Source organism: Enterobacter sp. UPMP2060, from assembly GCF_053709655.1.
In genome coordinates, this window is the sequence record NZ_JBSKJQ010000005.1 from 114,075 (window position 1) to 171,745 (window position 57,671).

General features: G+C 55.7%; 54 protein-coding genes and 1 pseudogene (2 of these 55 cut by a window edge). 21 read left to right on the top strand and 34 right to left on the bottom strand.

What is annotated here, in order from left to right; translation table 11 throughout:
- Together ACWKXN_RS12870 and ACWKXN_RS12875 are read right to left on the bottom strand one after the other, a co-directional pair.
- Positions 1–1,130, bottom strand: partial view of a SmdA family multidrug ABC transporter permease/ATP-binding protein gene (locus tag ACWKXN_RS12870; RefSeq protein WP_033144778.1) — the 5' portion only. 643 nt of this gene lie to the left of the window's left edge; the window shows 1,130 of its 1,773 coding nt (coding positions 1–1,130); the start codon lies at positions 1,128–1,130; the stop codon falls past the left edge of the window.
- A gap of 30 nt (positions 1,131–1,160) precedes the next feature.
- Entirely contained in the window at positions 1,161–1,619 is a 459-nt protein-coding gene (locus tag ACWKXN_RS12875) for an Lrp/AsnC family transcriptional regulator (RefSeq protein ID WP_023310581.1), read from the bottom strand.
- 112 nt (positions 1,620–1,731) lie between these two features.
- Here ACWKXN_RS12875 and ACWKXN_RS12880 point away from each other — a divergent pair, with 112 nt between their 5' ends.
- The gene (locus ACWKXN_RS12880; RefSeq protein WP_454543881.1) at positions 1,732–2,781 is read left to right on the top strand and encodes a PLP-dependent cysteine synthase family protein; all 1,050 of its coding nucleotides are present in this window, start codon (positions 1,732–1,734) and stop codon (positions 2,779–2,781) included.
- 40 nt (positions 2,782–2,821) lie between these two features.
- Here ACWKXN_RS12880 and cof read toward each other — a convergent pair whose 3' ends face one another.
- Positions 2,822–3,640, bottom strand: a complete 819-nt coding sequence (cof, locus tag ACWKXN_RS12885) for an HMP-PP phosphatase (RefSeq protein WP_039263943.1) — start codon at positions 3,638–3,640, stop codon at positions 2,822–2,824.
- A 101-nt stretch (positions 3,641–3,741) separates the two neighbouring features.
- On the opposite strand from cof, the gene ACWKXN_RS12890 reads away from it, so the two are divergent.
- Together ACWKXN_RS12890 and queC are read left to right on the top strand one after the other, a co-directional pair.
- Positions 3,742–5,439, top strand: a complete 1,698-nt coding sequence (locus tag ACWKXN_RS12890) for an SgrR family transcriptional regulator (protein WP_320717672.1) — start codon at positions 3,742–3,744, stop codon at positions 5,437–5,439.
- 69 nt (positions 5,440–5,508) lie between these two features.
- Positions 5,509–6,204 (top strand): 7-cyano-7-deazaguanine synthase QueC, encoded by a 696-nt coding sequence (queC, locus tag ACWKXN_RS12895; protein WP_045143097.1) that lies wholly within the window; start codon positions 5,509–5,511, stop codon positions 6,202–6,204.
- 2 nt (positions 6,205–6,206) lie between these two features.
- On the opposite strand, the gene ACWKXN_RS12900 is transcribed toward queC, so the two are convergent.
- From ACWKXN_RS12900 to bolA, 11 genes are all read right to left on the bottom strand, one after another.
- The gene (locus ACWKXN_RS12900) at positions 6,207–6,536 is read right to left on the bottom strand and encodes an addiction module antidote protein (protein ID WP_048978937.1); all 330 of its coding nucleotides are present in this window, start codon (positions 6,534–6,536) and stop codon (positions 6,207–6,209) included.
- Positions 6,523–6,876 carry a type II toxin-antitoxin system RelE/ParE family toxin gene (locus ACWKXN_RS12905; protein WP_047061239.1) on the bottom strand — a complete coding sequence of 118 codons (354 nt, stop codon included), beginning with the start codon at positions 6,874–6,876 and terminating at the stop codon, positions 6,523–6,525. The genes ACWKXN_RS12900 and ACWKXN_RS12905 overlap by 14 nt, the downstream gene beginning before the upstream one ends.
- Positions 6,877–6,924: 48 nt before the next feature.
- Positions 6,925–7,323, bottom strand: a complete 399-nt coding sequence (locus ACWKXN_RS12910) for a YbgC/FadM family acyl-CoA thioesterase (protein WP_024906822.1) — start codon at positions 7,321–7,323, stop codon at positions 6,925–6,927.
- Between the two features lie 99 nt (positions 7,324–7,422).
- On the bottom strand, positions 7,423–7,803 hold the full coding sequence (locus ACWKXN_RS12915; protein ID WP_048978938.1) for a helix-hairpin-helix domain-containing protein: 381 nt from the start codon (positions 7,801–7,803) through the stop codon (positions 7,423–7,425).
- Between the two features lie 148 nt (positions 7,804–7,951).
- Positions 7,952–9,823, bottom strand: a complete 1,872-nt coding sequence (gene ppiD, locus ACWKXN_RS12920) for a peptidylprolyl isomerase (protein WP_196354759.1) — start codon at positions 9,821–9,823, stop codon at positions 7,952–7,954.
- A gap of 212 nt (positions 9,824–10,035) precedes the next feature.
- A complete protein-coding gene (gene hupB, locus ACWKXN_RS12925; RefSeq protein WP_002444653.1) occupies positions 10,036–10,308 on the bottom strand; it encodes a nucleoid-associated protein HU-beta in 273 nt (90 codons plus the stop codon).
- 210 nt (positions 10,309–10,518) lie between these two features.
- Positions 10,519–12,873, bottom strand: a complete 2,355-nt coding sequence (gene lon / locus ACWKXN_RS12930; RefSeq protein ID WP_023334706.1) for an endopeptidase La — start codon at positions 12,871–12,873, stop codon at positions 10,519–10,521.
- Between the two features lie 182 nt (positions 12,874–13,055).
- On the bottom strand, positions 13,056–14,330 hold the full coding sequence (clpX, locus tag ACWKXN_RS12935; RefSeq protein ID WP_023310570.1) for an ATP-dependent protease ATP-binding subunit ClpX: 1,275 nt from the start codon (positions 14,328–14,330) through the stop codon (positions 13,056–13,058).
- Positions 14,331–14,456: 126 nt separating this feature from the next.
- Positions 14,457–15,080, bottom strand: a complete 624-nt coding sequence (clpP, locus tag ACWKXN_RS12940) for an ATP-dependent Clp endopeptidase proteolytic subunit ClpP (RefSeq protein WP_010428105.1) — start codon at positions 15,078–15,080, stop codon at positions 14,457–14,459.
- Positions 15,081–15,340: 260 nt separating this feature from the next.
- Positions 15,341–16,639 carry a trigger factor gene (gene tig / locus ACWKXN_RS12945; protein ID WP_023310569.1) on the bottom strand — a complete coding sequence of 433 codons (1,299 nt, stop codon included), beginning with the start codon at positions 16,637–16,639 and terminating at the stop codon, positions 15,341–15,343.
- A 330-nt stretch (positions 16,640–16,969) separates the two neighbouring features.
- Complete coding sequence (bolA, locus tag ACWKXN_RS12950; RefSeq protein ID WP_021241655.1) at positions 16,970–17,287, bottom strand: transcriptional regulator BolA; 318 nt, start codon at positions 17,285–17,287, stop codon at positions 16,970–16,972.
- A gap of 305 nt (positions 17,288–17,592) precedes the next feature.
- On the opposite strand from bolA, the gene ACWKXN_RS12955 reads away from it, so the two are divergent.
- The 8 genes from ACWKXN_RS12955 (at position 17,593) to ACWKXN_RS12990 (ending at position 26,464) form a co-directional block, all read left to right on the top strand.
- Positions 17,593–18,171 (top strand): lipoprotein, encoded by a 579-nt coding sequence (locus tag ACWKXN_RS12955; RefSeq protein WP_023310568.1) that lies wholly within the window; start codon positions 17,593–17,595, stop codon positions 18,169–18,171.
- Between the two features lie 46 nt (positions 18,172–18,217).
- Positions 18,218–19,693, top strand: coding sequence for a muropeptide MFS transporter AmpG (gene ampG / locus ACWKXN_RS12960; protein WP_454543882.1), 1,476 nt, complete (start codon positions 18,218–18,220; stop codon positions 19,691–19,693).
- 476 nt (positions 19,694–20,169) lie between these two features.
- Positions 20,170–21,117 carry a cytochrome o ubiquinol oxidase subunit II gene (cyoA, locus tag ACWKXN_RS12965; RefSeq protein ID WP_014882770.1) on the top strand — a complete coding sequence of 316 codons (948 nt, stop codon included), beginning with the start codon at positions 20,170–20,172 and terminating at the stop codon, positions 21,115–21,117.
- Between the two features lie 16 nt (positions 21,118–21,133).
- A complete protein-coding gene (gene cyoB, locus ACWKXN_RS12970) occupies positions 21,134–23,125 on the top strand; it encodes a cytochrome o ubiquinol oxidase subunit I (protein WP_014168864.1) in 1,992 nt (663 codons plus the stop codon).
- Complete coding sequence (locus ACWKXN_RS12975) at positions 23,115–23,729, top strand: cytochrome o ubiquinol oxidase subunit III (protein WP_023334703.1); 615 nt, start codon at positions 23,115–23,117, stop codon at positions 23,727–23,729. The genes cyoB and ACWKXN_RS12975 overlap by 11 nt, the downstream gene beginning before the upstream one ends.
- Positions 23,729–24,055 carry a cytochrome o ubiquinol oxidase subunit IV gene (locus tag ACWKXN_RS12980; RefSeq protein ID WP_006176899.1) on the top strand — a complete coding sequence of 109 codons (327 nt, stop codon included), beginning with the start codon at positions 23,729–23,731 and terminating at the stop codon, positions 24,053–24,055. The genes ACWKXN_RS12975 and ACWKXN_RS12980 overlap by 1 nt, the downstream gene beginning before the upstream one ends.
- 11 nt (positions 24,056–24,066) lie before the next feature.
- Positions 24,067–24,954 (top strand): heme o synthase, encoded by an 888-nt coding sequence (gene cyoE, locus ACWKXN_RS12985; protein ID WP_013095848.1) that lies wholly within the window; start codon positions 24,067–24,069, stop codon positions 24,952–24,954.
- 148 nt (positions 24,955–25,102) lie between these two features.
- Positions 25,103–26,464 carry an MFS transporter gene (locus ACWKXN_RS12990; RefSeq protein WP_064673451.1) on the top strand — a complete coding sequence of 454 codons (1,362 nt, stop codon included), beginning with the start codon at positions 25,103–25,105 and terminating at the stop codon, positions 26,462–26,464.
- 31 nt (positions 26,465–26,495) lie between these two features.
- On the opposite strand, the gene ACWKXN_RS12995 is transcribed toward ACWKXN_RS12990, so the two are convergent.
- Positions 26,496–26,987, bottom strand: coding sequence for a YajQ family cyclic di-GMP-binding protein (locus ACWKXN_RS12995; protein ID WP_033144770.1), 492 nt, complete (start codon positions 26,985–26,987; stop codon positions 26,496–26,498).
- 121 nt (positions 26,988–27,108) lie between these two features.
- Here ACWKXN_RS12995 and panE point away from each other — a divergent pair, with 121 nt between their 5' ends.
- Both panE and yajL read left to right on the top strand, forming a co-directional pair.
- The gene (panE, locus tag ACWKXN_RS13000) at positions 27,109–28,020 is read left to right on the top strand and encodes a 2-dehydropantoate 2-reductase (RefSeq protein ID WP_224978550.1); all 912 of its coding nucleotides are present in this window, start codon (positions 27,109–27,111) and stop codon (positions 28,018–28,020) included.
- Positions 27,983–28,573 (top strand): protein deglycase YajL, encoded by a 591-nt coding sequence (gene yajL, locus ACWKXN_RS13005; RefSeq protein WP_033144768.1) that lies wholly within the window; start codon positions 27,983–27,985, stop codon positions 28,571–28,573. Before panE ends, yajL begins: the two co-directional genes overlap by 38 nt.
- A 67-nt stretch (positions 28,574–28,640) precedes the next feature.
- On the opposite strand, the gene thiI is transcribed toward yajL, so the two are convergent.
- Complete coding sequence (thiI, locus tag ACWKXN_RS13010) at positions 28,641–30,089, bottom strand: tRNA uracil 4-sulfurtransferase ThiI (protein WP_454543883.1); 1,449 nt, start codon at positions 30,087–30,089, stop codon at positions 28,641–28,643.
- A gap of 191 nt (positions 30,090–30,280) precedes the next feature.
- Here thiI and xseB point away from each other — a divergent pair, with 191 nt between their 5' ends.
- The 4 genes from xseB (at position 30,281) to ACWKXN_RS13030 (ending at position 34,348) form a co-directional block, all read left to right on the top strand.
- The gene (gene xseB / locus ACWKXN_RS13015; protein ID WP_008503331.1) at positions 30,281–30,523 is read left to right on the top strand and encodes an exodeoxyribonuclease VII small subunit; all 243 of its coding nucleotides are present in this window, start codon (positions 30,281–30,283) and stop codon (positions 30,521–30,523) included.
- Complete coding sequence (gene ispA, locus ACWKXN_RS13020) at positions 30,524–31,423, top strand: (2E,6E)-farnesyl diphosphate synthase (protein ID WP_008503332.1); 900 nt, start codon at positions 30,524–30,526, stop codon at positions 31,421–31,423.
- Between the two features lie 24 nt (positions 31,424–31,447).
- Positions 31,448–33,310: a 1-deoxy-D-xylulose-5-phosphate synthase gene (gene dxs / locus ACWKXN_RS13025; protein WP_033144766.1), complete on the top strand. Its 1,863-nt coding sequence runs from the start codon at positions 31,448–31,450 to the stop codon at positions 33,308–33,310.
- Positions 33,311–33,373: 63 nt separating this feature from the next.
- Complete coding sequence (locus tag ACWKXN_RS13030) at positions 33,374–34,348, top strand: aldo/keto reductase (protein ID WP_454543884.1); 975 nt, start codon at positions 33,374–33,376, stop codon at positions 34,346–34,348.
- A 61-nt stretch (positions 34,349–34,409) separates the two neighbouring features.
- Here the strand turns inward: ACWKXN_RS13030 and thiL are convergent, their stop codons facing one another.
- The 5 genes from thiL to nrdR all read right to left on the bottom strand — a co-directional run bounded on the left by thiL (position 34,410) and on the right by nrdR (position 38,015).
- A complete protein-coding gene (gene thiL / locus ACWKXN_RS13035) occupies positions 34,410–35,381 on the bottom strand; it encodes a thiamine-phosphate kinase (protein WP_182383108.1) in 972 nt (323 codons plus the stop codon).
- 77 nt (positions 35,382–35,458) lie between these two features.
- On the bottom strand, positions 35,459–35,878 hold the full coding sequence (gene nusB / locus ACWKXN_RS13040) for a transcription antitermination factor NusB (RefSeq protein WP_006809908.1): 420 nt from the start codon (positions 35,876–35,878) through the stop codon (positions 35,459–35,461).
- Positions 35,879–35,899: 21 nt separating this feature from the next.
- The gene (ribH, locus tag ACWKXN_RS13045) at positions 35,900–36,370 is read right to left on the bottom strand and encodes a 6,7-dimethyl-8-ribityllumazine synthase (RefSeq protein WP_006176874.1); all 471 of its coding nucleotides are present in this window, start codon (positions 36,368–36,370) and stop codon (positions 35,900–35,902) included.
- A gap of 87 nt (positions 36,371–36,457) precedes the next feature.
- Positions 36,458–37,561, bottom strand: coding sequence for a bifunctional diaminohydroxyphosphoribosylaminopyrimidine deaminase/5-amino-6-(5-phosphoribosylamino)uracil reductase RibD (ribD, locus tag ACWKXN_RS13050; RefSeq protein ID WP_211437679.1), 1,104 nt, complete (start codon positions 37,559–37,561; stop codon positions 36,458–36,460).
- 4 nt (positions 37,562–37,565) lie between these two features.
- Complete coding sequence (nrdR, locus tag ACWKXN_RS13055; protein WP_008503337.1) at positions 37,566–38,015, bottom strand: transcriptional regulator NrdR; 450 nt, start codon at positions 38,013–38,015, stop codon at positions 37,566–37,568.
- 152 nt (positions 38,016–38,167) lie between these two features.
- On the opposite strand from nrdR, the gene ACWKXN_RS13060 reads away from it, so the two are divergent.
- Positions 38,168–38,707, top strand: coding sequence for a SadB/YajI family lipoprotein (locus tag ACWKXN_RS13060; protein WP_196354764.1), 540 nt, complete (start codon positions 38,168–38,170; stop codon positions 38,705–38,707).
- Positions 38,708–38,974: 267 nt separating this feature from the next.
- A complete protein-coding gene (locus ACWKXN_RS13065) occupies positions 38,975–39,838 on the top strand; it encodes a nucleoside-specific channel-forming protein Tsx (protein WP_028015691.1) in 864 nt (287 codons plus the stop codon).
- 111 nt (positions 39,839–39,949) lie between these two features.
- On the opposite strand, the gene ACWKXN_RS13070 is transcribed toward ACWKXN_RS13065, so the two are convergent.
- The 7 genes from ACWKXN_RS13070 to queA form a co-directional block, all read right to left on the bottom strand.
- Positions 39,950–40,630, bottom strand: a complete 681-nt coding sequence (locus ACWKXN_RS13070) for a helix-turn-helix transcriptional regulator (protein WP_039263922.1) — start codon at positions 40,628–40,630, stop codon at positions 39,950–39,952.
- Positions 40,631–40,644: 14 nt separating this feature from the next.
- Entirely contained in the window at positions 40,645–41,010 is a 366-nt protein-coding gene (locus ACWKXN_RS13075; RefSeq protein ID WP_033144761.1) for a VOC family protein, read from the bottom strand.
- A 142-nt stretch (positions 41,011–41,152) separates the two neighbouring features.
- On the bottom strand, positions 41,153–42,124 hold the full coding sequence (gene secF / locus ACWKXN_RS13080; RefSeq protein ID WP_033144760.1) for a protein translocase subunit SecF: 972 nt from the start codon (positions 42,122–42,124) through the stop codon (positions 41,153–41,155).
- A 10-nt stretch (positions 42,125–42,134) separates the two neighbouring features.
- Positions 42,135–43,982, bottom strand: a complete 1,848-nt coding sequence (gene secD / locus ACWKXN_RS13085) for a protein translocase subunit SecD (RefSeq protein ID WP_071884810.1) — start codon at positions 43,980–43,982, stop codon at positions 42,135–42,137.
- A gap of 27 nt (positions 43,983–44,009) precedes the next feature.
- Positions 44,010–44,342 (bottom strand): preprotein translocase subunit YajC, encoded by a 333-nt coding sequence (yajC, locus tag ACWKXN_RS13090; RefSeq protein WP_003859109.1) that lies wholly within the window; start codon positions 44,340–44,342, stop codon positions 44,010–44,012.
- 22 nt (positions 44,343–44,364) lie between these two features.
- Complete coding sequence (tgt, locus tag ACWKXN_RS13095; protein WP_003859110.1) at positions 44,365–45,492, bottom strand: tRNA guanosine(34) transglycosylase Tgt; 1,128 nt, start codon at positions 45,490–45,492, stop codon at positions 44,365–44,367.
- A gap of 53 nt (positions 45,493–45,545) precedes the next feature.
- Entirely contained in the window at positions 45,546–46,616 is a 1,071-nt protein-coding gene (queA, locus tag ACWKXN_RS13100) for a tRNA preQ1(34) S-adenosylmethionine ribosyltransferase-isomerase QueA (protein WP_039263914.1), read from the bottom strand.
- A 92-nt stretch (positions 46,617–46,708) separates the two neighbouring features.
- Between queA and acpH the strand changes: the two genes are divergently transcribed.
- Together acpH and ACWKXN_RS13110 are read left to right on the top strand one after the other, a co-directional pair.
- Positions 46,709–47,290, top strand: a complete 582-nt coding sequence (gene acpH / locus ACWKXN_RS13105; protein WP_029741678.1) for an ACP phosphodiesterase — start codon at positions 46,709–46,711, stop codon at positions 47,288–47,290.
- Positions 47,291–47,417: 127 nt separating this feature from the next.
- The gene (locus ACWKXN_RS13110; RefSeq protein WP_045887918.1) at positions 47,418–48,020 is read left to right on the top strand and encodes a peroxiredoxin C; all 603 of its coding nucleotides are present in this window, start codon (positions 47,418–47,420) and stop codon (positions 48,018–48,020) included.
- A 43-nt stretch (positions 48,021–48,063) separates the two neighbouring features.
- Here the strand turns inward: ACWKXN_RS13110 and ACWKXN_RS13115 are convergent, their stop codons facing one another.
- The 6 genes and pseudogenes from ACWKXN_RS13115 to phoR all read right to left on the bottom strand — a co-directional run.
- The gene (locus tag ACWKXN_RS13115) at positions 48,064–49,980 is read right to left on the bottom strand and encodes a DUF3999 family protein (protein WP_454543909.1); all 1,917 of its coding nucleotides are present in this window, start codon (positions 49,978–49,980) and stop codon (positions 48,064–48,066) included.
- Between the two features lie 147 nt (positions 49,981–50,127).
- Positions 50,128–51,672: pseudogene (locus ACWKXN_RS13120) on the bottom strand (DUF2339 domain-containing protein); the annotation flags it as partial.
- An 88-nt stretch (positions 51,673–51,760) separates the two neighbouring features.
- Positions 51,761–53,578, bottom strand: a complete 1,818-nt coding sequence (malZ, locus tag ACWKXN_RS13125; protein WP_454543885.1) for a maltodextrin glucosidase — start codon at positions 53,576–53,578, stop codon at positions 51,761–51,763.
- Between the two features lie 139 nt (positions 53,579–53,717).
- Positions 53,718–55,091 (bottom strand): proline-specific permease ProY, encoded by a 1,374-nt coding sequence (gene proY / locus ACWKXN_RS13130; RefSeq protein ID WP_454543886.1) that lies wholly within the window; start codon positions 55,089–55,091, stop codon positions 53,718–53,720.
- An 81-nt stretch (positions 55,092–55,172) separates the two neighbouring features.
- Positions 55,173–56,492 carry a branched-chain amino acid transporter carrier protein BrnQ gene (gene brnQ / locus ACWKXN_RS13135; RefSeq protein ID WP_182931576.1) on the bottom strand — a complete coding sequence of 440 codons (1,320 nt, stop codon included), beginning with the start codon at positions 56,490–56,492 and terminating at the stop codon, positions 55,173–55,175.
- 409 nt (positions 56,493–56,901) lie between these two features.
- Positions 56,902–57,671, bottom strand: partial view of a phosphate regulon sensor histidine kinase PhoR gene (gene phoR / locus ACWKXN_RS13140; RefSeq protein WP_454543887.1) — the 3' portion only. Its footprint extends 526 nt past the window's final position; 770 of the gene's 1,296 nt are visible here — the last part of the coding sequence; its start codon lies beyond the right edge, outside the window — the gene reads right to left on this strand; it ends in the stop codon at positions 56,902–56,904.

A 57,671-nucleotide genomic window follows, 5' to 3' on the forward strand; every position in this document is an offset into this window, starting at 1 on the left:
GTACTTTTGCCGGATCCCGTCGGGCCGCAGATCCCCAGCATCTGGCCTGGCTGAAGCGTAAAGCTAACGTTCTCCAGCACCGGATGCTCCGTATGCGGATAGACAAACTTGCGGACGTCGACGGTCATGACGCCGCGCCCTTCCGGTACGGCCTCGCTACCGTCGATGACCACCGGCGCTTCGGCCAGCATGGCGCGAATGCGGCTGTAGGCAGCGCTGCCGCGCTCCACGATGTTAAACATCCAGGCCAGCGCCAGCATCGGCCAGATCATGAGCCCCAGATACATCGCAAAGCTGGTCAATTGCCCCAGGGTAAGCGTGCCCTGCACCACCATCCAGCTTCCGCCGCCAATCGCCAGCATATTTGCCATGCCGATTGCGATATAAATCGTCGGGTCAAAACGGGCGTCGATACGCGCGACGCGCATGTTTTTCGCCCCCGTGTCTGCCGCATCGGCGGCAAACAGCGCAGACTGACGGTCTTCCAGGCCAAACGCTTTGATCATGCGGATGCTGGTCATGCTCTCCTGGGTGCGATCGTTCAGCGACGAAAACGCCGCCTGCGCCAGCTTGAAGCGCTCGTGCAGCTGTTCGCCATAGCGATTGATCGCCAGCGCCATGATCGGCATCGGCAGCAGGGCGAGCAGGGTCAGCTGCCAGCTGATCTGCGTGGACATCACGATCAGCACCGCACAGCCCATCACCAGCGAGTCCACCAGCGTCAGCACTCCTTCCCCGGCGGCAAAGACCACGCGATCGACGTCGTTCGTCGCGCGGGCGATGAGATCCCCGGTGCGATGACGAAGATAAAATTCGGGATGCTGTCGGCTCAGCTGGCGGTAAAAATCTTCACGTAGCTCAACGGCCAGCTGATAGGACGCTCCAAACAGCAGCACGCGCCAGACGTAGCGCAGCAGATAAACAATGACCGCCGTCAGCACCAGCGTGCCGACCCACATCAACACCCGTGCGGTGGTGTAATGCTGCTCGGTGACGCCATCCACGACGTACCCCACCACTTTCGGCGGGATCAGCTGCAGGATGGCAATAATAATAAGCAGGGCGACTGCACCGAGGTAGCGTTGCCACTCCCGACGAAAGTACCAGCTTAGTTGGGCAAATAATCGCACGCGGTTTGTTCCTGAAGGTATTTTACGAAGTTATTCAATGGGTAATGCTGTGGTGTATTTAATCTGTTCCATGGCAAAGCTTGAGGTGACGTCCGACAAACCCGGAACGCTGTTCACCAGCCGCTTGTAGAAATCATCATAGCGCTTCATGTCGGCCACCTGGACGCGCATCAGGTAATCATACTCTCCGGCCATACGCCAGAAACCGAGCACCTCGGGCATCTCAGACACCTGAGTGACGAAGCGGCAATACCACTCGCTGCTGTGATGCTGGGTTTTTATCAGCACAAATGCCGTCAGCCCAAGCCCCAGTTTTTCGGGATCTAACAACGCGACGCGCCCCAGAAGAATGCCGTCATCTTCCAGCTTCTTAAGCCGCTTCCAGCACGGGGTGGTGGTCAGATTAACGGCATCTGCCAGCGCCTGCAAAGAGAGGGTACAGTCATTTTGCAGCAATGAAAGGAGCTTGCGGTCAATTTTATCTAGCATACCCACCTCACAGAGAAAATTTTTCTCTCTTCATTCTATTTTAAAGGCCAGATAGCAACAATTTTTTCTGTGCTTTTCGCTATCCTAGGCACAAAATGACAAACGGATAACGATGATGAATAGCACCTGGGTTAAACATGCGATCAGCGAAATCAATGCCGACTATCAGCGCTCGGCGGATACGAACCTGATTCGCCTTTCCCTGCCGGGATTTGACGGCATTCAGCTCTATCTGAAAGATGAAAGCACCCATCCCACCGGTAGCCTGAAGCATCGCCTGGCGCGCTCGCTGTTTTTATACGGTTTATGTAACGGCTGGATTAAAGAAGGCACCACTATTATTGAATCTTCGTCCGGTTCAACGGCGGTGTCCGAAGCCTATTTCGCCCGCCTGCTGGGCCTGCCGTTTATCGCGGTAATGCCGTCCTGCACCGCAAAACGCAAAATCGAACAGATCGAATTTTACGGCGGACGCTGCCACTTTGTGGAAAGCGCCTGCGAAATCTACGCCGCCTCCGAAATGCTGGCCCGTGAGCTGAACGGTCACTATATGGACCAGTTCACCTTCGCCGAGCGCGCGACCGACTGGCGCGGCAATAACAACATTGCCGACAGTATTTTCCGCCAGATGACCCACGAACCGCATCCGGTTCCGTCCTGTATCGTCATGAGCGCCGGTACCGGCGGCACGTCAGCCACGATTGGACGCTACATCCGCTGTCAGGGATACGATACCCAACTGATGGTGGTTGACCCGCAGAACTCCGTGTTCCTCGACTACTGGCAAAACCGCAATGCGGAGCTGCGCAGCCCGGTGGGCAGTAAAATTGAAGGGATTGGCCGCCCGCGCGTGGAGCCCTCTTTCATCCCCGACGTCGTGGATGAGATGATGCGCGTGCCGGATGCCGCAAGCGTGGCAACGGCGCACTGGCTGGAAACGCAGCTGGGGCGCAAAGTGGGCGCATCGACGGGCACAAATATGTGGGGCGCACTGCAGCTTGCCGCCCGTATGCGCGAAGAGGGCCGTACCGGTTCCATCGTCACGCTGCTGTGCGACAGCGGCGAACGCTACCTTGAAACTTACTACAACGCGGAGTGGGTGCAGGCCAACATCGGCGATATCGCTCCGTGGAAAGCGCAGATTGCAGAACTGGTGAAATAAAAAAAGCCAGACCGAAGTCTGGCTTGCTGGAAGGGTCTCACTATTCGGGGGAATACGGGAGATTGTTGTTGTCCAGCCAATGCGTCAAAAAATGGGACACTGCTTCATTGCGGCAGTGGCCAATAACCGGCAGATGGGGAAGTTCTGCTTTCAGCTGCGCCATCGCATTCCCCATGATCAGACCGCGACCTACGCTACCCAGCATTTCGCGGTCGTTCATGGCGTCACCAAACGCCATACACTCCTGCAGCGTTAAGCCCAGGTGGTCGCTGAGTACCGCCAGAGCGGAGCCTTTGTTACAGCCCACCGGCAGCACTTCCAGACAATCCACCGCCGAGAAGGTCAGGTGCGCCCGGTCGCCCAGCGCCTCATTCAGCTGAATCCTTAAACGGCACAGATCGTCATGATCGCCGCAGAAGCAGATTTTGGTTACCGCATGGGCGGGGATCCGACGCAGATCGATAAGCTGATATTTGAAACCGCTGTATACATGCGCGTGCAGCAGTTCAGGAATTTCACGTCCGGTAAACCAGCCCCGATCGTTAAAGACGTGGATACTGGCCTGCGTGTCCCAGGTGCTGTGCAGCACGATGTCCGCCACTTCCGGGTTGAGATCCTGCCGGTGCAGCACATCACCTTCTACGGAGTGAATTCGCGTCCCGTTGCCGGTAATTAGAAAGGCGTCGAGGGAAAACGCGCCCAGCAAATGGCGCATCTCCAGCACATGGCGGCCAGTGGCAAACGTCAGGGTGACATCACGCTCGCGCAGGCGCTTCAGCGTGTTCAGGGTTTTTTCCCCTAAACGGTGATCCGGCATTAACAGCGTACCGTCCATATCAAATGCAGCGAGCCGAGCCATGATTACTCCCGAAATGTGATGCGGTTAACTTGTGCAACAGTATCGTGTGAGATATACGGAAGTAATAGTGAATAGATGAAAATTATTGTTCCGGGTTTCTTATGCGCCAGCTCAATCGACTCAACCAGTATCACCGCCTCTGGCAGCCTTCTCAGGGTGCAACGCAACAGGTCACCATCAGCGAGCTGGCCGCCCGCTGTTTTTGTAGCGAGCGGCATGTCCGAACCCTACTGCGCCAGGCCCAGGAGGCGGGCTGGCTCAGCTGGCGAGCGCAGTCTGGCCGCGGTAAGCGCGGTGAGCTAACGTTCCATGTCGCCCCGGAGTCACTGCGCAATGCGATGATGGAAGAAGCGCTGAAAAGCGGGCAGCAGCATAACGCGCTGGAACTGGCGCAGCTTGCCCCTGAAGCGCTGCGGTCATTGCTGCATCCTTTTTTGGGCGGGCAGTGGCAAAACGACACGCCGACGCTGCGCATCCCCTACTATCGCTCGCTGGAGCCGCTTCAGCCGGGTTTTTTACCGGGCCGGGCAGAGCAGCATCTGGCGGGAGAGGTCTTCTCAGGCCTGACGCGTTTTAACGGTAACATCAGTGAACCTACGGGCGATCTGGCGCATCACTGGGATGTCTCTGCTGACGGCCTGCGCTGGCATTTCTACATTCGCTCCACCCTGCACTGGCATAACGGCGATAAAATAGAAACGGCGCAACTCCAGCGAAGTCTGACAGCGCTGTTGACGCTTCCCGCCCTGCGCACTCTGTTTCAGAGCGTCTTATGTATTGAAACAACGCATCCACAGTGTCTGACGTTTACGCTGCATCAACCGGACTACTGGCTGCCGCACAGGCTGGCAACCTACTGTAGCCGTCTGGCGCATCCCGACCATCCTGTGGTTGGCAGTGGCCCGTTTCGGCTGGCCGCCTTTGAGCCCGACCTGGTTCGTCTGGAAAGCCATGAGCAGTATCACCTGAGCCATCCGCTGCTCAAAGCCATCGAATACTGGATCACTCCCCAGCTTTTTGATTACAGCCTGGGCACCAGCTGTCGTCACCCGGTGCAAATCGCAATTGGCGAGGCTGACGAGCTGGAAAGTCTGCGGCTGGTAAGCAGCAGCACCAGCCTGGGGTTCTGTTACCTCACGCTAAAACAGAGCGCGCGCCTGAGTGAGATTCAGGCAAAGCGGCTTATCAATATCATTCATCTCTCAAGGCTTCTTCACACACTTCCGCTAAACGAAGGGCTCATCACGCCCACTCAGGATCTGCTTCCCGACTGGACAATCCCCGAATGGCCTGATTTATCGGACGTCACCCTCCCTGAAGCGTTGACGCTGATTTACCATCTCCCTGTTGAGCTTCACACCATGGCCAGCCAGTTGAAGGCATACCTGGCGCTACAGGGGTGTGAACTGACCGTCATCTTTCACGACGCCAAGACGTGGGACGGATGCCTGGAGCTTGCCGATGCAGACATCATGATGGGGGACAGGCTGATTGGCGAAGCGCCGGAATATACGCTTGAACAGTGGCTGCGCTGCGATGCCCTCTGGCCGCACGTTCTTAGCGCACCGGCTTACGCCCATCTGCAAGCCACGCTGGATGCGGTACAGACTCAGGCCGAGGCTCGGGATAGACACGCGGGACTGCAAGCCATCTTTAACCGGTTAATGGAGAGTGCGGTGCTGACGCCACTCTTTAATTATCAATACCAAATCAGTGCTCCGCCAGGCGTGAATGGTATACGCCTCAATACCCGCGGCTGGTTTGACTTTACCGAAGCCTGGCTGCCCGCTCCCAAATAGTGAAGTAGCTGGTCGCCGTCGTGGTCAGACGGTAACATAACGTTTTTACCGTAACAGTCGAGATGATTTATGAAACGTGCCGTCGTCGTGTTCAGCGGAGGACAAGACTCTACTACCTGCCTGGTCCAGGCCCTTCATCAGTACGATGAAGTTCACTGTGTCACTTTCGATTATGGTCAGCGTCATCGCGCTGAAATCGACGTTGCCCGTGAACTTGCCCTGAAACTGGGCGCACGCGCGCACAAGGTGCTGGACGTTACGCTGTTAAATGAACTGGCCGTGAGCAGCCTCACCCGCGACAGTATTCCTGTGCCAGACTATGAACCCGATGCCAGCGGCATTCCAAATACCTTCGTGCCGGGCCGTAATATCCTGTTCCTGACTCTGACGGCGATCTACGCCTACCAGGTAAAAGCCGAAGCGGTGATCACGGGCGTGTGCGAGACCGACTTCTCCGGCTACCCGGACTGTCGTGATGAGTTCGTAAAAGCATTAAACCACGCCGTCAATCTGGGGATGGCGAAAGAGACGCGCTTTGAAACTCCGCTCATGTGGCTGGATAAAGCCGAAACCTGGGCGCTGGCGGACTACTGGGGCAAGCTGGACCTTGTTCGCAACGAAACGCTCACCTGCTATAACGGCATCAAAGGCGACGGTTGCGGCCAGTGTGCGGCCTGTAATCTGCGCGCTAACGGGCTGAACCACTATCTTGCCGATAAATCCGGCGTGATGGCCGCGATGCAGAAAAAGACCGGTCTTAAATAGGGTTATTTGACCGTGCTGTCGAATAATTTCACACCGGCAGCACGGGTGACTTTCATCAGCGTTGTCAGCGTTGGGTTGCCGTTGTCTGATAAGGTTCGGTATAGCTGCTGACGGGACAGACCTGCTTTGGCAGAAATTTCTCCAATACCGCCTCGCGCTTCAATGACCTGACGGAGTGCAATGAGATAGGCAGGGATTCCCTGCTCTTCATAGATCTCTTCCAAGGCTGTTTGCAGATAACGCTGAGCGTAGGAAGGATTCTCTCGCAGCATTTTCACAACAGCATCATGGTGGCTAACGGAGCTCGAATATTTTCGTTCAGTGGCGCTCATAGGAATGTCCTTTTGTTTGATGATCTTTCCAGTAATCTATTGCAAGTTTGATATCCGCTTTTTGGCTCTTTTTGTCACCACCGATCAGTAACAATAAAACCTGCCGATTCTCTACTGAAAAATAGATTCTGTAGCCGGGGCCACTGTCGACTCGCATCTCCCAAACACCTTCCCTGAGATACCTGTAATCGCCAAAATTACGTTTTATCGCGCGGTTAATCCGCATAAGGATCCGGAAAACCATATCCGGATCCCTTCGATTCATTCTGGCTACCCACTCCTCAAACGGTACTTTCCCGTCACGGGTCCGGTAGCGTTCAACGACATAGTCCCTGTCCATTATTCTATCCCTGAAAAATCCTTTTGTCTTTTATAAAAGACAACCTTTCTAAGCGATCATCAACTCCAGCTTTTCCCGCAATTCCCCTTCCAGCGGCAGCGCTTTCTGCGTTTTCAGATCGATACAGACAAACGTGATCAACGCATCTGCGACCACCTGCCCTTCTGGATCGAGCGTCACCACCTGGCTTAATACGCCACTTTTGCCATTGATCTGTTGCACCTGGCTGGTTACCGTGAGCACGTCACCCAGCACGGCCGGACGGCGGTAGTTGATGTTGATATTGACAACCACAAACGCGATGTTGTGCGCGGTCAGCCACTGAAAGCTTTCGCTGTTTTCCAGCCCGTCCCAGCGCGCTTCTTCAAGAAACTCAAGATAGCGAGCATTGTTCACATGCTGATAAACGTCGAGATGAAAACCGCGTACTTTGATTTTTGTCTGCATAGCGCAATAGCCTTTACTGTTATTGTAGGAAGAGAGGTCATAACTGGTATGACCTCTTTATCCTGGCAAAATTTTGCCGCAGTGCAAGAAATTGCGTAATTACAGCTTCAGGTGTGAGAGGTTGCGCTCAACCAGCGCGCTGCCCATGCCCGGCACCTGCTTGAGATCATCGACCGTTTTGAAAGGACCATACTCTTCGCGGTAGCTGACGATGGCCTGCGCTTTTTTCAGGCCCACGCCGTTCAACGCACGGGCGAGATCTTCCGCTGAGGCCGAATTGATACTGACCCGCGTACCGTCATCATCCGCATTTTTACCGGCATCTGTCGCTTTGGTTTGCCCTTGTACCGGCGCTGCCGCATCGGCCTTGCTCTGCGTAGCCTGTGCTTTGGCAGCAGGCGTCGCCGCCAGCGCGCCCGCGCTCATCCCGGTGGTGGCAATAGCCAGCGTAATTAACAGTGCTTTGATTCCACATTTCATGCTGTTATCTCCTTGTTTGTTGACAGCCACGTCACGATAGCCGCCAGTTAAAACCGGCACAAACAGCAGATTGCAGAAATGGAAAAGGCCGCGAAAGCGGCCTTTAGTTTTTGCAGAGCGTTACGAAAATCTGCGAGCAGACACGTAATTACTGCTGCTGAGTCATTACATCACCCAGCTTGATTTTGGCTTCTTTACGCAGGTTGCTCATCATGGCTTCGAAGGCAATCTGAGCATTGTTCTGGGTAATCCCCTGAACCATAGCTTTCTTCTGCGCTTCTGGCAGGGTACCGGCTTTCACTTCATCCAGCGCCAGCAGAACGACGTTACCCTGCGTATCGGTGGTGGTACCAAAGCTTGGCTTGTCCTTCGCAGGCAGAGTCAGACCAAACGCGGCCTGGCTGATTGGGTCCTGGCCGGTACGGCTCAGCGTTTTCGCTTCACCGAAGCTCAGGCCAGCTGCTTTCAGCGCGTCTTCTTTACCCGCTTTCAGATCGGACAGAATCTTCTCAGCATCCAGTTTCGCCTGCTGTTCCGCTTTGTTGTGCTTAACCTGAGCGACGACCTGATCCTTCACTTCCGCCAGCGGTTTGACCGCTTCTGGCTTGTGCTCGCTGACGCGCAACACAAACGCACGATCGCCGTCGACGGTAATGATGTCAGAGTTACTGCCCGGCGTACCGTTCTCGCCCACCAGACCACCGTTGAAGATGGCATCGGAAACCGGTTTGAAATTCAGCTCTTCCGGAAGGTTGTCACGACCAAACCAGCCTGTCTCAACCGCCTTCACGCCAGCCGCCTGCTCTGCGCCTGCCAGAGATTCGTTGTCGTTGCTGGCAGCATCGCTTACCTTCTGCTGCAGCGCGTAGTAGGCATCCAGCGCTTTTTCCTGTTTCACTTTCGCCGCGATATCATCACGAACGTCAGCCAGCGGCTTGGTTTTCGCCGCGGTGATGTCGTCCAGACGCACGACCAGGAAACCAACGGAAGACTTAATGACGCCAGAAAGCTGGCCTTTCTCTTTCAGACCGGCATTTTTCAGCTCGTCAGGCGTGGTCGCATCTTCCAGCCAGCCCATATCACCGCCGTTTTTCGCAGAGATAATGTCGGTGGATTTCGCTTTCGCAACGGTCGCGAAATCAGCGCCTTTGCTCAGCTCATCCAGCGCCGCTTTAGCATCAGCCTCGGTTTTCGTCTGAATTACGCTGTAGCGGTTACGCTGCGGCTGAGTGAACTGATCCTGATGCTGATCGTAGTAAGACTGGATTTCAGCATCAGACGCGGTTTCCTGCAGCGCGGCCGCATCCAGCTTGATGTAGCTCACGCGGAACTGCTCTGGAGAAACAAAGGAATTCTTGTTCTGCTCGTAGTAAGCGTTGACGTCAGCGTCGCTCACCTGCTGTTTCGCCGCCAGGGCGTTCACATCAATGGTCGCTTCGCGTACAACACGCTGCTGCGCCACCAGCGCGGCCAGTTCATCCGTTTCACCTTTGAGCATGAAATCGGTGCCCACGACGGCATTGATGAGCTGCTGGGTGGTCAGCTGGTTACGCAGCGCCTGAGCGTACTGGTCGGCCGTCATCCCCATTTGATTGACGATGCTGTTGTAACGCGCGTTGTCGAATTTACCGTTAGACTGGAAGGCTTGCGTGGAGAAGATGGCTTTTTTCACCTGCTCATCGCTGATGCCAAGGCCCAGTTTTTTGGCATACTGATCAAGCAGCGCTTCGTCGATAAGACGGTTCAGTGTCTGTTGGCGCAGGGTCTTCATGTACCCTTCGTTCGCCGCCAGTTCAGAGAATTGGTCGCCCAGCTGTTGCTGCATACGGTTACGTTCACCGGCAAAAGCATTCTCGAACTGACCACGGCTGATTTCCTGGCCATTCACTTTTGCGGCATAGTTTGCGCCACCGCCAATAAGGTAACTGCTCACGCCGGTCAATATGAACGACACGATAATGATACCGAAAATAATCTTGAGCACGAGACTGTTAGCAGCCGTGCGTAAGCTGTCCATCATGGTGTAACAACACTCCGCTGTAGGTGACTGGTTACCTGACGCTGACGGAAAATCCTGCCCGTCGCGCGTGAAGGCGTATTGTGACAAGAAAACGGGGCGATTGTCAGCCCACAACTCGCATAAACTCGCACAAATCAGGTCTGGACAAACAAAAAAGGCACATCAAATGATGCGCCCTTGTACTTTCCGGCTTCCCTGAAACGGGAAAGCAATCAGTTTACTGCGTCTTTCAGCGCTTTACCTGCACGGAAACCCGGCACTTTAGCAGCAGCAATGGTGATCTCTTTACCGGTCTGAGGGTTGCGGCCAGTACGGGCAGCACGCTCTTTAACAGCAAAAGTACCGAAACCTACCAGTGCAACGTCGTCCCCAGCCTGCAGAGATTCAGTAACAGAAGCAATTAAGGCATCTAACGCACGTCCAGCTGCAGCTTTAGAAATATCAGCACCCGCAGCAATTTTGTCAATCAGTTGAGATTTATTCACTGTTCTCTTCCTCTCTTTATAATTTATATCGCGCCTGAATCCTTCACAACGCGACCGCGCAGCAGTTATATCAGGCCTGCCATGACCTTACAACACCCGTTGTTGATGACGGACCTAATCAGCAATCTAAATTAGCTATACAAAAAAAGGCTGGCAAGTGCGAAATGACTTACCAGCCTTGTTTTTATTGACGCTCTTTGCGCGAGGTCACTATTTTGCTGTTACAACCTGCATTCCGGAGGGTTCATTCTGCAGTGCGAGACTGAGAACTTCCTCAATTCGCTTCACAGGATGGATCTGCAGGTCGGCAATCACATTGTCCGGAATCTCTTCCAGATCGCGTTTGTTTTCGTAAGGGATCAATACGGTTTTGATCCCACCGCGGTGTGCCGCCAGCAGTTTTTCTTTTAAACCACCAATCGGCAGAACCTGACCACGCAGCGTAATTTCACCGGTCATTGCCACATCGGCACGCACCGGGTTACCTGTCAGGCAGGAAACCAGAGCGGTACACATCGCAATACCCGCGCTTGGGCCATCTTTCGGCGTCGCCCCTTCCGGAACGTGCACGTGGATGTCGCGTTTTTCGTAGAAATCAGGGTTGATACCCAGTTTCTCCGCGCGCGCGCGCACCACGGTCAGCGCCGCCTGGATGGATTCCTGCATCACTTCACCCAGCGAGCCGGTGTAGGTCAGCTTGCCTTTGCCCGGGACACAGGCGGTTTCGATGGTCAGCAGATCGCCGCCCACTTCCGTCCATGCCAGGCCGGTCACCTGGCCAACGCGGTTTTCGTTGTCCGCTCGACCGTAGTCGAAGCGCTGAACGCCGAGATAGGCATGCAGATTGTCGCCGTTAATCACAATGTGCTTCAGGCTCTTATCCAGCAGCAGCTGTTTCACCGCTTTACGACACAGTTTCGAGATTTCACGCTCAAGGCTACGCACGCCCGCTTCACGGGTGTAGTAGCGAATGATGCCGATAATCGCGCTGTCCTCGACGGTCAGCTCGTTGGCTTTCAGCGCGTTACGCTCAATCTGTTTCGGCAGCAGGTGCTGCTTAGCGATGTTCAGCTTCTCATCTTCGGTATAACCGGAGAGACGGATCACTTCCATACGGTCCAGCAGCGGGGCCGGAATGTTCATGGAGTTGGAGGTCGCCACGAACATCACATCGCTCAGGTCGTAGTCCACTTCCAGGTAGTGATCGCTGAACGCTACGTTCTGTTCTGGATCAAGCACTTCCAGCAGCGCAGACGCAGGGTCGCCACGCATGTCCGACGACATCTTGTCGATCTCATCGAGCAGGAACAGCGGGTTTTTAACCCCCACTTTCGCCATCTTCTGGATCAGTTTACCCGGCATAGAACCGATGTAGGTACGGCGGTGACCGCGGATTTCCGCTTCATCACGTACGCCACCCAGCGCCATACGGATATACTTACGTCCGGTCGCTTTGGCGATGGACTGACCCAGAGAGGTTTTACCCACCCCCGGCGGTCCAACCAGGCACAGAATTGGGCCTTTAATTTTGTTTACACGGCTTTGTACCGCGAGGTACTCAAGAATGCGGTCTTTCACGCGTTCCAGACCGTAGTGGTCGGTATCCAGGATTTCCTGCGCCTGACGCAGGTCTTTTTTGACCTTGCTGCGGGCGTTCCACGGAACCTGCACCATCCACTCAATGTAGCCGCGTACAACGGTCGCTTCAGCCGACATTGGAGACATCATTTTCAGCTTCTGCAGTTCTGCTTCAGCCTTCTCTTTCGCCTCTTTCGGCATCTTCGCCGCGTCGATCTTACGCTTCAGCGCTTCGTTTTCGTCCGGCGCGTCGTCCATCTCGCCCAGTTCTTTCTGAATGGCCTTCATTTGCTCGTTCAGATAGTACTCACGCTGAGATTTCTCCATCTGCTTTTTGACGCGGTTGCGAATGCGCTTCTCAACCTGCAGCAGATCGATTTCAGACTCCATCATCGCCATCAGGTATTCCAGACGTTCGTTAACGTCGGACATTTCCAGCACGGACTGCTTGTCAGCCAGCTTCAGCGGCATATGTGCAGCGATGGTGTCCGCCAGACGCGCAGGATCGTCGATGCTGTTCAGCGACGTCAGCACTTCTGGTGGAATTTTCTTGTTCAGCTTGATATAGCCTTCAAACTGGCTAATCGCGGTGCGAACCAGCACTTCCTGTTCACGCTCATCAAGCTCAGGCGAATCAAGGTACTCTGCCTTTGCAGAGAAGTGCTCGCCGTCGTCTGACAGAGTGGTAATACGCGCACGCTGCAGGCCTTCTACCAGCACCTTTACGGTGCCGTCAGGCAACTTCAGCATCTGCAAAATAGAGGCCACGGTCCCGACGGTGAAAAGATCGTTTACACCCGGCTCATCCGTTGATGCTTCTTTCTGCGCCACCAGCATGATTTTTTTATCATGATCCATGGCGGCTTCGAGGCAACGGATAGATTTTTCCCGCCCTACAAATAAGGGTATGACCATGTGCGGATAAACCACCACATCGCGCAACGGCAATACGGGGATTTCAATGCGTTCAGAACGCTCAGGATTCATAGAGCTCTCTCTTAGTTAGTGTCCGCCAGGTAAGCTGGTCATGTCACTGTGCTTCACATAACCATTAACATGTATCCAGTATATGGGGATGTTTCCCACACATTCAACGCTATGAATACGGAAAAAGTAAAGGGGAGATAAAATCCCCCCTTTTTGATTAACTGCTTGTATGATTTGGTTAATTATTCGCCAGATGCCTGCTGCGCTTCCGGTTTGCCGTAAATCAGCAGCGGCTTGGTTTGACCGCTAATGACGGACTCGTCAATCACCACTTTCTCAACGTCTTCCATCGACGGAAGATCGTACATGGTGTCGAGCAGTGCCGCTTCAACAATTGAACGCAGACCACGGGCACCGGTTTTACGGACCATCGCTTTCTTGGCAATAGCATCCAGCGCTTCGTCGCGGAATTCCAGATCAACGCCTTCCAGGTTGAACAGCGCCTGATACTGCTTGGTCAGCGCATTTTTCGGCTCTTTCAGGATCTGGATCAGCGCGTCTTCGCTCAGCTCATTCAGCGTTGCCACAACCGGCAGACGGCCGATGAATTCAGGGATCAGACCGAATTTGATCAAATCTTCCGGTTCAACCTGAGACAGCAGTTCGCCTTCGTTTGGTTTTTCGGACGTCGATTTCACCGTTGCGCCAAAACCAATGCCGGAGCCGGTTTCAACACGGTGGGAGATGACTTTGTCCAGACCAGCAAACGCGCCACCACAGATGAACAGGATCTTGGAGGTATCAACCTGCAGGAACTCCTGCTGCGGATGTTTACGACCACCCTGTGGCGGAACGGCAGCAACCGTACCTTCAATCAGCTTCAGCAGCGCCTGCTGTACGCCTTCACCCGATACGTCACGGGTAATGGACGGATTGTCAGATTTACGGGAGATCTTGTCGATCTCATCGATGTAAACAATCCCGCGCTGGGCTTTCTGTACGTCGTAATCGCACTTCTGCAGCAGTTTCTGAATGATGTTTTCGACGTCCTCACCCACATAACCGGCCTCGGTCAGGGTGGTGGCATCCGCCATCGTAAACGGAACATCAAGCAGACGCGCCAGGGTTTCAGCCAGCAGCGTTTTACCGGAACCGGTTGGGCCGATCAGCAGAATGTTACTTTTACCCAGTTCTACGCCATTGCTGGTGTCGCCGTTACGCAGACGTTTGTAGTGGTTATAGACCGCTACCGCCAGCACTTTCTTGGCCTGCTCCTGTCCGATGACGTAGTCGTCAAGGTGATGACGAATTTCATGCGGCGTTGGCAGCGCGCTGCGCTCACGGTGCGGTGCGACTTCTTTAATCTCTTCGCGAATGATGTCGTTACATAAATCGACACATTCGTCGCAGATATACACGGACGGCCCGGCAATCAGTTTACGCACTTCATGCTGGCTTTTGCCGCAAAAAGAGCAGTACAGCAGTTTGCCCGAACCATCTTTGCGTTTATCTGTCATGAGTCCAAACCTCTTTTTAAGTTCTTTGTGCCGCACATGACGACGCAAATGCCATTCTAAGACGCAAGCTGCAATCAGCAGCGTGCCGCCCTACCTTAGTATAGCGGCACACTCGCGTCGCGGGCATCAATTACGATGGGTCAACACGGAGTCGACTAAGCCGTACTCAACTGCCTCTGGAGCAGAGAGGAAGCGATCGCGCTCGGTATCGCGCTCGATCTGCTCGAGTGGTTGACCCGTATGCTGCGCCATAAGTTCATTCATGCGCGCTTTTACTTTCAGAATTTCGCGGGCGTGGATTTCGATATCCGTCGCCTGCCCCTGGTAACCGCCCAGCGGCTGGTGAATCATCACGCGGGAATTTGGCAAGCAGAAACGCTTACCTTTCGCCCCTGCTGTTAACAGGAACGCGCCCATTGATGCAGCCTGACCCATACAGATAGTGCTTACATCAGGCTTGATGAATTGCATGGTGTCATAAATGGACATTCCTGCTGTAATCACACCACCCGGGGAGTTAATGTACAGGTAAATGTCTTTTTCCGGGTTTTCCGCTTCCAGAAACAGCATCTGCGCCACGATCAGGTTAGCCATGTGGTCTTCCACCTGGCCGGTCAGAAAGATAACGCGTTCCTTGAGCAGACGGGAATAGATATCAAAAGAACGCTCACCACGTGAGGTCTGTTCAATAACCATTGGCACCAGAGCCATATGGGGTGCAAAGTTATCTCGTTCGCCACTGTATGACATTTCCGTCTCCTGGATCAAAATTGAAAACACCTGCTGTACTGATTGTAACCTTACGGACGGATTATCAGCCAGTCTCATTCATCATGATTACGTACTTATGGGGTTCACAGTGCCCTATTTCAAGCATAACAACCTTTTGTTGTTACGCTAACACCGAAAGGGCGTTTTAGCACTCTTCCTGGGCTATCGCTGCGATAAAAAAAACCCGCTGCCGCAAGGCAACGGGTTTTCTGTTCAAACTTTAAACCGTTGGGGCGAAATTACGCCTGCTGGTTCATCAGTTCGTTGAAAGAGGTCGCTTTTTCGGTCACTTTCGCTTTCGCCAGTACCGCTTCAACAGCCTGCTCTTCCAGGGCAACGTTGCGCATGTTGTCCATCAGTTCTTTGTTCTTACCGTAGAACTCGATCACTTCTGATGGATCTTCGTATGCAGAAGCCATCTCTTCGATCAGGCCTTTCACACGCTCTTCGTCAGCTTTCAGCTCGTGGGTACGAATTACTTCGCCCAGCAGCAGGCCAACAACAACGCGGCGTTTCGCTTGCTCTTCGAACAGCTCGCGTGGCAGTTCCATCGCTTGCTGCTGGTTGCCACCGAAACGCTGTGCAGCCTGACGGCGCAGAACGTCGATTTCGCTGTCGATCAGGGCAGCTGGAACGTCGATTTCGTTGGCTTTCACCAGACCTTCGATCGCCTGAGATTTCACGCGGTTACGCACCGCGCCGTTCAGTTCGCGTTCCATGTTCTTACGCACTTCGGTACGCAGGCCCGCTACGGAACCATCTTCCACGCCGAAACGCTTGATGAATTCTTCAGTCAGTTCTGGCAGTTCGCGCTCTTCAACTTTCTTCAGGTTGATAGCGAACTTCGCTGCTTTCCCTTTAAGGTTTTCAGCGTGGTATTCTTCCGGGAAGGTCACGTCGATGGTGAACTCTTCGCCAGCCTTGTGGCCTTTGATACCGTCTTCGAAGCCTGGGATCATACGCCCCTGGCCCATCGCCAGTACGAAGTCAGACGCTTTACCGCCTTCGAACTCTTCGCCGTCTACAGAACCGGTGAAGTCGATGGTGACACGGTCTTCAGCGTCAACAGCGCCTTCTTTCTCTTTCCAGTTCGCCTGCTGTTTGCGCAGGGTATCCAGCATGCCGTCAACGTCTTCGTCAGTCACGGAAACAACTGGTTTTTCAACTTCGATAGATTCCAGACCTTTCAGCTCAACTTCCGGGTACACTTCGAACTCTACGGAGTAGGTGAAGTCTTCGCCCAGTTTGTATTCGCCTGGAACGTAGTTAGGCGCGCCGGCCGGATTGATTTTTTCTTTGATGATCGCATCAATAAAGTTACGGCTCATCAGTTCACCCAGCACATCCTGACGCACGGAAGCGCCATAACGCTGAGCAACAACATTCATTGGTACTTTGCCCTTGCGGAAGCCGTCAATACGTACTTTTTTTGCTACGTTGACCAGCTCGCTTTTCACAGCAGTTTCGATGCTGTCAGCAGCGATAGTAATCGTTACACGGCGGCCAAGGCCTTGAGTGGTTTCAACTGAAACTTGCATCTTGTTACCTCAAAAAAATCACAGTGCTCGGTCAACTCTGAATCTGTCTGTTATACCGGGATGCTCTCTTAGTGCAGATTCACATTCCCTGTCGCCAGAATCATCCCGAAGACATTCAATAAGACGCGGCATTATAGCGGCATCACTTAGGTGAGTCGAGAACGGTTGGGGCATGTTGCTGCGGCTTTTTTCACACTTTAAGGCTATTTTTAGTCTTAAAATCGCTCCATTCGCTCAAAACTCATACAAAACAAAACGGCCCGGAGGCCGTTTTGAGGAAATCTGTAAGCAACATACTGGAAAAGCTCCAGCCGTTGCAAATCCGATTTATCAGGCGATAGTGCCTGCACCGCGACAGGGCGGCGATGCGAAAACCGTATCCTGCAGGCCTTCCCATTCCTTAATGGTGTAGGTATGCAGTGCCAGCGCATGCACGGTCGTGGAGAGCTCTTCCGTCAAGGTGCTGTAGATCAAGCGGTGTCGATTCAGGAAACGTTCTCCCGTGAAGCGATCGCTAACCAGAACCACTTTAAAGTGGCTTTCAGAACCTGCCGGCACGTTATGACGATAGCTTTCGTCGACGACTTCGAGGAACACAGGGTTGAACGCTGCCCTTAATTTATCTTCTATATGCTCACGTATCATCATGAAATTACTCCTCCGACAACGCCAGGATGTCACCCATCCCTTTAAATGTTAGCCGCTTTTACCGTTTCCATTACACCTTGACAACAAATATTTAGCTTTCGTCTGATTTTCTCATTCAAACGAATGAAGTTCACTGTGAGACTCATACGTTTTGTCATACACGGATTGGGAAAAAGGGTGATCTGGTCAGTTTTCGGACAAGGCGATGAATTTACATGCGTTGACCACTTCCCCTCGCCGTTGGCGATGTTATGATGGCGGCAATTTTTCTCTTTATATGCTTACGATTCGTTGAGAACCCGAAAATGTTAAAAAAACTTTTCTTTCCGTTGGTAGCCCTTTTTATGCTGGCAGGCTGTGCTACCCCGCCTACCACCATTGATGTCTCACCAAAAATCACCCTGCCTCAGCAGGACCCAAGCCTGATGGGCGTCACCGTGAGCATTAACGGTGCCGATCAGCGTCAGGATCAGGCGCTGGCTAAAGTGACCCGCGATAACCAGCAGGTTACTCTCACCGCCTCCCGCGACCTGCGCTTCCTGCTCCAGGAAGTGCTGGAGAAACAGATGACCGCTCGCGGCTATATGATTGGCCCAAGCGGCGCGGTTGATCTGCAGATCATCGTGAATAACCTGTACGCTGACGTGTCTCAGGGCAACGTGCGCTACAACATTGCGACCAAAGCGGATATCGCCATCATTGCCACCGCGAAGAATGGCAACAAGATGACCAAAAACTACCGCGCCAGCTACTCTGTTGAAGGTGCCTTCCAGGCTTCTAACCAGAACATTGCTAACGCCGTGAACAGCGTGCTGACCGATACCATCGCCGATATGGCGCAGGACACCAGCATTCACGACTTCATCAAGCAGAACGCGCGTTAATCCCGCTCTCTGACCCGGTGTATCACCGGGTCAGTTTTATAAGAACATGTCCAGCCATTACTTACGCATTTTCCAGCAACCGAAATCAGCGATCCTGCTGATCCTCGGCTTCGCCTCGGGTTTACCCCTCGCACTCACTTCCGGCACGCTTCAGGCGTGGATGACGGTTGAGAACATCGATCTTAAAACCATCGGTTTCTTCTCGCTTGTCGGCCAGGCCTATGTCTTTAAGTTCCTGTGGTCTCCGGTCATGGATCGCTACACGCCGCCTTTCCTCGGACGTCGACGCGGCTGGCTAGTGATGACGCAGATCCTGCTGCTGCTGGCTATTGCGGCAATGGGGTTTCTTGAACCCACCACCCAGCTTCGCTGGATGGCAGCGCTTGCGGTGGTGATTGCCTTCTGTTCCGCCTCTCAGGATATCGTGTTCGACGCCTGGAAGACGGACGTGTTACCTGCTGAAGAGCGCGGCGCTGGTGCAGCAATCAGCGTGCTGGGCTATCGCCTCGGGATGCTGGTCTCCGGCGGGCTGGCGCTGTGGCTGGCCGACCGTTACCTCGGCTGGCAGGGCATGTACTGGCTGATGGCCGCCCTGCTGATCCCCTGCATCATCGCGACGCTGTTCGCGCCAGAACCGAGTGACGTCATCCCGGTTCCCCGCTCGCTGGAGCAGGCCGTCGCCGAACCGCTCCGTGACTTCTTTGGCCGCAACAACGCCTGGCTGATCCTGCTGCTCATCGTCCTTTATAAGCTGGGTGATGCCTTTGCCATGAGCCTCACCACCACCTTCCTGATCCGGGGCGTCGGTTTTGACGCCGGTGAAGTGGGTGTGGTGAATAAAACGCTGGGGCTGTTTGCGACCATTGTCGGCGCACTTTATGGCGGCGTACTGATGCAGCGCCTGACGCTGTTTCGCGCGCTGCTGATTTTCGGCATCCTTCAGGGCGCCTCTAACGCAGGCTACTGGCTGCTGTCGATTACCGACAAACATACGATCAGCATGGCCGCGGCGGTGTTCTTCGAAAATCTCTGCGGCGGCATGGGCACAGCGGCGTTTGTCGCCCTGCTGATGACCCTGTGCAATAAGTCGTTTTCCGCTACCCAGTTCGCGCTGCTCTCGGCGCTCTCCGCCGTTGGCCGGGTGTACGTTGGCCCGATTGCCGGCTGGTTCGTGGAAGCCCATGGCTGGCCAACATTTTATCTCTTCTCGGTTGTGGCTGCCGTGCCGGGAATTTTATTGCTGCTGGTCTGCCGTCAGACCCTGGAATATACCCAGCGGACAGAACATTTTATGCCGCGCACCGAATATCGCCGCGCCTATCGTTTTGCGCTACGTCTGTTTATGGCGGGCTGCATTGCTCTGGCGCTCTGGCTTGTGGTGCTTATTATCAATGCCAGCACCTCTCTGGTACTCCCTTTCGAAGCCCTTCTGCTGGACGCAGGCGCCCTGCTGGCTATCGCCGGGATCCTGATCGGAGGTCTGCTTGATTTCATGGCGTTGCGTAAAACGCAGATGACCTGAAGAAAAATGCGAAAGGTTATTTCCCGTTGTAATCACTAACCGAAATTATAACGGCGAAATAGCCGCCAGGCGCAAAAAAATATTTGTTGTTTTGTGCGGGATAGGATTTGGAAATTATTGGCTCCCATTCCAAAACGCTATTTTTCATTAAACGATTCAGCATACGAGAGTTTGATTTTTCGTTTTTCAGATGTCTTTTTATTGATAATTAATTGTTAATTTTTTGTTTATTTTCAACAATGGTTATACCAATTGCCCCTTTTAGGGTATGCTTGGGGGTCCTTTCGTTATAAAGCCCATGCCATGCGGCTTCGGTCATAAAAACCGACATAATTTGCAACACTTGTGACACGTGCGGCAGAACCCGGTAACACCTTCCTGACACAGGCCTAATGATGTTTACAGTAATGTAACCTTCCCGTAAAATGCCCGCACACTTTAAACGCCACCAGACTCCGTGGAATTGAGGTCGTTAAATGAGACTCGGGAAATACAATAAAAGTTTGGGATGGTTGTCATTATTCGCGGGCACTGTATTACTCAGTGGCTGCGATTCTGCACTACTAGACCCCAAAGGACAGATTGGACTGGAACAACGTTCACTGATATTGACGGCTTTTGGCCTGATGTTGATTGTGGTTATTCCTGCCATTTTGATGGCTGTTGGTTTCGCCTGGAAGTATCGTGCGAGCAATAAAGATGCGAAGTATAGCCCTAACTGGTCACACTCCAATAAAGTGGAAGCTGTGGTCTGGACGGTACCTATTCTGATCATCCTGTTCCTTGCCGTACTGACCTGGAAAACCACTCACGCACTTGAGCCAAGCAAACCGCTGGTTCACGATGAGAAACCTATTACCATTGAAGTGGTCTCCATGGACTGGAAATGGTTCTTCATCTATCCAGAGCAGGGTATTGCTACCGTGAATGAAATCGCCTTCCCGGCGAACACTCCGGTTCAGTTCAAAGTGACCTCCAACTCCGTAATGAACTCCTTCTTCATCCCACGTCTGGGTAGCCAGATTTACGCGATGGCCGGTATGCAGACCAACCTGCATCTGATCGCGAATGAAGCAGGCACCTATGATGGTATCTCCGCCAGCTATAGCGGCCCGGGCTTCTCAGGTATGAAGTTCAAAGCTATTGCGACGCCAGACCGTGCCGCTTTCGACCAGTGGGTTGAAAAAGCGAAGCAGTCTCCAAACACCATGTCTGACATGGCGGCGTTCGAAAAAGTGGCTGCACCAAGCGAATACAACAAGGTGGAGTACTTCTCTAATGTGAAACCAGATTTGTTCAAAGACGTTATTGGCAAATTTATGGATCACGGCAAGAGCATGGACATGACCCAGCCTGAAGGCGAGCACAGCGCGCATGAAGGTATGGAAGGCATGGACATGAGCCACGCGGAAACCGCTCACTAAGGGGCCGAGGAAGAAAATGTTCGGAAAATTGACACTGGATGCAGTGCCCTACCATGAACCGATTATCGTGGTTACGGTGGCTGCAATTATCATTGGTGGCGCGGCCTTACTGGCCCTGATCACTTACTTCGGTAAGTGGAGCTACCTGTGGAACGAGTGGCTGACTTCGGTTGACCACAAAAAACTCGGTATCATGTACTGCATCGTCGGTATCGTCATGTTAATTCGTGGCTTTGCGGATGCGATCATGATGCGTAGCCAGCAGGCACTCGCTTCTGCGGGTGAAGCCGGCTTCCTGCCACCGCACCACTACGATCAGATCTTTACCGCCCACGGCGTTATCATGATCTTCTTCGTGGCGATGCCGCTGGTTATCGGTCTGATGAACGTTGTCGTTCCGCTGCAAATCGGCGCGCGCGACGTGGCGTTCCCGTTCCTGAACAACCTGAGCTTCTGGTTCACGGTTGTCGGCGTTATCCTGGTTAACCTGTCACTGGGTGTGGGCGAATTCGCGCAGACCGGCTGGCTGGCTTACCCGCCGCTGTCAGGAATTGAGTACAGTCCGGGCGTTGGCGTCGACTACTGGATTTGGGCGCTTCAGCTCTCCGGTGTCGGTACTACCCTGACCGGTATCAACTTCTTCGTGACCATTATCAAGATGCGTGCCCCTGGCATGACCATGTTCAAGATGCCGGTATTTACCTGGGCATCTCTGTGCGCCAACATCCTGATTATTGCCTCCTTCCCAATTCTGACCGTCACCATCGCGCTGCTGACCCTGGACCGCTACCTGGGCACCCATTTCTTCACGAATGATATGGGTGGCAACATGATGATGTACATCAACCTGATTTGGGCCTGGGGTCACCCGGAAGTGTACATTCTGGTTCTGCCTGTGTTCGGTGTGTTCTCCGAAATCGCGGCAACCTTCTCGCGTAAACGTCTGTTTGGTTACACTTCTCTGGTGTGGGCAACCGTGTGTATTACCGTTCTGTCGTTCATCGTTTGGCTGCACCACTTCTTCACCATGGGTGCGGGCGCGAACGTAAACGCCTTCTTCGGTATTACCACCATGATTATCGCCATCCCTACCGGGGTGAAGATCTTCAACTGGCTGTTCACCATGTATCAGGGCCGTATCGTGTTCCACTCAGCGATGCTGTGGACCATCGGCTTCATCGTGACCTTCTCCGTAGGTGGGATGACCGGCGTACTGCTGGCGGTACCAGGTGCTGACTTCGTTCTGCACAACAGCCTGTTCCTGATTGCGCACTTCCATAACGTTATCATCGGTGGCGTGGTCTTCGGCTGCTTCGCTGGCGTAACCTACTGGTGGCCAAAAGCGTTCGGCTTCACGCTGAACGAAAAATGGGGTAAACGCGCGTTCTGGTTCTGGATCATCGGCTTCTTCGTGGCATTTATGCCGCTGTACGTGCTGGGCTTCATGGGTATGACCCGTCGTCTGAGCCAGCAGATCGATCCGCAGTTCCACCCAATGCTGATGGTTGCAGCGGGCGGCGCCGTGCTGATTGCCTGCGGTATCGCGTCTCAGCTGATTCAGTTCTACGTGTCTATTCGCGACCGCGACCAGAATCGTGACCTGACCGGTGACCCATGGGGTGGCCGTACGCTGGAGTGGGCAACCTCTTCTCCACCTCCTTTCTATAACTTTGCCATCGTGCCGCAGGTTCATGAACGCGACGCATTCTGGGAAATGAAAGAAAAAGGTGAAGCGTACAAGCAACCTGCTCATTACGAAGAAATCCACATGCCGAAAAACAGCGGTGCGGGCATTGTGATTGCCGCCTTCGCAACGGTATTTGGTTTCGCAATGATCTGGCACATCTGGTGGATGGCGATTGTTGGCTTCGCCGGCATCGTAATCAGCTGGATTGTGAAGAGCTTTGACGAGGACGTGGACTACTACGTACCAGTCCGTGAAGTTGAGAAGCTGGAAAATCAGCATTTCGACGAGATTTCTAAAGCGGGGCTGAAAAATGGCAACTGATACTCTGGCGCACTCAACTGCCCACGCGCATGAACATGCGCACCACGATACAGGACCGACCAAAGTCTTCGGTTTCTGGATCTACCTGATGAGCGACTGCATTCTGTTCTGCTGTCTGTTCGCGACCTACGCCGTTCTGGTGAACGGCACGGCGGGCGGCCCGGCTGGCAAGGACATATTTGAACTGCCGTTCGTTCTGGTTGAAACCGCACTGCTGTTATTCAGCTCCATCACCTACGGCATGGCGGCTATCGCCATGTACAAAAACAACAAGAGCCAGGTTGTGTCCTGGCTGGCGTTGACCTGGCTGTTTGGTGCTGGATTTATCGGGATGGAAATCTATGAATTCCATCACCTGATTCTGGAAGGTTTCGGTCCGGATCGCAGTGGCTTCCTGTCCGCGTTCTTCGCGCTGGTCGGTACCCACGGTCTGCACGTGACCTCTGGTCTGATCTGGATGGCGGTACTGATGTTCCAGGTATCCCGTCGCGGCCTGACCAGCACTAACCGTACCCGTATCATGTGCCTGAGCCTGTTCTGGCACTTCCTGGACGTGGTGTGGATCTGTGTGTTCTCTGTTGTATATCTGATGGGGGCGATGTAATGAGTCATTCAAACGATCATGGCGCTTCCCACGGTAGCGTAAAAACCTACATGACAGGTTTCATCCTGTCGATCATCCTGACGGTGATCCCGTTCTGGATGGTGATGAGCGGTTCTGCGTCTAAGCCGGTTATTCTGGGTGCAATCCTGGTGACCGCGGTGATTCAGATTCTGGTGCATCTGGTTTGCTTCCTGCACATGAACACTAAGTCCGATGAAGGCTGGAATATGACCGCCTTTATCTTTACCGTGATTATCATCGCTATCCTGGTAGTCGGTTCCATCTGGATTATGTGGAACCTCAACTACAACATGATGGTTCACTAAGAGCGGCGAGTATGTTTAAGCAATACCTGCAAGTAACGAAACCAGGCATCATCTTTGGCAACCTGATCTCCGTGATCGGAGGGTTCCTGCTGGCCTCTAAGGGCAGCATTGATTACACCCTCTTTATCTACACGCTGGTCGGTGTGTCACTGGTTGTTGCGTCCGGTTGTGTATTTAACAACTACATCGACATGGATATCGACAAGAAGATGGAAAGGACCAAAAATCGGGTGCTGGTGAAAGGCCTGATCGCCCCTTCCGTCTCGCTGGTGTACGCCACCTTGCTGGGTATTGCTGGCTTTATGCTGCTGTGGTTTGGTGCTAACCCGCTGGCCTGCTGGCTGGGGGTGATGGGGTTCGTGGTGTATGTGGGCGTCTACAGCCTGTATATGAAACGCCACTCCGTCTACGGCACGCTGATTGGTTCTCTCTCCGGCGCTGCGCCGCCGGTGATTGGCTACTGCGCGGTCACGAACGAGTTCGACAGCGGTGCGCTGATCCTGCTGGCTATCTTTAGCCTGTGGCAGATGCCGCACTCTTATGCCATCGCGATTTTCCGCTTTAAGGATTATCAGGCAGCGAACATCCCGGTTCTGCCGGTCGTGAAGGGCATTTCTGTTGCCAAGAACCACATCACGTTGTACATCATCGCCTTTGCCGTGGCAACGCTGATGCTCTCTCTGGGTGGTTACGCCGGGTATAAATATCTGGCGGTAGCGGCTGCGGTGAGCGTCTGGTGGCTCGGTATGGCGCTGCGCGGTTACAAAGTGGAAGATGACAAAGTCTGGGCGCGCAAACTGTTTGTGTTCTCGATTGTGGCCATCACCTCGCTGTCCGTGATGATGTCCGTGGACTTCATGGTGCCAGATTCACACAACCTGCTGACTTACGTCTGGTAAGCCAAACAGGTCAATAAAAGGGTGCTTCGGCAACCTTTTTTATTCACTGAATCTACTAATAACGCATGTAATATTTGTTAAATAACCCTTTATTTACCCCGCCCCTTCCCCGCACTACACTATGGCCTGCTTTTGAACTGAGGTGGTAATGAACGATTATAAAATGACGCCAGGCGAGCTACGCGCGACCTGGGGCTTAGGGACTGTCTTCTCGCTACGGATGCTTGGCATGTTTATGGTCCTGCCTGTTCTGACCACGTACGGTATGGCGCTGCAGGGGGCCAGCGAGGCGCTGATTGGGCTCGCGATCGGCATCTACGGCCTGGCGCAGGCGGTCTTTCAGATCCCCTTTGGCCTGCTCTCTGATCGGGTGGGCCGAAAGCCGCTGATCGTCGGCGGGCTGCTGGTCTTTGTGCTCGGAAGCGTGATTGCCGCCCTCTCCCACTCCATCTGGGGGATTATTCTCGGCCGCGCCCTGCAGGGTTCCGGCGCGATTGCCGCCGCGGTGATGGCGCTGCTGTCCGACTTAACCCGCGAGCAAAACCGTACTAAAGCGATGGCGTTCATCGGCGTGAGCTTTGGCGTGACCTTTGCGATTGCGATGGTGCTGGGCCCCATCATTACGCACACGTTGGGTCTGCACGCCCTGTTCTGGATGATTGCCGTGCTGGCGACCATCGGTATTGCCTTAACCCTGTGGGTCGTGCCGGACAGCAAAAACCACGTCCTGAACCGCGAATCGGGGATGGTAAAAGGCTGCTTCAGCAAAGTGATTGTCGAGCCGCGCCTGCTCAAGCTGAACTTTGGCATTATGTGTCTGCACATCCTGCTGATGTCGACCTTTGTCGCCCTGCCCGGCCAGCTTGCCGCAGCGGGTTTCCCGGCGGCTGAGCACTGGAAAATCTATCTGGTCACGATGCTGATTTCGTTTGTCTCCGTCGTGCCGTTCATCATCTACGCCGAAGTGAAGCGCAAAATGAAGCGCGTCTTCGTGGGCTGCGTGGCGGTCCTGCTGATTGCCGAAATTGTGCTCTGGGGTGCTGGCCCGCACTTCTGGGAGCTGATTGCCGGCGTGCAGCTGTTCTTCCTGGCCTTTAACCTGATGGAAGCGCTGCTGCCGTCGCTGATCAGCAAAGAGTCCCCCGCCGGTTACAAAGGCACGGCGATGGGCATCTACTCCACCAGCCAGTTTCTCGGCGTGGCGATCGGCGGCTCGCTCGGCGGCTGGGTGGACGGCCTGTTTGATTCACAAACCGTGTTCCTCGCCGGTGCGCTATTGGCGACAGTCTGGCTGCTGGTCGCCAGCACCATGAAAGAGCCGCGCTACGTGAGCAGCCTGCGCGTGGAAATCCCGGATGATGTTGAGATTAGCGATACGCTGAAACAGCGTCTGGAAGCCAAAGAGGGTGTGACAGAGGTACTCATCGTCCCGGAAGAGCGCAGCGCCTACGTCAAAATAGACAGTAAAATGACCAACCGCTTCGAAGTCGAGCAGGCGCTCAAAGCGTGAAAAAAAGCCCGGTTAAACCGGGCTTTTTATATTAATCGCGGAAGTTTTTAAACTGGAACGGTTGCCCCAGATCGCCGCCGCGCACCAGCGCCATTACGGACTGGAGGTCATCGCGGGACTTACCGGTCACGCGAATTTCTTCGCCCTGGATCTGCGCCTGCACCTTCAGCTTGCTGTCTTTAATAAGCTTAACGATCTTCTTCTGCACCGCGCTCTCGATGCCCTGCTTCAGCCTGGCTTCAACAAACCAGTTTTTACCGCTGTGCACAAACTCTTCCGGCACGTCCAGAGACGTCCCTTCGATGCCGCGCTTTAACAGCTTGGCGCGCAGAATGTCGAGCAGCTGATTCACCTGGAAATCAGACTCGCTCAGCACCTTAATAGTCTTATTTGCGTCGTTCAGCTCAAACGACGCCTCAACGCCACGAAAATCGAAACGTGACTCAACTTCACGGGTTGCGTTCTCAACGCCGTTGCGAACTTCCTGGATATCAACTTCGGAAACAATATCGAAAGATGGCATCTTTTCTTCTCCCTTCACTTTTGTTGCGTTGCATAATACCCGCTACGAGGCATAACTCAACAGAAGCTTAGCTGTATAATTAAGCTGTAACACCTGGCGCAGTTGCAGGTGAGGAGGAACAATGAAAATTACGGTGCTCGGATGCGGAGCGCTTGGTCAGCTGTGGCTGACCGCGCTGTGCAAGCACGGACATGAGGTTCAGGGCTGGCTGCGCGTGCCCCAGCCCTATTGCAGTGTAAACCTGATTGGTGAAGACGGAAGCATCTTTAACGAATCCCTCACCGCGAACGATCCTGATTTCCTGGCGCAAAGCGACCTTTTACTGGTGACGCTCAAAGCGTGGCAGGTCTCAGACGCGGTAAAGACACTGGCCGCGCAGCTCCCCCCCACTTCACCCATACTGCTGCTGCATAACGGCATGGGGACCCTTGATGAGCTGAAAAGCGTACCGCAGCCCCTGCTGATGGCTACGACCACGCACGCTGCGCGTCGCGACGGCAACATCATCGTGCATGTCGCCAGTGGCGTGACGCACATCGGGCCCGCCAGAACTCAGGATGGAGATTACAGCTATCTTGCCGATGTGCTGCAGAAGGTGCTGCCGGACGTGGCCTGGCACAACAACATCCGCCCTCAGCTGTGGCGCAAGCTGGCGGTAAACTGCGTGATCAACCCGCTGACGGCGCTGTGGAACTGCCCGAACGGGGAGCTGAAAAATCATCCGCAGGACGTTGCGATTTTGTGTGCGGAAGTCGCGGCGGTCGTTGAGCGGGAAGGCCTGCATACCTCGGCCGACGATTTGCGCTGCTATGTCGAGCAGGTCATTGAGAGCACGGCAGAAAACATCTCCTCGATGCTGCAGGATGTTCGGGCATTACGCCACACGGAGATCGACTACATTACCGGCTATCTGCTAAAACGCGCCCGCGCGCACGGTATCGCCGTGCCGGAAAACGCCCGTCTGTATGACCTGGTTAAACGTAAGGAGAGTGAATATGAGCGCGTCAGCACTGATCTGCCTCGCCCCTGGTAGCGAAGAGATGGAAGCGGTCACCACCATTGATTTGATGGTGCGCGGCGGCATTAAGGTCACCACCGCCAGCGTCGCAAGCGACGGTAATCTGGCAATCACCTGCTCGCGCGGGGTGAAAATCCTCGCGGATGCCCCCCTTGTTCAGGTGGCTGACGGCGATTACGACATCATCGTGCTGCCCGGCGGCTTAAAAGGCGCGGAATGTTTTCGCGACAGCCCGCTGCTGGTCGAGACCGTGCGTCAGTTTCATTTATCCGGCCGCATCGTCGCGGCTATCTGTGCCGCAGCAGGAACGGTTCTGGTTCCGCACGATATCTTCCCCATCGGCAACATGACCGGCTTCCCGGGGTTGAAGGATACGATCCCGGAAGAGCACTGGGTGGATAAACGCGTCGTCTGGGATCCGCGCGTCAACCTGCTGACCAGCCAGGGGCCAGGCACCGCGATTGATTTTGGCTTAAAGATTATTGACCTGCTGGTCGGGCGCGAGAAAGCGTACGAAGTGGCGTCGTCGCTGGTGATGCCGGCGGGGATTTATAATTATTACGAATAGGTGTTCTCCCTCTCCCTGTGGGAGAGGGCCGGGGTGAGGGCTTCAGGCCGCACTCCCCGGCAATAAACTACGGGCGATACACCTTCACGTTCGCAAAGCCCTGCTCGCGCAGATACAGCGCCTGCAGGCGACTCATCACCCCGCGCTCGCACCACAGCAGATACGTTTTGCTCTGGTCGAGATCGCCAAACTTGGTGCTCAGCTTATAGAACGGCAGAGAAACCACGTCGACGCCTTCAACCTGCAGCGGCTTGTCATCCTGCTCGTCAATGGAGCGGATATCCAGAATCGCATCGTTAGCGCCAAAACCGCTCACGGTTTCAACTTCAACGACTTCCTGCTCGGTCTGCTGGGCAATCTCGCGGATGTCGATGTTGGATGCTTCCTCCACCACTTTTTCCAGAATGCTGAAATCGAAGTTCTCTTCTTCCGCTTCGATCTTCGCCTTCACCGCCTTCACCGTTGGGCTTTTTGAGATCACGCCGCAGTATTCCGGCATGGTGCGGGCAAAATCTTCGGTACCGATTTCGCGCGCCAGATCGATGATGTGCTCTTTATCGTGGGAGATCAGCGGGCGCAGGATCAGCGTATCAGATACGTTGTCGATCAGACGCAGGTTGGTCAGCGTCTGGCTGGACACCTGGCCCAGCGCTTCACCGGTGACCAGCGCCTGTACGCCGTAGCGCTCGGCAACTTTGGACGCCGCACGCACCATCATGCGCTTCAGCACCACGCCCATCTGGCCGTCGTCCACTTTTTCGAGGATTTCGCCGACGACAGGTTCGAAGTTGATCGCCACGAAACGCACGCGGTGGGAGCTGCCGAAGCGGTTCCACAGGTAATGCGCGACCTGACGAACGCCGATTTCGTGCGCCGCACCGCCCAGGTTGAAGAAGCAGTAGTGCACACGGCAGCCGCGGCGCATCAGCATATAGCTGGAGACGCCGGAGTCGAAGCCGCCGGAGATCAGGGACAATACGTCTTCCTGGGTTCCGATCGGGAAGCCGCCGATACCTTCATAGCGCCCTTTCACCAGCAGCAGGCGATCGTTTTCGATCTCCAGATTCACGGTCACGTCCGGGTTGGTCAGACGTACGCGCGCCGTCTCAACGTGCTGGTTCAAACCGCCGCCAACGTAACGTTCCACTTCAATGGAGCTGAACTCGTGCTTGCCGCGACGCTTCACGCGCGCGCAGAAGGTTTTGCCTTCGATCTGGTCGCGGTACTGGACCAGCGCTTTCTCGAAGATGTCGTGCATATCGCTGAACGGAACATCTTCCACTTCCAGGATATGGTGGATCCCCGGAATACGGGTCAGCGCGTCGCGAATATCCTGACGTTTGTTTTCGTCTTTGGCGCGCACTTCAACGTGGTCCCAGTGGCGCACCACGGCGAGGGTTTCGTCGTAGTGCTTTAATACGTTACGAATGTTCCCGGTGAGAATTTTAATAAAGCGCAAACGCACAGATTGGCTTTTGATGGTGATTTCAGGGAACAATTTAATGATAAACTTCATGGCGGCAATGTTTCTTAGGCAAGCGTATTAAGGCTTGTAATGGAAAAGAGTACAGCAGCCCACACCCGTGGCTGCATCCAGGCGCGCAAGTATACCACCATCGCGCCGCTCCTGTGCACATTGCGCGTTATTTGATAATTGCCCTGAGTCCGTTACCATGTCGGGGCTGAGAATATAAGAGTCAATTCACTATGCCGAAGAAGAACGACGCACCGGCCAGTTTCGAAACTGCGCTGAGTGAACTGGAGCAAATCGTTACCCGTCTTGAGAGCGGCGATCTCCCGCTGGAAGAGGCGCTCAATGAATTCGAGCGTGGCGTGCAGCTGGCGCGCCAGGGGCAGGTCAAACTGCAGCAGGCCGAGCAGCGCGTGCAGATCCTGCTTTCCGACAGCGAAGACGCGAAAACCACGCCTTTCACACCGGACGCCGAGTAAATGGATTTTGCCAACGAGCTTCAGGCGCGTGTCGTACGCGCCAACGACGCCCTGCGCCGTTTTATTGCGCCACAGCCTTTTCAGAACACTCCTCTGGTTGAAGCCATGCACTATGGCGCACTCTTGGGTGGAAAGCGCCTGCGCCCGTTCCTGGTGTACGCCACAGGCAATATGTTTGGCATCAGCGATAACACGCTGGACGCCCCGGCAGCCGCCGTTGAGTGCATCCATGCCTACTCGCTGATCCACGACGATCTCCCGGCCATGGACGACGACGATTTGCGTCGGGGTCAACCCACCTGCCATATCAAGTTTGGCGAGGCGAATGCCATTCTGGCGGGTGATGCCCTGCAAACGCTGGCGTTCTCGATTCTGAGCGACGCGCCGATGGCGGAAGTGGCCGACCGCGACCGCCTGGCGATGATCTCCGAGCTGGCAATGGCCAGCGGCGTGGCCGGCATGTGCGGCGGACAGGCGCTGGATCTTGAAGCGGAAGGACGTCAGGTTAATCTGGAACAGCTGGAGCGTATTCATCGCCATAAAACCGGGGCGTTGATTCGTTCCGCCGTTCGCCTGGGCGCGCTGAGCGCGGGTGAACAAGGGCGCAAAGCCCTGCCGATTCTGGACAGATACGCAGAAAGTATCGGTCTGGCATTCCAGGTTCAGGATGACATTCTGGATGTGGTGGGCGATACTGCAACATTGGGTAAACGTCAGGGTGCGGACCAGCAGCTTGGCAAAAGTACCTACCCCGCCCTGCTGGGTCTTGAGCAAGCCCAACGTAAAGCCCGGGATCTGATTGACGATGCCCGCCAGTCGCTAAATGAACTGGCCGCGCAATCGCTGGATACCTCGGCACTGGAAGCGCTAGCGGACTATATAATCCAGCGTGATAAATAAACTATATATCTCGATGAGCCTTTGATGAGTTTTGATATTGCCAAATACCCGACACTGGCGTTAGTTGACTCCACCCAGGAGTTACGTCTGTTGCCGAAAGAGAGCCTGCCGAAGCTGTGCGACGAGCTGCGTCGCTACCTGCTCGACAGCGTAAGCCGCTCCAGCGGCCATTTCGCCTCCGGGCTTGGCACGGTAGAGCTGACCGTGGCGCTGCACTACGTCTATAACACGCCGTTCGATCAGCTCATCTGGGACGTGGGACACCAGGCCTATCCGCACAAAATTCTGACCGGACGTCGCGATAAAATTGGCACCATTCGTCAGAAAGGCGGCCTGCACCCGTTCCCGTGGCGCGGTGAGAGCGAGTATGACGTGCTGAGCGTCGGCCACTCCTCCACCTCCATTTCTGCGGGCATCGGTATTGCTGTTGCCGCCGAGAAAGAGAACAAGCAGCGCCGCACCGTCTGCGTGATTGGCGACGGCGCCATTACCGCCGGTATGGCCTTCGAAGCCATGAACCACGCGGGCGATATCAAGCCGGACATGCTGGTTATCCTCAACGATAACGAAATGTCGATCTCCGAGAACGTCGGCGCGCTTAACAACCATCTGGCCCAGCTGCTCTCCGGCAAGCTTTACTCCTCGCTGCGCGAAGGCGGCAAGAAAGTCTTCTCCGGCGTACCGCCGATTAAAGAGCTGCTCAAGCGTACCGAAGAACACATCAAAGGCATGGTGGTGCCGGGCACCCTGTTTGAAGAGCTGGGCTTTAACTATATTGGCCCGGTTGACGGTCACGACGTGCTGGGCCTGGTGACCACGCTCAAGAACATGCGCGACCTGAAAGGCCCGCAGTTCCTGCATATCATGACTAAAAAAGGGCGCGGTTACGAACCGGCGGAAAAAGATCCGATCACCTTCCACGCGGTACCGAAATTTGACCCGTCCAGCGGCTGTCTGCCAAAAAGCAGCGGCGGCATGCCGAGCTATTCCAAAATCTTCGGCGACTGGCTGTGCGAAACCGCAGCCAAAGACAACAAGCTGATGGCGATCACCCCGGCCATGCGTGAAGGCTCTGGCATGGTGGAGTTCTCCAGAAAATACCCTGACCAGTATTTTGACGTCGCCATTGCCGAGCAGCATGCGGTGACGTTTGCAGCGGGCCTGGCGATTGGCGGCTACAAGCCCGTTGTCGCGATCTATTCCACCTTTCTGCAACGCGCCTACGATCAGGTGATCCATGACGTGGCGATTCAGAAGCTGCCGGTACTGTTTGCTATCGATCGTGCGGGCATCGTCGGTGCCGACGGCCAGACGCACCAGGGCGCGTTTGATCTGTCGTTCCTGCGCTGTATTCCGGATATGGTTGTCATGACGCCAAGCGACGAGAACGAATGTCGTCAGATGCTGTTTACCGGCTATCACTATCAGGATGGCCCAAGCGCCGTCCGCTACCCGCGCGGCAATGCGGTAGGCGTTGAGCTGCAGCCGCTGGAAAAACTGCCGATCGGTAAAGGTCTGGTGAAGCGTCGCGGTGAAAAGGTGGCGATCATGAACTTCGGCACGCTGATGCCTGAGGCGGCTAAAGCGGCTGAAGCGCTGAATGCCACCCTGGTGGACATGCGCTTTGTGAAGCCCCTCGATGAATCTCTGATCCTGAGTATGGCTGAGACCCATGACGTGCTGGTCACGCTGGAAGAAAACGCCATCATGGGCGGCGCGGGCAGCGGCGTGAATGAGGTGCTGATGGCGAACCGTAAAGCCGTGCCGGTGCTGAACCTCGGCCTGCCGGATCGCTTCATTCCGCAAGGTACTCAGGACGAAGCCCGTGCGGCGATTGGCCTGGACGCCGCCGGTATCGAAGCCAAAATCCGTACCTGGCTGGACTGACCCCTCCCCCTTTTCCGCTCCTGCTATGCTTAAAGCTGGTGTTTAAACAGCAGGAGCGGAACCGTGCAATACACAACATTAGGAAGAACGGACCTTAAGGTTTCCCGACTTTGTCTGGGATGCATGACCTTTGGCGAGCCCGATCGGGGAAACCACGCCTGGACGCTGCCGGAAGAGAGCAGCCGTCCGATTATCAAACGCGCCATCGAGGGCGGCATTAACTTCTTTGACACCGCTAACAGCTACTCAGACGGCAGCAGCGAGGAGATTGTCGGCCGCGCACTGCGCGACTTTGCCCGCCGTGATGACGTCGTCGTCGCCACCAAGGTCTACTATCCGGTGGGCGATCTGGCTGAGGGCCTTTCTCGCGCGCAGATCCTGCGCTCCATTGATGACAGCCTCAGACGCCTGAACATGGAGTACGTCGACCTGCTGCAAATTCACCGCTGGGATTACAACACGCCAGTCGAGGAGACGCTTGAAGCGCTAAATGATGTGGTCAAAGCCGGTAAAGCACGCTACATCGGCGCATCGTCTATGCACGCGTCGCAGTTTGCTCAGGCGCTGGATCTCCAGGCGCAGCACGGCTGGGCGCGCTTTGTCACCATGCAGGATCACTACAATCTGATCTATCGTGAAGAAGAACGCGAGATGCTGCCGCTGTGCCATCAGGAGGGCGTGGCGGTGATCCCGTGGAGCCCGCTGGCGCGCGGCCGCCTGACCCGTCCATGGGGTGATACCACGGCTCGCCTGGTATCGGATGAAGTGGGAAAGAATCTCTATGGCGGTACAGAAGCCAGCGATGCGCTGATTGCCGAACGTTTAGCCGGGATCGCCGACGATACCGGTGCAACCCGCGCTCAGGTGGCGCTGGCGTGGCTGCTGGGCAAGCGCGGGGTCGCTGCGCCGATTATTGGAACGTCGCGGGAAGAACAGCTTGATGAGCTGCTGAATGCGGTGGATATCACGCTGACGCCGGAGCAGATTGCCGAGCTGGAAACACCGTATCAGCCCCACCCGGTGGTGGGGTTTAAGTAAGCCCATCTTTTGTAGGCCGGGTAAGGCGGAGCCGCTACCCGGCAGTACAGCGCGCACAAACTTACGCGAAGTGATCGTATCCTTTCCAGTCCAGCGTAACGGGCGCACCGTCTTTCACAAACTTCAGCCCTTCACTCTCCGGCATGATCTGACCGATGCAGGTAAATTTCGCGCCGAGATGCGCTAACGCCACGTCCAGCGTTCCACGGTTGAGCTCTGGCACCGTGAAGCACAGCTCGTAGTCTTCACCACCGGACAGCGCCCAGCGCAGGGCCTGCTCAGGCTCTACATGGCGAAGCAGTTGCTCCGAAAGCGGGAACAGATCCAGGTCAACGCGCGCGCCTACGCCACTGGCCTTCAGGATATGCCCGAGATCCGAGATCAGCCCGTCAGAGAGATCGATAGCCGAGCTTGCCCGTTCGCGCAGCGCCTGTCCGTGCAAAATACGCGGCGTTGGCCGCAGATGGCGTTTCACCAGATACGCCACGTCGTCAGCATCTTCAACCGTTAAACGGTTCTGCAGGATCGCCAGCCCTGCCGCGCTGTCGCCCGGCGTACCGGTCACGTAGATCCAGTCGCCCGGTTTTGCGCCTGAGCGCTTCAGCGCGCGGCCGAGCGGCACGTAGCCGTGGATCGCCAGCGTCATCGACAGCGGACCGGCAGTCGTATCGCCGCCAATCAGCTGCATATCGTAATAGCTAAGCTGCTCAAACAGCGCATCGCTAAAGGCTTCCAGCCAGGCTTCATCTACCTCTGGCAGGGTCAGAGCCAGCGTCAGCCACGCGGGATCGGCACCCATCGCCGCCAGATCGCTGACGTTAACCGCCAGGGCTTTATACGCCAGATCGGCAGGATCGATATCCGGTAAGAAATGACGGCCGCACACCAGGGTGTCGGTGCTGATTGCCAGCGTCTGTTTTTCGGGAATATTGAGAAGTGCACAGTCATCGCCAATGCCGGTTTCAACATCAAGACGAGAGGTTCTGACACGGTCGAAATAACGGGCAATCAGGGAGAATTCGCCGCATGCCATACGTTATGCCTCAGCAAATAAAAGAAAAAACCGGAGCCGCACTGCCCGTCAGGCAATGCAGAACTCCGGTTTGCGGATCACTTTTTGTGGGGACGGATCGCAGGTGCTGCTTTATCAAGTACGCCGTTTACAAACTTGTGGCTGTCTTCAGCGCCGAAGGTTTTCGCCAGTTCGATCGCTTCGTTGATGGCCACTTTATACGGCACATCATCACGTTTAGACAGCTCAAACAGCGCGATACGCAACACTGCTTTTTCCACCTGGCCCAGCTCTTCGAGCAGACGGGACAGGTATGGCTTCATCAGGCCATCGAGATACGCGCTATTAGTCGCCACTCCCGACAGCAGTTCGCGGAAGTACAGAACGTCAACGTCTTTTACGTCCTGTTCTGACAGGAACTGGTATTCAACATCAGCGATGTCGTTCTGGGACAACTGCCAGGAGTAAAGTGCCTGGACGGCACATTCACGGGCGCGGCGACGAGCAGCAGGTTTCACGGAATTCCCCTTACAAAAAAATCAGGCCTTGATGGCTTTCAATACATTGATCATTTCAAGCGCGGTCAGTGCAGCTTCTGCACCTTTGTTACCGGCTTTGGTGCCAGCACGTTCGATGGCTTGTTCAATACTTTCGGTGGTCAGCACGCCGAACGCGACAGGAATTTCAGCATCCTGCGCAACGTGTGCCAGACCGTTGCTTGCACCGCCCGCAACGTATTCGAAGTGCGCAGTGCCGCCACGAATAACGGTACCCAGCGCAATCACCGCGTCGTATTTACCGGTTTTCGCCAGCGCGCCCGCCGCCAGTGGCAGTTCGTAAGCGCCTGGAACCCAAACAACGGTAATGTTGTCATCTTTAACCTGGCCGATACGTTTCAGGGCGTCAATCGCACCTTCCAGCAGGCTGTCGTTGATGAAGTTGTTGAAACGCGCAATGGTGATGGCGACGCGAGCGTCCGGGGTAGCTACAGCAGCTTCAATAATGTTCATACTCTTCCTTTACGGGTTCATTTGGCCCCGCAGGGGGGCGGATTTTATCATAATACTTTGCGCACTGCTTCCCTATTTCAGGAGCAATTACGCTGTCGTTAAGTGGAGGCAGACATCCGGGCCTACCGGACGAATCTCGCTAAATTTGAGTTGCGGTGCGTCGGCCAGTTTTTCAAGGCCGGGCAGCACAAACAGGCCGCGCGCGTCGTGACCTAACAGTTTAGGCGCAACGTAAACAATCAGTTCATCCACCAGTCCGGCCTGTAAAAGCGCACCGGCGAGCGTTGGCCCCGCTTCAACCCAGATGCTGTTCACCTGCTGCTTGCCGAGCAGCATCATCAGCACTACCAGATCCAGATGACCGTTATGCTCCGGCACCATAATGCTGCGCACGCCTTCCGGCCATTCGCGCGCATCTTCTTTAGTGCGGGCAATCCAGGTTTCACCCGGCTGCTGCACGATGCGGTGCTCCGGCGTCACGCGGTTCTGGCTATCAATGATAATACGCAGCGGCTGGCGCAGGTTCTCCTGCGGGTACAGCGCCTGGGTATCGGCATTCAGTTCGTCCCAGCGCACGGTCATGGCCGGATCGTCAGCCAGAACGGTTTCACTGCTGGTGAGAATAGCATGGCTTTGCGCGCGAAGACGTTGCACATCGCGCCTTGCCTGTGGTGAGGTTACCCACTGGCTTTCGCCGTTTGCCATCGCCGTACGACCGTCCAGCGAGGCGCCCAGCTTGAGCTGAATATACGGGAACCCCGTGCGCATGCGCTTCAGAAAGCCTTTGTTGATCGCTTCCGCGTCATGCATCATCAGCCCATGGCTGACGTCGATGCCTTCCTGCTGCAGGCGATACAGACCTCGTCCGGCAACCTGCGGATTCGGGTCCTGCATCGATGCGACCACGCGTGAAACGCCTGCCGCGATCAGCGCTTCGCAGCACGGCGGCGTACGCCCGTGATGGCTGCAGGGCTCCAGCGTGACGTAGGCTGTGGCGCCGCGCGCCTTCTCACCCGCCATGCGCAGCGCATGAACCTCGGCATGCGGCTCGCCGGCACGATAGTGAAACCCCTCCCCTACGATCTCGCCATCTTTAACGATAACGCACCCGACGTTCGGGTTGGGATGGGTGGTAAAACGACCGCGCTGCGCCAGCTTCATGGCTCGCGCCATGTAAATCTCATCCTGCATGAGCTTAATCCTGTAAGCGGGCGATCTCTTCGCCAAACTCTTTGATGTCTTCGAAGCTGCGGTAGACCGAGGCGAAGCGGATATAGGCAACCTTATCGAGCTTTTTCAGCTGCTCCATCACCAGGTTACCGATCATTTTGCTCGGCACTTCACGCTCACCCAAACCACGAAGGTAAGATTTTATGTGGTTTAACGCCATCTCAACGTCATCCGCGCTGACGGGACGTTTTTCCAGGGCCTTCAGCATCCCGCTGCGCAGTTTCTCTTCGTTAAACGGCTCGCGCACGTCGTTGCTTTTCACCACGCGCGGCATTACCAGCTCTGCAACCTCAAAGGTCGTGAAACGCTCGTTGCACACCAGACACTGCCGACGACGGCGTACGGATGACCCTTCGCCCACAAGACGAGAGTCGATGACTTTGGTATCCACAGCGGAGCAGAATGGGCAATGCATACGGTATCCCTGTTATGTGGTTAACTAATTTTCATTTTACCCTGATCTGGCCTGACAACAAAGGAAGAGCTTTTTGAGACAAAGGATCTATGTCTGACACGTCGAGGCTGGCTACCATTAAGGCGATCCGTTATTTCAAGGAAATAAACGCAATGACAAGACGTTACCTTAAAATTTTGCTGGTGGGGAGCCTCTTCACCCTTAGCGCCTGTGCACAGCAAACCGAAGTCCGTCAGATGAAACAGAGCGTGAACACGCTCAATGCGGCGATGGACAAACTGAACAAAGAAACGGTGAAGATCACCCAGCAAAACGCGCTAAACGCCAAATCCAGCAGCGGGGTTTATCTGCTGCCGGGAGCGAATACGCCTGCGCGTCTCAATAGTCAGATTGGCACGCTAAAAATGTCTCTGGTGAATGTGGCGGCGAATGCAAATGGTACTCGCGCAACATTACGCATTCATGGCGAGTCCAACGATCCGTTGCCCGCCTTCAGCGGCACCGTCGAATGGGGACAGATTCAGGGCACCACTGAGAGCTACCAGGAGGTGAATGTTAACAGTCAGCTGTTCACCGCTCCGGCCAGCGTGCTGGCACCAAGCGATGTTGACATTCCGCTGCAGCTTAACGGACTGACTCCGGATCGGTTAGATTTCATCCGCATTCACGATATCCAGCCCGCCGCGCAATAACCCTCCCTTTAGCGGAGTGAAATGTCACTCCGCTAACATTTACATTTCGTATGGATTGGCAACATAAATGATTGCCGCTACAATCCCGCCCGTTTAAAGTACGCAAACGTGAACGCAATCGATTACGCGCGTGAGAGATATGTGAAACAACACATATTTTTGTGAGCAGGGATTCCTATAATAGGCACCGCAGAAACACGAAATATTTAGAAACGCAATTCGCGCATTTTTCACTCCCGGAAGGGAATTTCAATCAGTGGCATGATTATGAAAAAAACATTACTCGCAGCCGGCGCCGTGCTGGCACTTTCTTCCTCTTTCACTGTTAACGCAGCGGAAAACGATAAACCACAATACCTCTCCGACTGGTGGCACCAGAGCGTTAACGTGGTCGGCAGCTACCACACGCGCTTTTCTCCAAAGCTGAACAACGACGTCTACCTGGAATACGAAGCGTTTGCTAAAAAAGACTGGTTTGATTTCTACGGCTACATCGATATTCCTAAGACCTTTGACTGGGGCAACGGCAACGATAAAGGTATCTGGTCAGACGGTTCCCCGATGTTCATGGAAATCGAACCGCGTTTCTCTATCGATAAGCTGACGGGCACTGATCTGAGTTTTGGTCCGTTCAAAGAATGGTACTTCGCCAACAACTATATCTACGATATGGGCGATAACAAAGGCAGCCGTCAGAGCACCTGGTACATGGGTCTGGGTACAGACATCGATACCGGTCTGCCTATGGGACTGTCCCTGAACGTGTACGCGAAATACCAGTGGCAGAACTATGGCGCTTCCAACGAAAACGAGTGGGATGGCTACCGTTTCAAAGTGAAATACTTTGTGCCAATCACTCAGGTTTGGGGTGGCCAGCTGACCTACATCGGCTTCACCAACTTCGACTGGGGCTCAGATCTGGGTGATGACAAGAACCGTACCAGCAATTCTATCGCGTCCAGCCACGTTCTGGCTCTGAACTACGATCACTGGCACTACTCCGTAGTCGCGCGTTATTTCCATAATGGCGGCCAGTGGAAAGGTGGAGATACCGTGAACTGGGGTGATGGTGACTTCACGTCAAAATCAACCGGTTGGGGTGGCTACCTGGTTGTAGGTTATAACTTCTAACCTTGTGGTGGGTGCCGGGTGGCGGCTACGCCTTACCCGGCCTACATAACCGGTAGGCCCGTGCAAGCGCAGCGCCGCCGGGCAAAAAAAGCCAGCTCAAGCGCTGGCTTTTTACTGCTTAACCTTCCGCAAAAAATCCGCCAGAGACCTGTCCGCACTCTCGCTAAACCGCCTCTCCGTCTGCACAATATTGAGACAGCGGTCGAGCCGGAAACAGCGATAGTCGTCGCGCCGTTCGCACCACGCCGCCAGCAGCCAGCGCTCCCCCCAGAAGAACAAGCCCAGCGGCTGAACCTCGCGCTTTGAGAGCTGTCCGGCTTCATCACGGTAATGCAGCGCCAGCACGCGCTGGGCGGAAATCGCCTGATGGATCCTGTCAAAATCGCTGCGGGAGTGGCTTTGCATGCAAAAATCCGGGGCGTAGATCCGCGTCTGCTCCGCCTTTCGACGACTTTCCTCGGGCAGGATAGCCAGCACCTTCTCCTGAGCCGACTCCAGCTCGCGCGAAAGCGATTCCCCTCCCCAGGTTTTGAGCAGGCGAATCGCGACGATCAGCGCCTCTGACTCCTTATTTGTCAGCATCAGCGGCGGCAGGTCAAAACCCGACATCAGCCGATATCCGCTCCCCGCCTCACCTTCCACCGGCACGCCGGAAAGCGACAGATCGCGGATATCGCGGTAGACCGTGCGCTCGGACACGCCAAGCCGGTCCGCCAGATGCGCTGCCGTTGTCAGACGCCTGCCCCGCAGGATCTGCACAATCTGAAACAAACGGTCAGCGCGTCGGGTCATATCTTATTCCGCTCTCAGGCAGGTTGATGGAGGCCGACGCGGTTACCCTCGCTGTCGGTAAACAATGCGATAGTGCCAATGCCATGCGGCAGTTCCAGCGGGCCAAACACGCACTCGCCGCCCGCAGAGGCGATGCGATCGAGCGTGGCCGCCAGATTGTCAGTATGCAGGTAGATAATAGCGCCCTGCAAAGACGGTGTAACGCCGTCAAATTTTGCCAGCGCCCCGCCGGTATACGGATCCTCATGCGGGAAAACGGCCAGCTCCGCACAGTCCATTTTCTCGCGACGCAGCGCGAGCTGCATCACCGGCTCATAAAATTTGATGGCGCGATCCATATCCGCGACCGGAATTTCAAACCAGTTAATGACGCTTTTCATACATCCTCCTGCCTGTTGTTTGGGTTCAGAAGGAGTCTACGACAGGCCTCCTGACAGCATACTGTCAGGAGTGTTTGTCAGGAGCAGATAAAAAAAATCCCGGTCAACAGACCGGGATTTCGATAACGCGCTAAACGTCGCCTTACGGCAGAATGGACGGCTGATCCGCCCCTTCTTTCTCGACTTTCTGCTGGAGCAGGTGCTCGCGCTTCATGCCGAGTTTCAGTGCCAGAGCGGATGCGACGTAGATAGACGACGCCGTACCGATGGTGACACCGATCAGCATGGTCAGCGAGAAGCCTTCCAGTACCGGACCACCGAAGAGGAACAGCATCAGGATCACCATCAAAGTGGTACCGGATGTGATCAAGGTACGGTGCAGCGTCTGGGTCAACGACACGTTAAAGATTTCGTACGGCGTACCGCGACGGATCTTACGGAAGTTTTCACGGATACGGTCAGATACCACGATACTGTCGTTCAGTGAGTAACCGATAACGGACATCAGGGATGCCACAATCGTCAGGTCAATCTCAATGTGGAACAACGACAGTATGCCCATGGTGATCACCACGTCGTGCGCCAGAGCGATAACCACACCGGCCGCCAGTCGCCACTCAAAGCGGAAACCGACGTACACCAGGATGGAGATCAGCGCTACCAGCAGCGCCATCGCACCGGTCTGCGCCAGGTCAGCACCCACGCTTGGGCCGACGAACTCAATACGCTTGACCGCCGCGTTCTGGCTGGTTGTTTCGTTAATCACGCTAACAACCTTACTGCCCAGCTCCTGGCTGCCGTTGGCATCGTGCACCGGCGGCATACGCACCATGATGTCGCGGCTGCTGCCGAAGTTCTGCAGCAGCGGCTCTTCAAAGCCCGCTTTCTGCAGCGATTCGCGCATCTGGTCCATATCGACCGGTTTTTCCAGGGAGATCTCGATGACCGTACCGCCGGTGAAATCCAGACCCCAGTTAAAGCCTTTCACGCTCATAATGCCGATGGACAGAATCAGCAGGAAACCTGAAATGCCGAAGGCCCAGTAGTCCCAGCGCATAAAGTCCCAGACTTTACGGCCGTGGTTCAATTGTTCAACAGTATATTCCTGTGCCACAACGCACTCCTCAGATAGACAGCTTTTTGACGCGCTTGCCGCCGTACAGCAGGTTCACGATGGCACGGGTGCCGACAATAGCGGTAAACATTGACGTTGCGACACCGATACCGGTTGTAATCGCAAAGCCTTTGATCGCGCCAGTACCCACTGCATACAGGATAAGAACCTTAATCAGTGTTGTTACGTTCGCATCGAAGATGGAGCTGAACGCGCCTTTATAGCCTTCGTCAATCGCCTGCTGAACAGAGCGACCGTTGCTCAACTCTTCTTTGATACGTTCGTTAATCAGTACGTTGGCGTCGACCGCCACCGCAAGGGTAAGAACGATACCCGCAATGCCCGGCATGGTCAGCGTCGCCCCCGGCAGCAGGGACATAATGCCGATGATCAGCACCAGGTTGGCGATCAGCGCGGAGGTCGCAATCAGACCAAACTTCTTATAGAAGAAGATCATGAAGAGGATTGAGACCACCAGACCGGCCAGACACGCTTCCAGACCCTGCTGGATGTTTTGCATACCCAGAGTTGGACCAATGGTACGTTCTTCAACAATCTGAATTGGCGCAATCAGCGCACCGGCACGCAGCAGCAGAGAAAGCTGACGCGCTTCGTTCGGGTTGTTGATACCGGTAATACGGAAGCTGTTACCCAGACGAGACTGGATGTTGGCGATGTTAATCACCTCTTCCTCTTTCACCAGCACCGCACGACCGTTTGCATCTTTCTTACCGCTGTCTTTGTACTCCACGAACAGGGTCGCCATCGGTTTGCCGATGTTGTCCTTGGTGAAGTTAGACATGATGTTACCACCCGCGCTATCCAGCGAGATGTTAACCTGCGGCTGGTTGTATTCGTCCTGGCTCGAGGTGGAGTCGGTGATATGGTCACCGGTCAGAATCACGCGTTTGTACAGCACAACTGGCTGACCTTCGCGGGTCTGTTTCACTTCGGAGTCACCCGGAATACGCCCTGCGGCGGCAGCGGACTGATCGACGTTGGAGTTCACCAGACGGAATTCCAGGGTTGCGGTCGCACCCAGAATCTCTTTCGCACGCGCGGTATCCTGGATACCCGGCAGTTCAACCACGATACGGTCAGCCCCCTGACGCTGTACCAGCGGCTCAGCCACGCCCAGCTGGTTTACACGGTTACGCAGAATGTTGATGTTCTGCTGAACGGCATATTCACGCGCTTCTTTCAGACGCGCATCGGTCATCACCGCGCGCAGCTGGTTGCTGCCCTGAGAGGTGATCACCAGGTCACGGTGACGTTGGGTCAGGTAATCTACAGCCTGATCGCGCGCCGCGCTGTCGCGGAACGTGATGCTCATGCCGTAGTTATCTTCTTTACGCACGGTGGTGTAAGCGATGCCTTTATCACGCAGATCGCTGCGCAGGCTGTCGATATTCTGTTCCTGCAGCTTGCCAAGCGCGGTATCCATATCCACTTCCATCAGGAAGTGAACGCCGCCACGCAGGTCAAGACCGAGTTTCATTGGCTCTGCTTTCATCGCAGCCAGCCAACGCGGGGTTGCAGGGGCAAGGTTAAGCGCCACGACGTATTTGTCACCCAGCACGCCCATCAGCGCTTCGCGAGCGCGGAGCTGCGTGTCGGTGGTGTCGAAGCGAGCAAGAATTGCACCCTCTTCCAGAGCCACAGACTTAGCGGTAATTTTTTCTTCTTGTAACGTTTTCTGGACCTGGATCAGCGTTTGCTCACTGGCGGCGACACCGCGCGCGCCAGTGATTTGAACAGCCGGATCCTCACCATACAGGTTGGGAAGCGCGTACAGCAGGCCGACGAGAATCACGACGACCAGCATGATGTACTTCCACAAAGGATAACGGTTTAACACGGCAGTTCCCTTTGGGAAAAGTTGGGATTACAGCGCCTTCATGGTGCCTTTCGGCAGAACGGCAGCTACGAAGTCACGTTTGATGACCACTTCAGTGGTGTCGTTCAGGGCGATAGCAATGTAGCCGTTTTCAGCCACTTTGGTTACGCGACCCACCAGACCACCGTTAGTCAGTACTTCATCGCCTTTCGCAATGGAGTTCATCAGGTTTTTGTGCTCTTTGGTGCGCTTCTGCTGTGGACGCAGGATCATGAAGTAGAAGATCAGACCGAACACAACCAGCATCAGAATCAGAGACATCGGGCTGCCCTGCGCTGGAGCACCTGTTGCCGCTACCGCATCAGAAATAAAAAAGCTCATTCAAATTCCCTCATTATTAAAATTAATCAACGTTCAACGGTGGAACATCCCGCCCCTGACGTTGGTAGAAATCGGTCACGAAGCTCTCTAATTTACCCTCTTCGATAGCCTTACGTAAACCAGCCATTAAGCGCTGATAATAACGAAGATTATGAATGGTATTGAGACGCGCGCCCAAAATCTCGTTGCAACGATCGAGATGATGCAGATACGCGCGAGAATAATTGCGACAGGTATAGCAATCGCACTCGGAATCGAGCGGGCTGGTGTCACTCTTATGCTTCGCGTTACGGATTTTCACCACGCCATCGGTAACGAACAAATGGCCGTTACGCGCGTTGCGGGTTGGCATGACGCAGTCGAACATATCAATGCCGCGGCGTACGCCTTCAACCAGATCTTCTGGTTTACCCACGCCCATCAGGTATCGTGGTTTATCCGCCGGGATTTGCGGGCAGACATGCTCCAGAATGCGGTGCATGTCTTCCTTCGGCTCACCCACAGCCAAACCGCCGACAGCGTAGCCATCAAAACCTATCTCTACCAGACCTTTAACAGAGATATCGCGTAAATCTTCGTAAACGCTGCCCTGGATAATGCCGAACAGCGCATTTTTGTTCTGCAGGGAGTCAAAACGGTCACGGCTACGCTTCGCCCAGCGCAGAGACATCTCCATGGAGCGTTTTGCGTAATCCCAGTCGGCCGGATACGGCGTACATTCGTCGAAGATCATCACGATGTCAGAGCCGAGATCGTACTGAATCTCCATCGATTTTTCGGGATCGAGGAAAATCGGATCGCCGTTGATCGGGTTACGGAAGTGTACGCCCTGCTCGGTGATCTTGCGGATATCGCCCAGGCTGAAGACCTGGAAGCCGCCGGAGTCGGTCAGGATTGGGCCTTTCCACTGCATGAAATCGTGCAGGTCGCCGTGGAGCTTCATGATCTCCTGACCCGGACGCAGCCACAGGTGGAAGGTGTTGCCGAGGATAATCTGCGCGCCAGTGGCTTCTACTTCTTCCGGCGTCATCCCTTTTACGGTGCCGTACGTGCCCACAGGCATAAACGCGGGGGTTTCCACCACGCCGCGATCAAACACCAGGCGACCGCGACGCGCGCGGCCATCGGTGGTATCGAGTTCAAATTTCATTTTTTCTCCGACGTCAGAAAAACAGTCCAACGTTGTAAAACGGTGCCGCGGACTTATTCCCCGACACGCTCATTCAAAGCCAGCGGATTGTACGTGATAAACATCGCGTCCCCGTAGCTAAAAAAGCGATATTTTTGTTCTACCGCAGACTTGTAGGCCGCCATCGTGTTCTGATAACCGGCAAATGCCGACACCAGCATAATCAGCGTTGATTCAGGCAGATGGAAGTTGGTCACCAGCGCGTCAATCACTTTGTACTGATAGCCCGGATAGATAAAGATCTGTGTGTCGCCAAAGAACGGCTCGATAAGATTGCGCTTCGCCGCCTGCGCGGCGCTCTCGAGTGAGCGCACGGACGTTGTACCGACCGCCACGACGCGGCTACCGCGCGCTTTCGCCGCCAGCACCGCGTCCACCACATCCTGAGGCACTTCGGCATACTCAGAGTGCATGATGTGATCTTCAATGCTGTCCACGCGCACCGGCTGGAAGGTTCCCGCGCCGACGTGCAGCGTCACGAACGCCATCTCCACGCCCTTCGCGCGCAGTTTCTCCAGCAGCGGCTCATCAAAATGCAGGCCCGCGGTCGGCGCAGCGACGGCGCCAGGCTTCTGGCTGTAGACGGTCTGGTACAGCTCGCGGTCGGCCTCTTCGTCCGGACGCTCAATATACGGCGGCAGCGGCATGTGGCCGATGGCGTTCAGGATATCGAGCACCGTACGCTCGTCGTCGAACGCCACTTCAAACAGCGCATCGTGGCGCGCGGTCATGGTCGCTTTGATGCTCTCATCATCGCCCAGCAGCAGTTCAGCGCCCGGCTTCGGCGCCTTAGACGCGCGAATATGTGCCAGAATACGTTTATCATCGAGCATACGTTCGACCAGCACTTCAATCTTGCCGCCGCTGGCTTTACGGCCAAACAGGCGCGCCGGGATCACGCGGGTATTATTAAAGACCAGCAGATCGCCAGGGTTGAGCTTGTCGAGCAAATCGGTGAAAGTACCGTGCGTCAGCTCGCCCGTTGGCCCATCCAGTGACAGTAAGCGACAGCTGCTGCGCTCAGGCATGGGATAGTGAGCAATCAGGGATTCAGGTAGTTCAAAGGAGAAATCGGCGACGCGCATGACGTATACTCGTGACTTAAAAACAGGCGGCATAGTCTAGTGCTCACACCCTTTTGCTGCAACAACTAGCCGCCCTCGGACAAATAAAACGCATGAATTTTCTCGCTCACCTGCATCTCGCTCACCTCGCTGACAGCTCCCTGTCCGGCAATTTGCTGGCCGATTTCGTACGCGGCAACCCCGCTGAGGACTATTCCCCGGAGGTTGTCGACGGGATTTTCATGCACCGCCGCATCGACGTGCTGACTGATAAGCTGCCGGAAGTGACGGAAGCCAAAGCGTGGTTTCGCCCTGAAACGCGCCGCGTTGCGCCGATCACGCTCGACGTGATGTGGGATCACTTTCTGTCGCGCCACTGGGAACAGCTGTCGCCGGAGATGCCCTTGCCGGCGTTTGTGCGCTATGCCCACCAGCAGGTGTCGATCATTCTGCCCGACTCGCCGCCGCGCTTTGTGAATCTGAATAACTATTTATGGTCGGAACGCTGGCTGGAGCGCTATCGCGAGATGGATTTCATCCAGAACGTGCTGAACGGGATGGCGAGCCGCCGACCGCGACTGGATGCGCTGCGGGATTCCTGGTATGACCTGGATGAACATTACGATGCCCTGGAAGCGCGTTTCTGGCAGTTTTACCCGCGGATGATGGTGCAGGCGAAAAACAAACAGCTCTGACAGAATTCACATTGATAGGTAAAAGCTGGCGGAACGATTGTCACCACCTCTTTGTCTTATCCATGAACACTCTCTATACTGGCTCGCGTTGCGTTCCAAATAACCTTAGTATCTACAGGAGAATCATATGGTTCTGGTAACTCGTCCGGCTCCGGATTTTACAGCTGCAGCAGTTCTGGGCAACGGTGAAATCGTTGAAAACTTCAACTTCAAACAGCACACCAGCGGTAAAGCGACCGTTCTGTTCTTCTGGCCAATGGACTTCACTTTCGTTTGCCCGTCTGAGCTGATTGCCTTCGACAAACGTTATGAAGAATTCCAGAAGCGTGGCGTGGAAGTTGTTGGCGTCTCCTTCGACTCTGAATTTGTACACAACGCATGGCGTAACACCCCTGTCGACAAAGGCGGCATCGGTGCGGTGAAATACGCAATGGTTGCGGACATCAAACGCGAAATCCAGCAGGCTTACGGTATCGAACATCCGGACGCTGGCGTTGCGCTGCGTGGTTCCTTCCTGATCGACGCAAACGGCATCGTTCGTCACCAGGTTGTGAACGATCTGCCGCTGGGTCGTAACATCGACGAAATGCTGCGCATGGTTGACGCGCTGCAGTTCCACGAAGAGCACGGCGAAGTGTGCCCGGCTCAGTGGGAAAAAGGTAAAGAAGGCATGAACGCGTCTCCAGACGGCGTTGCTAAATACCTGTCTGAGAACGTATCCAGCCTGTAATCGGCACGGTTTACGAAAAAGGCCCGCTTATGCGGGCCTTTTTTTATGCCTTACGCTGCGTCTCTCGCCAGATGCGCCAGGCCATGCCCGCCAGCAGAATCACTCCCGCAATCAGCACGCCCCATACCAGCAGCGTGTTCATCCTGCTCTCCCGCTCGGCCGCAGAGGTAGCGGTCAGACGCCCCTCGCCGCCTAACGCGACATCATCCAGAATGTCGGCCTGCGGCAGGTTCGCCATATCATAAGTCTTGCGCAGGTCGGCCGGGATCAGCATGCCGGGCTCCACGCTGGCAGGCTTCGCGGCGCCGTTGCCCCAGGCGAGTACGTACGGCGCTTTCCCCTGCGCGTTGAACACCAGGTTATAGCGGTCGCGATGTCCCGTGACGCCCGGCAGGTATTCTGGCAGACGCGCATTCAGCGTCGTGATTTTCACGGCCTGCACCAGCCCCCCGTTAAGCGAAACCGGTGGTGACGTTTTTCCCTCAAGACGGTAAAGGACCTCTTTCTTCAGAGGATGCCATGCGTCTTTTTCCGTACTCCGCCACGCGATCTCCACGGGAAGGACGCCATCGCCATTCAGTGAGATGCTGACAGCACTCAGCGGCTGCGGGCGCGCCCAGTGCCACTGCGCTTCGCTTGTCGATAGCTGCTCCACTTCGCCCTCAAGGTCGACCGCTTCGGGGGCTGCCTGCGCAGGTGCGCTGATTGCGTTTACGCCGGTCAAGGTTATCCCCTGGCTCTGCGCATTCAGCACCACCATGAGATAGCGATTCGCATCGGGAGATAAAACCGTATCGGTATCGATCCGATCGAGCTTAAGACGATCCTGACCGCTGACGACGTCCAGCAATGGCATATCCTCGCGCAGGGTATACCAGCGCTTAAGATCCTCGCTGTAATAGACCGACGCCGTTCCCTGCCACGGCGTCTGCGGGGTATTCCAGAGCAGCTGCAGCTGGGATATAGCGATCTCGCCCGTCGCCTGTTCCGGCAGGGTCAGCAGATAATGTTGCCCGGCTGCGGCGGCTTTTTGCCCCTCCAGCACAATCTCAACGCCGCTTCCGGAACGAAGCAGGATCTTATCGCTATCACCGGATCCTCGAGAAGCCGCAAGCGGCGAGGCGTCCAGCGGGAAAAGGCGCAGCGCGGTGGATTGCGCTGGCACCTGCGGACGCGTCGCGCTGACCAGGCTGAAGGGAACCGCCTCGCCCGACTGGTTAAAGACGCGGACATCATGCAGATCCGGCGACGTGCTTTGCTCATAGACGGCGAGCGGCAGCATCACCCGATACCACTGGGAAGGAACAGACGTATCCAGTGAAAGACCAAAGGCATAGTCCCGGGGCGATTCCGTTTGTCCCTCGTCGCAGAACGCCGGGCCGGAAAACGCCATCATCGCGACGGCAGGCCACGGGCGGGCCTGCGAGAGCCACGCCGGGTAGTAGCGATCCACCGCCCGATAAAAGACCACCAGCCCCAGCAATGCGAACGCCGCGCCTTCCTCAAGCGGATTTATCAGCGGCAGCCAGGTCTGACGATAGACCACGCCGTCCTGGAAATTGGTCACCACCAGCAGTACCAGCAGCGCCACGACCACGGGGATCGGTGCCAGGCAGGCGTAGAGCGCAGGCCACTCCCGGAACGGCCACCCGCGACGCCGTACGGCTGCAGAGAGTCCCATAATCACCCCGCCGCCTGCTGCCATCGCCAGTCCGCTGCCCCAGGCCGCCATGCCCCACGGCAGCGACCGGGCAAACCAGTAAAGCTCCGCGGCCAGCGCCAGCAAAATCATCCAGAACAGCGACAAATGCAGCCCCATCGCGATGCGCGGCAGGAGTCTTTCACCGTCGCGCCGCAGCAGCATCAGCGCGGCAGGAAGCGCAACGCACCAGGCGAGATTTGACCAGCCGGCGGCAACGATCTGCTGGTGCCAGAGCTGATAACCCACCATCAGCAGCATAACCGGCCACAGCAGCCATTTGCTGGCATCCAGCTCCCGCCACGTCAGACGAGCAGCCGCCTGCCGCCAGCCCCAGACCGACGCCGCCGTCAGCGCCAGCACGCCCGCCAGAATCGGTAATTCCTTCGTCAGTGCCAGCTGTGACGCGCCCAATAGCGCCACGAGCCAGAACAGCAGCCCGCCTGCCAGCAGCGCCCGGCTGACCGGCAGAAAGAGAGTCCGCCACAGCCAGGCCGCAGCCAGCCAGCAAAGGCTGAGGATGGTGAAGATCAGCAGCAGGCTCAGGGACGTAACGCCGTTCGTCTGCGCCCACAGCGCGCTGCCGAGCGCCAGCACCAGCAGCACCGTCCCGCTATAGCTCATGCGACGCTGGTTCTGCTGTACGCCCAGCCAGAGGATACCCAGCCCTTCCAGCGCCCAGGCCATCGCCGTCCAGCGCGCCGACAGCGCCAGCGGAATGGCGAGCGTGGCAAATCCGCCGCCGATGGCCAGCGCCGCCATGACCAGCGGTCGTCCGATGGAGGGATAGCGCCGCAGCGCAAGGAACGCGAGGGTAAGATAAAATGCGCCGTAGCCCAGCGCGCTCAGGGCCGGTCCATACTCCCAGTGCCGGGTCATGCCGTACTGCATCCCGAAACCGATCAGCGGCGGGGCAAACAGCAACACGCCGTCGATAATCTGCTTCCCTTTCTCCTGCGCCCGCAGCGACAGCGCCACGCTCAGGACGCCGAATATCAGCGCATTGGCAATCAGGAACAGCTGGCAGATCCAATAGTCTTCAGGCTGGTAGTCATTCAGCCCCCACAGGCCGCCCACGCCGAACGTAAACAGCAGCCCGAGCAGGTTCAGCTCGCGCCAGTGCTGCCAGATGCTGATAGCGAGAATCCCGATGGAAAGCAGGAGATAGAATGAGAACAGCGCCACAAAGCTGCCGCCCCCGGTGGACAACAGCAGCGGCGCAAGATACCCGCCGAGGCTCGCCAGCATGGCCAGGCTCAGCGCCTTCTGCAGCACCGCCAGCCCAACGCTCGCGGCGCAAATCACCACCAGAAGCGCAAAGGCCAGCGTCATCGGCAGCATTTGCCAGAGCCGGAATGCGCCAAACACCGTCAGGTAGAGCACGCCGGTCGCCCCGCCCTGGAGGATCAGCGCATAGACACGCTGCTTATGCCGCAGCCGCCACCCCACCGCCAGCAGAACGATGGCAAACAGCGCCGTTGCCACGAGGCGCAGCTCAAGTGGGAACAGGGAATGTTCAACGGTATAGCGCAACAGGAATGAAAGACCGAGGAAAAGCAGCAGGATCCCAAGCTTCGCCAGCGGATTACCCTGCATAAACCAGCGCGCCAGCGACGTCAGGATACCGCCAAAGGCAGAAGGCTGTTTTGCCGCAGGCGTCGGGGCCGGAGCGGGTTCTGCCACGGCTGCGGGAGTATCGGAACGCCAGGGGTCGACAGGCGCGGAAGCATCCTCAACCACCGGCGCGGTCACAGCCACTGGCGCGGTGGCCTGCGCCGGCTCTGGCGCTATTTCATTCGCGCCGCGCTGCTCAAGCGCCTCAATGCGCTGGCGTAGCCGGGCGATCTCCTGTCGCGCCGCCGTACTTCGATTAAAGCCAATAACCGCAAGCACGGGCGCAACCACCAGCGCAAAAACCAGGAACAAACAGCCAAGGATGTAAAGCTCGTCCATGTTTCCACCTTCACCGTAAACGATCCGTTAAGATTGACACAAATAGTTGCATTTGCGCCATCTTAAAAGGTGGAAACATTAACAGGTCTTAACTGCCGAACCAGATCGTCGCGGATACCGCAGGCAGCGCCAGCACGCCGTCCTGTATCGTCGCCTTGCCCTCTTTATTCTTCCACGCAGCCACCTTTAGCAGCGGTGAATCATCCAGCACCACTTCGCAGGCCTCGCCCCGGTTAACGGCGACCAGCACGCGCTGCTGATTGTAGACGCGAGCAAACACCACCACGTTATCGTGCGCATAGACTACCTGACAGCCGCCGTAGCGCAGGGCAAGACTCTGCTTACGCAGCTTCGCCAGCCGCTGATACAGGCTGAACAGCACCTTGTCCTGCTTCTCTGGCTCCCACGGGAAGGTTTTACGGCAGAACGGATCGTTGTTGCCGTCCAGCCCCACTTCGTCTCCATAATAGATGCACGGCACGCCCGGCCAGGTGAAGAGCCAGATCACCGCCAGCGGCAGACGCGCCACATCCTTGCCGAGCAGGGATTTAAAGCGGGCGGTATCGTGACTATCGAGCTGGTTGAACATCCGCAGCTGCTGCTGATGGGACAGACCGGCGCGATAGTTCTCCATCCACGCCATGCAGGTTTCAGCGTCGATATGATTCGGATCGTAGGAGATGTCGGTGTTAGCGAGGAATCCCCACAGCGGGAAGGTAAAGCCGCGATAGTTCATCGCCGCATCTTCCGCATCGTTCTGCAGCCACTGGCGCGCGTCGCCAAAGTGTTCGCCAAAAACGAACGCCTCCGGCTGGGCCGCTTTCGCCGAGCGCGTAATCCCGGCGACGTGCTGAAGGTTATTCCGCGCTCCGCCGGCTTCACCGAGCATATGCACCACGTCCAGGCGCCAGCCGTCCATATTCCACGGCGCCTTCAGCCAGTGACGGACGATGCTGTCTTCGCCGCCGTAGATTTCATTCACGAGCGTTGGCGACTGGAAATCCAGCTTCGGCAGGCTGGCGTAACCCAGCCAGTCCAGCGCGCGGCCCTCCTCGTTAAAGCTGTACCAGTCGCGCTGCGGCGAGTCCGGGTTATGACATGCCCCGCCCATCGACTGATTATGGCGGTCAAACCAGGCGTGGGAATCTCCGCTGTGGTTGAACACGCCGTCCAGAATCAGGCGCATGCCTTCGTTTTGGGTGTTCTTGCGCAGGCGCAGCAGCGCCTCGTCACCGCCAAACTGCGCGTCAACGTGGCGATAATCTTCGGTATCGTATTTATGCACGCTCGGGGCTTTAAACACCGGGTTGAGATACAGCGCCGTCACGCCGAGCTTTTTCAGGTACGGCAGCTTTTCGCTGATGCCGTCGAGATCGCCGCCGTAAAAAGTGGATCCACCCGCCTGCGCGGTTAACGGCTCGTCCCACGCTTTCAGGATAATGTCGTGGCCCGCCGCATGGTGGTGATAGATCTTATCCTGGTCGGCGGTGCGTTTTTCGCTGCGCGCAAAACGGTCCGGGAAAATCTGGTAAAACACCTGATCGTTAACCCACTGCGGGCCGTTATCCGGGTAATCGACCGCAAACTGCTCCAGCCGTGCGGGCGGGAAACGGCTAAACCCCTGCGGGGTAAACCACAGCTGGCGGTTATTCCACAAAAGCTTAAAGCTGTAACGGCGGCGCGGCTGCCCGCTATTCAGGTCGATATTCGCCCGCCACGCCGTGATCCCCGGCTGCGGCTGGCTGCGCAGCTTGTGCATTTTCAGGCCGGTCTCTTCGTTATCTATTTCGGCGCGGAGCGTCACGCGTTCAGGCTGATTTTCCCCCGCCAGCCAGAGCGTAATCACAAGGTTGTCTTTGTTTTGCTTAACAAATGGGGCAACCGGAAGGTGCCAGGCGTTTAACATCACGAATCCCCTCTGATGAAATTGACGTCACCTTGCCACAGGGTGGTTAAGGATAGCTCATCACGTTCGGGATTATTGGGGGAGGAGAAAGGAGGATGAGGCAAAATTCCCTCTCCCAAGGGGAGAGGGGAAAAGGATATTACTGCGCTTCCGCCAGCTGACGGTCACGGCGGCATTTAAACACCCACCCCACCAGCAGCAGGACGATCCACGCGCAGCCCACGTACAGGGAAATGCGGGTATCCGGATGGTAGCCAATCAGGGCAATGATAAACACCAGGAAGATCAGCCCGACGACGGTCGTCGCAACGCCGCCCGGTACTTTGAACTTCAGCGCTTTCGCCTCATCCGGCGACAGACGACGGCGGAACGCAATCTGCGACAGCAGGATCATAATCCACACCCACACCGTCGCGAAGGTCGCCAGCGATGCGATCACCAGGAAGACGTTCTCCGGCATGATGTAGTTCAGGTAAACCGAGAACAGCAGCGCTACGGTCATCACCACAACGGTTACCCACGGCGTGCCGCGGCGTGAGGTTTTGGCGAACACCTTCGGCGCATTGCCCTGCTCCGCCATGCCGTGCAGCATACGGCCCACGCCAAAGACGTCACTGTTAATCGCGGAGAGCGACGCGGTGAGCACCACAAAGTTCAGAATGCTGGCCGCAAAGGCAATTCCCATATGCTGGAAGGTCAGAACAAACGGGCTACCGTTGGTGCCGACCTGATTCCACGGGTAGATGGACATAATCACGAACAGCGTACCCACGTAGAACACCAGAATACGCATCGGCACCGAGTTGATGGCGCGCGGAATGGATTTCTCCGGATCTTTCGCTTCCCCGGCGGTGATACCGATAATCTCGATGCCGCCGTAGGCGAACATCACCATCTGCAGCGACATAACCATCCCGAGCCAGCCGTTACTGAAGAAGCCACCGTTACTCCAGAGGTTGTGAATACCAGTCGGCTGCCCGCCGTTGCCGATCCCCCAGATGATGATGCCGAAACCGGCCACGATCATGATGATGATGGTGGCGACCTTGAAGAAGGAGAACCAGAACTCCAGCTCGCCGAACACCTTCACGCTCATCAGGTTGACGGCGCAAATGATCAGCACCACGCTCAGCACCCAAATCCAGTGCGGCACCGCCGGGAACCAGACGCCCATATAGATGCCAAACGCCGTCACGTCGGCAATCGCCACAATCAGGATTTCAAAGCAGTAGGTCCAGCCGGTGATAAACCCGGCCAGCGGGCCGAGGTTTTCCTGCGCGTATCGGGAGAAGGAGCTGGCGGACGGGTTGTGAACCGACATTTCGCCGAGGGCGCGCATGATGATATACGCCGCCACGCCGCCGATGATGTACGCCAGCAGAACGCTGGGACCGGCCATTTTGATGGCATCTGCCGAGCCATAAAAAAGACCGGTGCCGATAGCAGAGCCCAGCGCCATAAAGCGGATGTGGCGCGTGCTCAATCCACGTTTAAGTTTGTTAGTGCTTTCCATTTAAATCTTGCCATTCAACACGAAAAAAACAAAAAACCACGGGGCCTTAAGCCCCGTGGTTAAACAGTTTGTTGCCGTTGATTAATGAGCGTTCGATGCGACCTGACGCCCTGCAGCACGGTCCCAGATAATCGCCAGAATCAGTGCAACAACGGTAGGCATCAGCCAGGCCAGACCCTGCTCGGACAGCGGCAGACGCTGTGTCCATGCCGGCAGTATGTGCGCGAAAGCTGATGCTTTAATCCCGTCAAGGATACCAAAAATCAGGCTGATAAACATGGCTGGCGCAATAATTCGTGAAGAGTTGTTCCACCACGGGCGAGTAAAGCTCAGCACCACCAGCACGATACACGGCGGGTAAATCGCCGTCAGCACCGGAATAGAGACCTGAATCAGGTGGCTCAGACCGAGGTTGGACACCGCCATGGAGAAGATACCGAGGATAAACACCAGGGTGCGGTAAGAGAGCGGCAGATACTGTGCAAAGAACTCTGCGCAGGCGCAGGTCAGGCCAACCGCCGTCACCAGACAGGCAAGGAAGATGAGCGCTGCCAGCAGCATACTGCCCGCACCGCCGAAGGTGTGCTGAACGTAGGCGTGCAGGATAGCCGCACCGTTGGCGTTCTGATCGACCAGCATGGCGCTGTCGGAGCCCAGACGGAACAGCGCCAGATAAAGCAGCGTCAACCCCACGCCGGCCATCAGGCCAGCCCAGATGGTATAGCGGGTCAGCAGACGCGCTTCGGTCACACCGCGGGAACGCGCGGCGTTAACGATAACGATACCAAACACCATCGCGCCCAGCGTATCCATCGTCAGGTAGCCGTTCACAAAGCCGTTAGAGAACGCGGCATTTTTATAGGCGTCCATCGCGTCGCTAATCGGGCCCGCTGGCCAGACGATGGCCGCAACCGCCAGAACAATCAGCGCCACAATTTTCAGCGGAGCCAGGAAGTTACCCACGGTATCCAGCAGTTTTCCCGGATAGAGGGAAACCAGAATCACGATTGCGAAGTAGATCAGGCTGTAGATAAACAGCGGCATCGCACCGTCGCCGGTCAGGGGAGCAATACCCACTTCGAAGGACACGGTCGCCGTACGCGGGGTCGCAAACAGCGGGCCAACGGCCAGATAGCAGACGGTTGCCAGCAGAACGCCCGCCACTTTGCCAATCGGGGTGCTGAGGCTATCCACACCGCCGCCGACTTTCGCCAGCGCGACGACGGTCAGAACCGGCAGACCCACGGCAGTAATCAGGAAACCAAACGCGGCGGTCCAGACGTGTTCACCCGCCTGTAAGCCAACCATTGGAGGGAAAATGATGTTGCCTGCGCCAACGAACAGCGCAAATGTCATAAAGCCCAGCGCGATGATGTCACGCGATTTTAAGTGATGGGTCATAAAACCTTACTGCCTGTGGATGTGGTGTTGAAAACATTGAGATTTTCGATATCCCTGACGGGACGATACAGCCGAAAATTTGCTCAATTTCAGCGGGAAATGCTCCCGTCCTGGCGTGGAGAAGAATAGTTTTTCGATTTACCACGCAAATACAGTCGGTCTGACAGTATCTGGGGCGCAATTTAAACGCTTATAACGTTTAAAGGCAAGGTGGGATCGTAAAACCAGAACAATATGCCAGCATGAAAATACACGTCAGAATAATACGCTATTTATAAGAAAAACCCATGGCTAATCATGCGAACAAAAAACAGTCAGCCGTATAAAATTCATCCGCGTTTCGCTTGACTGCAAAGCAAACGGGCCAGCAGACGCTGACCCGTGGAAAGGTAAAATGACACGCCTGCCGTCAGGCGATCTTTTTGGCAATTAATCGTTCCGGAATAACGAAACTGAAGCGGGTTCCTTTACCCAGCGTACTATGAATATCGAGACGGCTTTCATGGTGATTCACCGCGTGTTTCACAATTGCCAGCCCCAGGCCGCTTCCGCCTGTTTGCCGGGATCGCGCTTTATCCACACGGTAAAAGCGCTCGGTCAGACGCGGAATATGCTCAGGCGCGATCCCCGGCCCGTTGTCTTCCACGCTAAACTCAGCCCCCGTTGGGGCATGGTGCCAGCGCACCACGATATTCGTCCCCTCCGGCGTATGATTCACCGCGTTATACACCAGGTTGGAAATGGCGCTCCGCAGTTCATCTTCGCTGCCCAGCACCTTCAGCGTATTGTCGACCTCAAAGGTCAGGTGATGCTTTTTGTGGCTTAGCGTCTGCGCTTCACGCTCAACGACCCGCAGCATCATCGGGACATCAATGGTCTCATTTAGCGCGAGCGTTGGCGCCGCTTCAATCTTCGAGAGCGTCAGCAGCTGCTTCACCAGCCCTTCCATCCGGTGCGTTTGCTCGCGCATGGTGTGCAGCGCTTTTTCACGCGGCGCGCCTTCAAGCGTTTGCTCCTGCATCATCTCCAGGTAGCCCTGAAGCACGGTCAGCGGGGTACGCAGTTCGTGACTGACGTTGGCGAAGAAGTTGCGACGCGCCCCTTCCAGCTGGTGCATCTGGGTGACATCGCGCGCCACCATCAGCCACTGCTTATCGCTGTAGGGCATCACGCGGATTT

Coding starts and splice junctions, on each gene's coding strand:
- cof (WP_039263943.1), bottom strand. CDS start 3,640: ATGGCTCGGCTCGCTGCATTTGATATGGACGGTACGCTGTTAATGCCG.
- ACWKXN_RS12955 (WP_023310568.1), top strand. CDS start 17,593: ATGTTAAAAAAACTTTTCTTTCCGTTGGTAGCCCTTTTTATGCTGGCA.
- acpH (WP_029741678.1), top strand. CDS start 46,709: ATGAATTTTCTCGCTCACCTGCATCTCGCTCACCTCGCTGACAGCTCC.
- tig (WP_023310569.1), bottom strand. CDS start 16,639: ATGCAAGTTTCAGTTGAAACCACTCAAGGCCTTGGCCGCCGTGTAACG.
- yajL (WP_033144768.1), top strand. CDS start 27,983: ATGAGCGCGTCAGCACTGATCTGCCTCGCCCCTGGTAGCGAAGAGATG.
- thiI (WP_454543883.1), bottom strand. CDS start 30,089: ATGAAGTTTATCATTAAATTGTTCCCTGAAATCACCATCAAAAGCCAA.
- ACWKXN_RS12880 (WP_454543881.1), top strand. CDS start 1,732: ATGATGAATAGCACCTGGGTTAAACATGCGATCAGCGAAATCAATGCC.
- ACWKXN_RS12875 (WP_023310581.1), bottom strand. CDS start 1,619: ATGCTAGATAAAATTGACCGCAAGCTCCTTTCATTGCTGCAAAATGAC.
- cyoB (WP_014168864.1), top strand. CDS start 21,134: ATGTTCGGAAAATTGACACTGGATGCAGTGCCCTACCATGAACCGATT.
- malZ (WP_454543885.1), bottom strand. CDS start 53,578: ATGTTAAACGCCTGGCACCTTCCGGTTGCCCCATTTGTTAAGCAAAAC.
- ispA (WP_008503332.1), top strand. CDS start 30,524: ATGGATTTTGCCAACGAGCTTCAGGCGCGTGTCGTACGCGCCAACGAC.
- ACWKXN_RS12975 (WP_023334703.1), top strand. CDS start 23,115: ATGGCAACTGATACTCTGGCGCACTCAACTGCCCACGCGCATGAACAT.
- ACWKXN_RS13060 (WP_196354764.1), top strand. CDS start 38,168: ATGACAAGACGTTACCTTAAAATTTTGCTGGTGGGGAGCCTCTTCACC.
- bolA (WP_021241655.1), bottom strand. CDS start 17,287: ATGATGATACGTGAGCATATAGAAGATAAATTAAGGGCAGCGTTCAAC.
- ACWKXN_RS12910 (WP_024906822.1), bottom strand. CDS start 7,323: ATGCAGACAAAAATCAAAGTACGCGGTTTTCATCTCGACGTTTATCAG.
- proY (WP_454543886.1), bottom strand. CDS start 55,091: ATGGAAAGCACTAACAAACTTAAACGTGGATTGAGCACGCGCCACATC.
- ACWKXN_RS13065 (WP_028015691.1), top strand. CDS start 38,975: ATGAAAAAAACATTACTCGCAGCCGGCGCCGTGCTGGCACTTTCTTCC.
- thiL (WP_182383108.1), bottom strand. CDS start 35,381: ATGGCATGCGGCGAATTCTCCCTGATTGCCCGTTATTTCGACCGTGTC.
- queA (WP_039263914.1), bottom strand. CDS start 46,616: ATGCGCGTCGCCGATTTCTCCTTTGAACTACCTGAATCCCTGATTGCT.
- brnQ (WP_182931576.1), bottom strand. CDS start 56,492: ATGACCCATCACTTAAAATCGCGTGACATCATCGCGCTGGGCTTTATG.
- cyoE (WP_013095848.1), top strand. CDS start 24,067: ATGTTTAAGCAATACCTGCAAGTAACGAAACCAGGCATCATCTTTGGC.
- ampG (WP_454543882.1), top strand. CDS start 18,218: ATGTCCAGCCATTACTTACGCATTTTCCAGCAACCGAAATCAGCGATC.
- lon (WP_023334706.1), bottom strand. CDS start 12,873: ATGAATCCTGAGCGTTCTGAACGCATTGAAATCCCCGTATTGCCGTTG.
- ACWKXN_RS12890 (WP_320717672.1), top strand. CDS start 3,742: ATGCGCCAGCTCAATCGACTCAACCAGTATCACCGCCTCTGGCAGCCT.
- ACWKXN_RS13070 (WP_039263922.1), bottom strand. CDS start 40,630: ATGACCCGACGCGCTGACCGTTTGTTTCAGATTGTGCAGATCCTGCGG.
- tgt (WP_003859110.1), bottom strand. CDS start 45,492: ATGAAATTTGAACTCGATACCACCGATGGCCGCGCGCGTCGCGGTCGC.
- cyoA (WP_014882770.1), top strand. CDS start 20,170: ATGAGACTCGGGAAATACAATAAAAGTTTGGGATGGTTGTCATTATTC.
- yajC (WP_003859109.1), bottom strand. CDS start 44,342: ATGAGCTTTTTTATTTCTGATGCGGTAGCGGCAACAGGTGCTCCAGCG.
- ACWKXN_RS12915 (WP_048978938.1), bottom strand. CDS start 7,803: ATGAAATGTGGAATCAAAGCACTGTTAATTACGCTGGCTATTGCCACC.
- ACWKXN_RS12995 (WP_033144770.1), bottom strand. CDS start 26,987: ATGCCATCTTTCGATATTGTTTCCGAAGTTGATATCCAGGAAGTTCGC.
- dxs (WP_033144766.1), top strand. CDS start 31,448: ATGAGTTTTGATATTGCCAAATACCCGACACTGGCGTTAGTTGACTCC.
- nrdR (WP_008503337.1), bottom strand. CDS start 38,015: ATGCATTGCCCATTCTGCTCCGCTGTGGATACCAAAGTCATCGACTCT.
- queC (WP_045143097.1), top strand. CDS start 5,509: ATGAAACGTGCCGTCGTCGTGTTCAGCGGAGGACAAGACTCTACTACC.
- panE (WP_224978550.1), top strand. CDS start 27,109: ATGAAAATTACGGTGCTCGGATGCGGAGCGCTTGGTCAGCTGTGGCTG.
- ribD (WP_211437679.1), bottom strand. CDS start 37,561: ATGCAGGATGAGATTTACATGGCGCGAGCCATGAAGCTGGCGCAGCGC.
- ACWKXN_RS13110 (WP_045887918.1), top strand. CDS start 47,418: ATGGTTCTGGTAACTCGTCCGGCTCCGGATTTTACAGCTGCAGCAGTT.
- ACWKXN_RS12905 (WP_047061239.1), bottom strand. CDS start 6,876: ATGGACAGGGACTATGTCGTTGAACGCTACCGGACCCGTGACGGGAAA.
- xseB (WP_008503331.1), top strand. CDS start 30,281: ATGCCGAAGAAGAACGACGCACCGGCCAGTTTCGAAACTGCGCTGAGT.
- ribH (WP_006176874.1), bottom strand. CDS start 36,370: ATGAACATTATTGAAGCTGCTGTAGCTACCCCGGACGCTCGCGTCGCC.
- ppiD (WP_196354759.1), bottom strand. CDS start 9,823: ATGATGGACAGCTTACGCACGGCTGCTAACAGTCTCGTGCTCAAGATT.
- ACWKXN_RS13115 (WP_454543909.1), bottom strand. CDS start 49,980: ATGCTGCTGATGGTGGGTTATCAGCTCTGGCACCAGCAGATCGTTGCC.
- ACWKXN_RS12990 (WP_064673451.1), top strand. CDS start 25,103: ATGAACGATTATAAAATGACGCCAGGCGAGCTACGCGCGACCTGGGGC.
- ACWKXN_RS12980 (WP_006176899.1), top strand. CDS start 23,729: ATGAGTCATTCAAACGATCATGGCGCTTCCCACGGTAGCGTAAAAACC.
- ACWKXN_RS13075 (WP_033144761.1), bottom strand. CDS start 41,010: ATGAAAAGCGTCATTAACTGGTTTGAAATTCCGGTCGCGGATATGGAT.
- clpP (WP_010428105.1), bottom strand. CDS start 15,080: ATGTCATACAGTGGCGAACGAGATAACTTTGCACCCCATATGGCTCTG.
- clpX (WP_023310570.1), bottom strand. CDS start 14,330: ATGACAGATAAACGCAAAGATGGTTCGGGCAAACTGCTGTACTGCTCT.
- ACWKXN_RS12900 (WP_048978937.1), bottom strand. CDS start 6,536: ATGAGCGCCACTGAACGAAAATATTCGAGCTCCGTTAGCCACCATGAT.